Annotated in this window: 54 protein-coding genes (1 of these 54 only partly in view); 14 read left to right on the top strand and 40 right to left on the bottom strand. The window is 71.2% G+C overall.

Annotated features, from left to right (window positions below):
* Nucleotides 1–52: 52 nt before the first annotated feature.
* From infB to ABD285_RS13185, 9 genes are all read right to left on the bottom strand, one after another.
* Nucleotides 53–2764, bottom strand: a complete 2712-nt coding sequence (infB, locus tag ABD285_RS13145; protein WP_344202940.1) for a translation initiation factor IF-2 — start codon at nt 2762–2764, stop codon at nt 53–55.
* Between the two features lie 73 nt (nt 2765–2837).
* On the bottom strand, nt 2838–3122 hold the full coding sequence (locus ABD285_RS13150) for a YlxR family protein (RefSeq protein WP_344202942.1): 285 nt from the start codon (nt 3120–3122) through the stop codon (nt 2838–2840).
* A 26-nt stretch (nt 3123–3148) separates the two neighbouring features.
* A complete protein-coding gene (nusA, locus tag ABD285_RS13155) occupies nt 3149–4129 on the bottom strand; it encodes a transcription termination factor NusA (protein WP_344203551.1) in 981 nt (326 codons plus the stop codon).
* Nucleotides 4130–4197: 68 nt separating this feature from the next.
* Nucleotides 4198–5154: a hypothetical protein gene (locus ABD285_RS13160; protein WP_344202944.1), complete on the bottom strand. Its 957-nt coding sequence runs from the start codon at nt 5152–5154 to the stop codon at nt 4198–4200.
* A 140-nt stretch (nt 5155–5294) separates the two neighbouring features.
* Nucleotides 5295–6200 carry a GTPase Era gene (era, locus tag ABD285_RS13165; protein WP_284255131.1) on the bottom strand — a complete coding sequence of 302 codons (906 nt, stop codon included), beginning with the start codon at nt 6198–6200 and terminating at the stop codon, nt 5295–5297.
* A complete protein-coding gene (locus ABD285_RS13170; protein WP_284255130.1) occupies nt 6193–7500 on the bottom strand; it encodes a hemolysin family protein in 1308 nt (435 codons plus the stop codon). The genes era and ABD285_RS13170 overlap by 8 nt, the downstream gene beginning before the upstream one ends.
* A gap of 16 nt (nt 7501–7516) precedes the next feature.
* Nucleotides 7517–7978 carry an rRNA maturation RNase YbeY gene (ybeY, locus tag ABD285_RS13175; RefSeq protein ID WP_284255129.1) on the bottom strand — a complete coding sequence of 154 codons (462 nt, stop codon included), beginning with the start codon at nt 7976–7978 and terminating at the stop codon, nt 7517–7519.
* A 79-nt stretch (nt 7979–8057) separates the two neighbouring features.
* Nucleotides 8058–9152 carry a PhoH family protein gene (locus ABD285_RS13180; RefSeq protein ID WP_425565036.1) on the bottom strand — a complete coding sequence of 365 codons (1095 nt, stop codon included), beginning with the start codon at nt 9150–9152 and terminating at the stop codon, nt 8058–8060.
* Nucleotides 9136–9489: a histidine triad nucleotide-binding protein gene (locus ABD285_RS13185; RefSeq protein ID WP_284255128.1), complete on the bottom strand. Its 354-nt coding sequence runs from the start codon at nt 9487–9489 to the stop codon at nt 9136–9138. Before ABD285_RS13185 ends, ABD285_RS13180 begins: the two co-directional genes overlap by 17 nt.
* 92 nt (nt 9490–9581) lie before the next feature.
* On the opposite strand from ABD285_RS13185, the gene ABD285_RS13190 reads away from it, so the two are divergent.
* Genes ABD285_RS13190 through ABD285_RS13200 form a run of 3 tightly spaced genes read left to right on the top strand, consistent with a single transcriptional unit; the run spans nt 9582 to nt 11764 of the window.
* Nucleotides 9582–10019, top strand: a complete 438-nt coding sequence (locus tag ABD285_RS13190) for a hypothetical protein (RefSeq protein ID WP_284255127.1) — start codon at nt 9582–9584, stop codon at nt 10017–10019.
* 9 nt (nt 10020–10028) lie between these two features.
* A complete protein-coding gene (locus tag ABD285_RS13195) occupies nt 10029–11138 on the top strand; it encodes a sensor histidine kinase (protein WP_284255125.1) in 1110 nt (369 codons plus the stop codon).
* Nucleotides 11135–11764, top strand: coding sequence for a response regulator (locus tag ABD285_RS13200; RefSeq protein ID WP_284255124.1), 630 nt, complete (start codon nt 11135–11137; stop codon nt 11762–11764). Before ABD285_RS13195 ends, ABD285_RS13200 begins: the two co-directional genes overlap by 4 nt.
* An 18-nt stretch (nt 11765–11782) precedes the next feature.
* On the opposite strand, the gene ABD285_RS13205 is transcribed toward ABD285_RS13200, so the two are convergent.
* The 10 genes from ABD285_RS13205 to hrcA form a co-directional block, all read right to left on the bottom strand.
* Nucleotides 11783–12802: a LacI family DNA-binding transcriptional regulator gene (locus ABD285_RS13205; protein WP_344202949.1), complete on the bottom strand. Its 1020-nt coding sequence runs from the start codon at nt 12800–12802 to the stop codon at nt 11783–11785.
* Entirely contained in the window at nt 12795–14336 is a 1542-nt protein-coding gene (locus ABD285_RS13210) for a sugar ABC transporter ATP-binding protein (protein ID WP_344202951.1), read from the bottom strand. The genes ABD285_RS13205 and ABD285_RS13210 overlap by 8 nt, the downstream gene beginning before the upstream one ends.
* Nucleotides 14337–14386: 50 nt before the next feature.
* A complete protein-coding gene (locus ABD285_RS13215) occupies nt 14387–15394 on the bottom strand; it encodes an ABC transporter permease subunit (RefSeq protein ID WP_284255122.1) in 1008 nt (335 codons plus the stop codon).
* On the bottom strand, nt 15391–16452 hold the full coding sequence (locus ABD285_RS13220; RefSeq protein WP_284255121.1) for an ABC transporter permease: 1062 nt from the start codon (nt 16450–16452) through the stop codon (nt 15391–15393). Before ABD285_RS13220 ends, ABD285_RS13215 begins: the two co-directional genes overlap by 4 nt.
* Nucleotides 16449–17969 carry a sugar ABC transporter ATP-binding protein gene (locus ABD285_RS13225; RefSeq protein ID WP_344202954.1) on the bottom strand — a complete coding sequence of 507 codons (1521 nt, stop codon included), beginning with the start codon at nt 17967–17969 and terminating at the stop codon, nt 16449–16451. The genes ABD285_RS13220 and ABD285_RS13225 overlap by 4 nt, the downstream gene beginning before the upstream one ends.
* Nucleotides 17970–18059: 90 nt before the next feature.
* Nucleotides 18060–19031: an ABC transporter substrate-binding protein gene (locus ABD285_RS13230; RefSeq protein WP_284255120.1), complete on the bottom strand. Its 972-nt coding sequence runs from the start codon at nt 19029–19031 to the stop codon at nt 18060–18062.
* Nucleotides 19032–19245: 214 nt separating this feature from the next.
* Nucleotides 19246–19941 carry a phosphotransferase gene (locus ABD285_RS13235; RefSeq protein WP_284255119.1) on the bottom strand — a complete coding sequence of 232 codons (696 nt, stop codon included), beginning with the start codon at nt 19939–19941 and terminating at the stop codon, nt 19246–19248.
* On the bottom strand, nt 19935–20636 hold the full coding sequence (locus ABD285_RS13240) for a 16S rRNA (uracil(1498)-N(3))-methyltransferase (protein ID WP_344202956.1): 702 nt from the start codon (nt 20634–20636) through the stop codon (nt 19935–19937). The genes ABD285_RS13235 and ABD285_RS13240 overlap by 7 nt, the downstream gene beginning before the upstream one ends.
* A gap of 164 nt (nt 20637–20800) precedes the next feature.
* On the bottom strand, nt 20801–21913 hold the full coding sequence (dnaJ, locus tag ABD285_RS13245; RefSeq protein WP_284255118.1) for a molecular chaperone DnaJ: 1113 nt from the start codon (nt 21911–21913) through the stop codon (nt 20801–20803).
* 7 nt (nt 21914–21920) lie between these two features.
* Nucleotides 21921–22943, bottom strand: coding sequence for a heat-inducible transcriptional repressor HrcA (gene hrcA, locus ABD285_RS13250; RefSeq protein WP_284255117.1), 1023 nt, complete (start codon nt 22941–22943; stop codon nt 21921–21923).
* 205 nt (nt 22944–23148) lie between these two features.
* Between hrcA and ABD285_RS13255 the strand changes: the two genes are divergently transcribed.
* Complete coding sequence (locus tag ABD285_RS13255; protein ID WP_284255116.1) at nt 23149–23559, top strand: DUF4870 domain-containing protein; 411 nt, start codon at nt 23149–23151, stop codon at nt 23557–23559.
* Nucleotides 23560–23618: 59 nt separating this feature from the next.
* Here the strand turns inward: ABD285_RS13255 and hemW are convergent, their stop codons facing one another.
* The 4 genes from hemW to ABD285_RS13275 form a co-directional block, all read right to left on the bottom strand.
* Nucleotides 23619–24830 (bottom strand): radical SAM family heme chaperone HemW, encoded by a 1212-nt coding sequence (gene hemW / locus ABD285_RS13260; protein WP_344202959.1) that lies wholly within the window; start codon nt 24828–24830, stop codon nt 23619–23621.
* A gap of 84 nt (nt 24831–24914) precedes the next feature.
* Nucleotides 24915–26633, bottom strand: coding sequence for an amidohydrolase family protein (locus ABD285_RS13265; RefSeq protein ID WP_284255115.1), 1719 nt, complete (start codon nt 26631–26633; stop codon nt 24915–24917).
* Between the two features lie 122 nt (nt 26634–26755).
* Complete coding sequence (locus tag ABD285_RS13270) at nt 26756–27409, bottom strand: DUF1990 domain-containing protein (RefSeq protein ID WP_344202961.1); 654 nt, start codon at nt 27407–27409, stop codon at nt 26756–26758.
* On the bottom strand, nt 27409–27801 hold the full coding sequence (locus ABD285_RS13275) for an MmcQ/YjbR family DNA-binding protein (protein ID WP_284255113.1): 393 nt from the start codon (nt 27799–27801) through the stop codon (nt 27409–27411). Before ABD285_RS13275 ends, ABD285_RS13270 begins: the two co-directional genes overlap by 1 nt.
* Before the next feature lie 56 nt (nt 27802–27857).
* Here ABD285_RS13275 and ABD285_RS13280 point away from each other — a divergent pair, with 56 nt between their 5' ends.
* The gene (locus ABD285_RS13280) at nt 27858–29264 is read left to right on the top strand and encodes an MFS transporter (RefSeq protein WP_284255112.1); all 1407 of its coding nucleotides are present in this window, start codon (nt 27858–27860) and stop codon (nt 29262–29264) included.
* A gap of 26 nt (nt 29265–29290) precedes the next feature.
* Here the strand turns inward: ABD285_RS13280 and ABD285_RS13285 are convergent, their stop codons facing one another.
* Together ABD285_RS13285 and lepA are read right to left on the bottom strand one after the other, a co-directional pair.
* Nucleotides 29291–29650: an NINE protein gene (locus ABD285_RS13285; protein ID WP_284255111.1), complete on the bottom strand. Its 360-nt coding sequence runs from the start codon at nt 29648–29650 to the stop codon at nt 29291–29293.
* Between the two features lie 58 nt (nt 29651–29708).
* Nucleotides 29709–31565, bottom strand: coding sequence for a translation elongation factor 4 (lepA, locus tag ABD285_RS13290; protein ID WP_344202964.1), 1857 nt, complete (start codon nt 31563–31565; stop codon nt 29709–29711).
* Nucleotides 31566–31717: 152 nt separating this feature from the next.
* On the opposite strand from lepA, the gene ABD285_RS13295 reads away from it, so the two are divergent.
* The 3 genes from ABD285_RS13295 to ABD285_RS13305 all read left to right on the top strand — a co-directional run bounded on the left by ABD285_RS13295 (nt 31718) and on the right by ABD285_RS13305 (nt 33767).
* Nucleotides 31718–32773, top strand: a complete 1056-nt coding sequence (locus ABD285_RS13295) for an LPXTG cell wall anchor domain-containing protein (protein WP_344202966.1) — start codon at nt 31718–31720, stop codon at nt 32771–32773.
* Nucleotides 32774–32934: 161 nt separating this feature from the next.
* Nucleotides 32935–33195 (top strand): 30S ribosomal protein S20, encoded by a 261-nt coding sequence (gene rpsT / locus ABD285_RS13300; RefSeq protein ID WP_284255109.1) that lies wholly within the window; start codon nt 32935–32937, stop codon nt 33193–33195.
* 98 nt (nt 33196–33293) lie between these two features.
* Entirely contained in the window at nt 33294–33767 is a 474-nt protein-coding gene (locus tag ABD285_RS13305) for an NUDIX hydrolase (protein WP_284255108.1), read from the top strand.
* A gap of 31 nt (nt 33768–33798) precedes the next feature.
* Here ABD285_RS13305 and holA read toward each other — a convergent pair whose 3' ends face one another.
* The 5 genes from holA to ABD285_RS13330 are packed head-to-tail and all read right to left on the bottom strand — an operon-like array spanning nt 33799 to nt 41709.
* Entirely contained in the window at nt 33799–34836 is a 1038-nt protein-coding gene (gene holA / locus ABD285_RS13310; RefSeq protein ID WP_344202969.1) for a DNA polymerase III subunit delta, read from the bottom strand.
* A 9-nt stretch (nt 34837–34845) separates the two neighbouring features.
* Entirely contained in the window at nt 34846–37197 is a 2352-nt protein-coding gene (locus ABD285_RS13315) for a ComEC/Rec2 family competence protein (RefSeq protein ID WP_344202971.1), read from the bottom strand.
* Nucleotides 37198–37200: 3 nt separating this feature from the next.
* Nucleotides 37201–37842 (bottom strand): ComEA family DNA-binding protein, encoded by a 642-nt coding sequence (locus tag ABD285_RS13320; RefSeq protein ID WP_284255105.1) that lies wholly within the window; start codon nt 37840–37842, stop codon nt 37201–37203.
* Nucleotides 37843–37902: 60 nt separating this feature from the next.
* Nucleotides 37903–40455 (bottom strand): leucine--tRNA ligase, encoded by a 2553-nt coding sequence (gene leuS / locus ABD285_RS13325; protein ID WP_344202973.1) that lies wholly within the window; start codon nt 40453–40455, stop codon nt 37903–37905.
* Nucleotides 40456–40494: 39 nt separating this feature from the next.
* Nucleotides 40495–41709: an anthranilate synthase component I family protein gene (locus ABD285_RS13330; protein ID WP_344202975.1), complete on the bottom strand. Its 1215-nt coding sequence runs from the start codon at nt 41707–41709 to the stop codon at nt 40495–40497.
* Nucleotides 41710–41721: 12 nt separating this feature from the next.
* Between ABD285_RS13330 and ABD285_RS13335 the strand changes: the two genes are divergently transcribed.
* Together ABD285_RS13335 and ABD285_RS13340 are read left to right on the top strand one after the other, a co-directional pair.
* Nucleotides 41722–42519, top strand: coding sequence for an aminotransferase class IV (locus ABD285_RS13335; RefSeq protein ID WP_344202977.1), 798 nt, complete (start codon nt 41722–41724; stop codon nt 42517–42519).
* Between the two features lie 59 nt (nt 42520–42578).
* A complete protein-coding gene (locus tag ABD285_RS13340) occupies nt 42579–43238 on the top strand; it encodes a DedA family protein (RefSeq protein WP_284255740.1) in 660 nt (219 codons plus the stop codon).
* Nucleotides 43239–43264: 26 nt separating this feature from the next.
* Here ABD285_RS13340 and ABD285_RS13345 read toward each other — a convergent pair whose 3' ends face one another.
* From ABD285_RS13345 to ABD285_RS13365, 5 genes are all read right to left on the bottom strand, one after another.
* Entirely contained in the window at nt 43265–44194 is a 930-nt protein-coding gene (locus ABD285_RS13345; protein WP_284255103.1) for an ABC transporter substrate-binding protein, read from the bottom strand.
* Nucleotides 44191–44961, bottom strand: a complete 771-nt coding sequence (locus tag ABD285_RS13350; RefSeq protein ID WP_344202981.1) for an ABC transporter permease — start codon at nt 44959–44961, stop codon at nt 44191–44193. The genes ABD285_RS13345 and ABD285_RS13350 overlap by 4 nt, the downstream gene beginning before the upstream one ends.
* A complete protein-coding gene (locus tag ABD285_RS13355) occupies nt 44958–45656 on the bottom strand; it encodes an ABC transporter permease (RefSeq protein WP_284255101.1) in 699 nt (232 codons plus the stop codon). The genes ABD285_RS13350 and ABD285_RS13355 overlap by 4 nt, the downstream gene beginning before the upstream one ends.
* Nucleotides 45656–46561: an ABC transporter ATP-binding protein gene (locus ABD285_RS13360; protein WP_284255100.1), complete on the bottom strand. Its 906-nt coding sequence runs from the start codon at nt 46559–46561 to the stop codon at nt 45656–45658. Before ABD285_RS13360 ends, ABD285_RS13355 begins: the two co-directional genes overlap by 1 nt.
* Nucleotides 46562–46653: 92 nt before the next feature.
* Complete coding sequence (locus tag ABD285_RS13365; RefSeq protein WP_284255099.1) at nt 46654–47301, bottom strand: TetR/AcrR family transcriptional regulator; 648 nt, start codon at nt 47299–47301, stop codon at nt 46654–46656.
* A 155-nt stretch (nt 47302–47456) separates the two neighbouring features.
* Here ABD285_RS13365 and ABD285_RS13370 point away from each other — a divergent pair, with 155 nt between their 5' ends.
* The 4 genes from ABD285_RS13370 (at nt 47457) to ABD285_RS13385 (ending at nt 50763) form a co-directional block, all read left to right on the top strand.
* Entirely contained in the window at nt 47457–48470 is a 1014-nt protein-coding gene (locus ABD285_RS13370) for an App1 family protein phosphatidate phosphatase (protein ID WP_344202984.1), read from the top strand.
* Between the two features lie 33 nt (nt 48471–48503).
* Nucleotides 48504–49277 (top strand): class I SAM-dependent methyltransferase, encoded by a 774-nt coding sequence (locus tag ABD285_RS13375; protein ID WP_284255098.1) that lies wholly within the window; start codon nt 48504–48506, stop codon nt 49275–49277.
* 141 nt (nt 49278–49418) lie between these two features.
* Nucleotides 49419–49655, top strand: coding sequence for a hypothetical protein (locus ABD285_RS13380; protein WP_284255097.1), 237 nt, complete (start codon nt 49419–49421; stop codon nt 49653–49655).
* A gap of 67 nt (nt 49656–49722) precedes the next feature.
* Entirely contained in the window at nt 49723–50763 is a 1041-nt protein-coding gene (locus ABD285_RS13385) for a winged helix DNA-binding domain-containing protein (protein ID WP_344202987.1), read from the top strand.
* Nucleotides 50764–50769: 6 nt separating this feature from the next.
* On the opposite strand, the gene ABD285_RS13390 is transcribed toward ABD285_RS13385, so the two are convergent.
* The 5 genes from ABD285_RS13390 to ABD285_RS13410 form a co-directional block, all read right to left on the bottom strand.
* A complete protein-coding gene (locus ABD285_RS13390) occupies nt 50770–51753 on the bottom strand; it encodes a carbohydrate ABC transporter permease (protein WP_284255096.1) in 984 nt (327 codons plus the stop codon).
* Between the two features lie 34 nt (nt 51754–51787).
* Nucleotides 51788–52741 carry a carbohydrate ABC transporter permease gene (locus ABD285_RS13395; protein ID WP_284255095.1) on the bottom strand — a complete coding sequence of 318 codons (954 nt, stop codon included), beginning with the start codon at nt 52739–52741 and terminating at the stop codon, nt 51788–51790.
* A 54-nt stretch (nt 52742–52795) separates the two neighbouring features.
* Nucleotides 52796–54175: an ABC transporter substrate-binding protein gene (locus ABD285_RS13400; RefSeq protein WP_284255094.1), complete on the bottom strand. Its 1380-nt coding sequence runs from the start codon at nt 54173–54175 to the stop codon at nt 52796–52798.
* A complete protein-coding gene (locus tag ABD285_RS13405; protein ID WP_344202991.1) occupies nt 54172–55896 on the bottom strand; it encodes a glycoside hydrolase family 13 protein in 1725 nt (574 codons plus the stop codon). Before ABD285_RS13405 ends, ABD285_RS13400 begins: the two co-directional genes overlap by 4 nt.
* Before the next feature lie 123 nt (nt 55897–56019).
* Nucleotides 56020–56418 carry the 3' end of a LacI family DNA-binding transcriptional regulator gene (locus ABD285_RS13410; protein ID WP_284255093.1) on the bottom strand. The gene runs 606 nt beyond the window's last position, so only the last 399 of its 1005 coding nucleotides appear in the window; its start codon lies off the right edge, out of view — the gene reads right to left on this strand; it ends in the stop codon at nt 56020–56022.

Below are 56418 nucleotides of genomic sequence, written 5' to 3' on the forward strand. Positions count from 1 at the left end.
CCGCTCTTGCCTTTCGGATGCCACCCCACGGAGCCGGGGCGACCCCGAGAAACTACGCCCGAACCTTCTCGCGCATCTCGATCGTCTCGATCTCGTCGCCGATCTGGATGTCGTTGAACTTGCCGAGCCCGATACCGGCCTCGAAGTCCGTGCGAACCTCGGTGACGTCGTCCTTGAACCGCCGCAGCGACTCGATGGCGAGGTTGTCGCCGACGACGACGCCATCGCGGATGACCCGCGCCTTGGCGTTGCGGGTGATGGTGCCCGACCGGACGATGACACCGGCGATGTTGCCGAACTTGCTCGACCGGAAGATCTCGCGGATCTCGGCGACGCCCGACTGCACCTCCTCGAACTCCGGCTTGAGCATGCCCTTGAGCGAGCTCTCGATGTCCTCGAGCGCCGCGTAGATGACCGAGTAGAACCGCACGTCGATGCCCTCGCGCTGAGCGCGCTCGCGTGCCTTCACGTCGGGGCGGACGTTGAACCCGATCACGATCGCGTTGTCGATCGTCGCCAGGTCGATGTCCGACTCGGTGACGGCACCCACACCGCGGTGCAGGATGCGCAGCTGGACGCTGTCGTCGATCTCGATCTTGAGCAGGGCCTCCTCGAGCGCCTCGACGGCACCGGAGACGTCGCCCTTGATGATGAGGTTGAGCGACTCGACCTTGCCCTCCTCGAGAGCACGGGTGAAGTCCTCGAGCGAGATCCGCTTGCGGGCCTTGGCCAGCTGGGCGTTGCGCTCGACGGCCTCGCGCTTCTCGGCGATCTGGCGGGCGGTGCGGTCCTCCTCGGTGACGAGGAAGGTGTCGCCCGCGCGGGGCACGGTCGACAGACCCTGCACCTGCACCGGGCGAGAGGGCTGGGCCTCCTCGACCGCGTCGCCGTTCTCGTCGTGCATCGCGCGGACGCGGCCGTAGGCCGTTCCCGCGACGATCGCGTCGCCGACGTGCAGCGTGCCCGACTGGATGAGCACGGTCGCGACCGCACCGCGGCCCCGGTCGAGCTTCGCCTCGATCGCGATCCCGCGCGCGTCCTTGTTCGGGTTCGCACGCAGGTCGAGTCCGGCATCCGCGGTCAGCAGCACGGCGTCCAGGAGCTCCGGGATTCCCTTGCCCTGCAGCGCGGAGACGTCGACGAACATGGTGTCGCCGCCGAACTCCTCCGCGACCAGGCCGAACTCGGTGAGCTGCTGGCGCACGCGGGCGGGGTTGGCGCCCTCCTTGTCGACCTTGTTCACCGCGACCACGATCGGCACGTTCGCCGCCTGCATGTGGTTCAGGGCCTCCACCGTCTGCGGCATGATGCCGTCGTCGGCGGCGACCACGAGGATCGCGATGTCCGACACCTGCGCACCGCGGGCACGCATGGCGGTGAACGCCTCGTGACCCGGGGTGTCGATGAAGGTGATGGCGCGCTCGATGCCGTCGTGCTCGGTCCACACCTGGTAGGCGCCGATGTGCTGGGTGATGCCGCCGGCCTCGCCCGCCACGACGTTCGTCTGGCGGATGGCGTCGAGCAGCTTCGTCTTTCCGTGGTCGACGTGGCCGACCACGGTCACGACCGGCGGACGGATCTCGAGGTCGGACTCGTCCTCGTCCTCGAGCTCCTGCTCGAGGTCGAGACCGAAGCCCTCCAGGAGCTCCTTGTCCTCGTCCTCCGGCGAGACGACCTGGACCTTGTAGCCCAGTTCCCCGCCGAGGATCTCGAATGTGGACTCGTCCAGCGACTCGGTGGCCGTGGCCATCTCGCCGAGCTGGAAGAGCACGGTCACGAGGTTGCCCGGCTGCACGCTGTAGCCGGTCAGGCTCTCGATCTTCTCGGCGAAGTCGACGATCGAGGCGCCGCGTCGCATCCGGATGATCGTGCTGCCATCACCACGGGGAACGCTGACGCCGCCGATCGTCGGGGCATCGCGCATCTCGAATTCGGCGCGCTTCGTCCGCTTCGACTTGCGGGCGCGGCTCTTGCCTCCGCCACGACCGAACGCTCCCGCGGTGCCGCCGCCCGGACCGCGACCGCGACCACCGCCGCCGCCGGGACGGCCGGCGTAACCGCCGCCGCCGGGAGCGCCACCGGGACGCTGGAATCCGCCGCCACCGCCGCCGGGACGACCGCCGCCGGGACGCTGCTGGAACGGGGCGCCGGGACGACCCGGGCCGCCGGGACGCGGAGCCCCCGGGCGCGGGGACCCGGGGCGGGGTGCCGCAGGGCGCGGGATGTTGCCCCCACCCGGACGCGGCATGCCCTGCGTGGACGAGAACGGGTTGTTACCGGGACGCGGCGCTCCGGGACGCGACATGCCCTGCGACGACGCGTAGGGGTTGTTGCCGGGACGCGGGGCGCCGGGACGCGGGCCGCCCGGGCGCGCGACGCCGCCGTCGGCGGGGCGCGGCGCTGCCGCGGCATCCGGGGCGTCGGCCTGCGGCGCGGCGGCCGCGGGCGCGGCGGCCGGCGCTGCACTCTCGGCGGGCGCGGGCGCGGGCGCCGCAGGGGTCGGCGCAGGAGCGGGCGTCGGCGCCGCCGGGTCAGCCGACTTCGGCGTCGCGGACTTCGGCGGCGCGGGCGAGGCCGTGGGCTTCTCCGCGACCTTGACGTTCGGGTCCGCCTCGAGGGCCGCCTTCAGGCGACGCGCGACGGGCGGGGCGATGCTCGACGACGCGCTCTTGACGAACTCGCCCATGTCCTTGAGCTTGTCGAGCGCGATCTTGCTGTCGATGCCGAGATCGGCAGCGACTTCATGCACACGTGGGTTGGCCACATTTCTCCTGTCAGGGTGCCCGCTCCCGGACAGGAGCGGACGTCAGTGGGTGAGGAGGCTCATTTCGAGCCGCTCATGACTGGTCCATAGCCTTTTCAGCCTTCTGGTTGAGGGTGTCGACACCGAACTCCTGGAGGAGCCCGGTCGCGTCGAGGTTGTCCGCCCGCAGCGCCCGGCCGAAGGCCTTGCGCTTCAGGGCGGTCTCGACGCACGCCTGGCTGCGATGCAGCCACGCGCCCCGCCCGGGGAGGCGAGCCGCGGCATCCACCGCGACCCGGCCGTCGCGCGCCACGACTCTCACGAGTGAGGATCGGGGGGCGCGCTGCCGGCAACCCAGGCAGGTTCTGACGGACTCCATACTACCCCGCGCACCGAGCGTGCGCCTCAGCCCTCCATGACGCTGTCGGGCTGGATGTCGATGCGCGCCCCCGTCAGCTTCGCCGCGAGGCGCGCGTTCTGGCCCTCCTTGCCGATGGCGAGCGAGAGCTGGTAGTCGGGCACGAGCGCCCGCACGGCCCGCGTCGACTCGTCGACGACGAAGGCGCTCGAGACCTTCGCGGGGCTCAATGCGTTGGCGACGAACGTGGCGAGGTCATCCGACCAGTCGACGATGTCGATCTTCTCGTCGCGCAGCTCGCTCGTGACCGCGCGCACCCGCTGGCCGAGCTCCCCGATCGCGGCGCCCTTGGCATTGATGCCCGGCTGGGTGGCCCGCACGGCGATCTTGGTGCGGTGGCCGGCCTCCCGCGCGAGGCTCGTGATCTCGACCGCGCCGGAGGCGATCTCGGGCACCTCGAGCGCGAACAGCTTGCGCACCAGACCGGGATGCGTGCGGCTGACCGTGATCGACGGTCCCTTGAGCCCCTTGCTCACGCTCGTCACGTAGACCCGGATGCGGGTGCCGTGCGCGTAGTCCTCGCCGGGCACCTGCTCCTCGGGCGGCAGGATCGCCTCGACCGAACCGAGGTCGATGTGGATCATGCGCGGGTTCGGGCCCTGCTGGATGACGCCGGCGACGATGTCGCCCTCGCGGTTGCGGAACTCCCCCAGCACCTTGTCGTCGCCGATGTCGCGCAGCCGCTGGTTGATGACCTGCTTCGCGGCGAAGGCCGAGATGCGCCCGAAGTCGTCGGGGTTGTCGACGGCCTCGCCGATCTGCTCCCCGTCGTCGTCGAGTTCGGGCACGTACACCGTCACGTGCCCGGTCTTGCGGTCGAGCTCGACGCGCGCGCCGGACTCGGGGTCGGTGCCGGTGTGCTTGAGGTAGGCGGTGAGGATCGCCTGCTCGATGATCGTGACGAGCTCATCGAACGGGATCTCGCGCTCGCGCTCCATCATGCGCAGCATGGTGAGGTCGATGTCCACGGGGCCTCCGATATTGAGCTCTGACCCCGTCCGGGGCATCCGTCGATTCTAGGCGTCATCGCACTCGTTCAGCGCCCCCGCGATTCGTGCGTCCTGGTCGCTTGGGCCTGCGCCTGCGACCCGAAGGCACGAATCGAGAGCAGATTCCGGATGCGGCCCACCAGCGGCGCGGCATCGCGGAGCGCCGGCGCCGCCACCCGCACCATGCGCCAGCCCGCGTCCTCGATCAACTCCCGCCGTTCGATGTCGCCGTACCAGGTCGCGCGATCGGCGCGATGGCCATCCCCCTCGTACTCGATGTCGATCCGCGCCTCCGGATAAGCGATGTCCGAGTGCAGCACGAGGCCGCCGGCAACCACGATCGGGTGGTCGACCAGCGGCTCCGGGAGACCGGCGCCGGCCAGCAGCAGCCGAATCTCGGTCTCGGCCGCGGAGTCCACCCCTGAACGCACCCTGGCGAGAGCCCATCGGGCCCGGGCGTTGCCGGGACGACCCCGGTCCAGGTCGACGGTGCGCGCGAGACGCTCGATCGTGGTGACGCCGGCGCGGCGGACTCCCGCGACCCGGCGTCCGGTCACGAGCGAATCGCCGGCCGCGACGAGCTCTCTCCGGTCGAGCAGCGACGCCGACTGCCGCCACGCCGCCTCGGCGGCTACGACGGGCAGGTCGTCGAGGATCCGCGCCGAGACGGAGGTCAGGGAGTGTCCGCGCACTCCCGGCCGCCGCGGCGGGGTGCGCGGGACCGGAACCGAGACGTGGAGCTCCGCGGAGGCGGGAACCGGTGCACCTAAGAGACCGAGGGCGGTCACATGGGAGAACACGGCATCCGGCGGCAACAGCGTCTCGAGCGCTCGACAGCGGTCTCGGAGCCGCTCGAAATCGAGTCCGATCGACCGGGCCCCGCGGTGCGGATGCTGGATGTCGGGGGCGCGGAGCCGACGCGGCGACAGGCCGAGCAGCAGTTGCGCCTCGGACGACCGGAAGGCCCAGCCGTCGAACGAGGACGGGAGAGGAGAGCGCCGCATCCGGCGATCCTCGTCCCGGGTCCTCCGCGCCGGACGCATCGCCTCGTCCCTGGTGGATTCGTGCGTTCCGGTCGCCTTGGTGGAGGGAACCGACACGGAGGCACGAATCCGTGGTGCGCGCGGCGCGGGGGCTTGCCACGTCAGAAGCCGAGGCGGCCGAGCTGCTTCGGGTCGCGTTGCCATTCCTTCGCGACCTTGACGCGGAGCGAGAGGAAGACCTGCTTGCCGATCAGCGGCTCGATCGAGGCGCGGGCGCGGGCGCCGACCTCCTGCAGGCGGGATCCGCCGCGGCCGATCACGATGCCCTTCTGACTGTCGCGCTCGACCCAGAGGTTCGCGTAGACCTCGACGAGCTCGCGATCGTCGCGCTCGACGAGGTCGTCGATCGTCACCGCGAGCGAGTGCGGCAGCTCGTCCGAGACGCCCTCGAGCGCTGCCTCGCGGATGAGCTCCGCGATCCGGGTCTCCAGCGACTCGTCGGTGACCGCCTCGTCGGGGTACAGCGGCGGCGACGGCGGCAGCAGCTTGACGAGCTCCGAGGTGAGCACGTCGAGCTGGATGAGCGACGCCGCCGACACGGGCACGACCGCCTCCCACTCCCGCAGCTCGCTCACGGCGAGAAGCCGCGCGGCGACCATGCCGCGCGGGGCGGCATCCACCTTGGTCACGATGGCCACCTTGCGCGCCCGCGGGAAGGCGTCGAGCTGCTCGTTGATGAACCGGTCGCCCGGCCCCAGCTTCTCGTCGGCGGGCACGCAGAACCCGATCACGTCGACATCGCCGAGCGTCGCCGCGACGACGGCGTTCAACCGCTCCCCCAGCAGCGTGCGCGGCCGGTGCATGCCGGGGGTGTCGACGATCACGAGCTGGCCGCCGGCCGTGTGCACGATGCCCCGGATGGCGTGCCGCGTCGTCTGCGGCTTGGACGACGTGATCGCCACCTTCTCGCCCACGAGGGCGTTGGTGAGCGTCGACTTGCCGACGTTCGGCCGGCCGACGAAGGACGCGAATCCCGCCCGGAACGTGTCAGCGCCCGTCTCAGTCATGGCGTTCGACCTCCGCACGATCGGCCCGGCGCCGCTCCTGGAACGCGAGCAGGTCGGGCGTGGCCTCGACGAGCACCGTCACGACCCGGCGGCGTTCCACGCGCTCGGCCGTGAGCTTGAGCCCCGACACCACGGTCGCCGCACCGGCCGTGGGCAGCCGGCCGAGCGCCTTGCCGAGCAGTCCGCCGACGGAGTCGACGTCGTCGTCGTCGAGGTCGATGCCGAACAGGTCGCCGAGCTCATCCGTCGGCAGCCGGGCGCTGACCCGGTAGAGGCCGTCGCCGAGGTCGACGACCTCGCGCACCTCCCGGTCGTACTCGTCGGAGATGTCGCCGACCAGCTCCTCGATCAGGTCCTCGAGGGTCACGAGGCCGGCGATGCCGCCGTACTCGTCGACGACCATGGCGAGGTGCGTCGACGCGCGCTGCATCTCGCGCAGGGTCTCGTCGGCCTTCTTCGACTCGGGCACGAACATCGCGGGCTTCGCGAGGTCGCGCACGAGCGTCGTCTTCGCATCCCGGCGCGCCTCGTGCGCGAGCCGCGCGGCGTCGCGCAGGTAGAGCACCCCGACGATGTCGTCGGCGTCCTTGCCCTCGACCGGCATGCGCGAGACGCCGGTGCGCAGCAGCTGCGTCATCGCCGCGAACACGGTCACATCGTCGTCGACCGTCACCATGTCGGTGCGCGGGATCATGACCTCGCGCACGACGGTGTCGCCCCACTCGAAGATCGAATGGATGAGCTCGCGGTCGTCCTCCTCGAGCACGTCGAGCTCGGTCGCCTCATCGACCATCGAGAGCAGCTGCTCCTCGCTCGAGAACGTCGCGGCGGGCGGGCGTCCCGGCGTCACGCGCCGGCCGATCGCGACGAGGAGGTCGGCGAGCGGCCCCAGCACGACCCGCGAGGCGCGCAGCACGGGCGCCGCGAACAGCAGGATGCCACGGGCGTGCGCGCGCCCCACCGACCGCGGACTCGATCCCACGAGCACGAACGACACCGCCGTCATGATGAGCCCGCTCACGAGGAGCGTCCACCACCATTCGGACCCGAACACGGTCGCCCAGACGAGCGTGACGAGCACCGCGGCCGCGGTCTCGGACACGACGCGCACGAAGTTGATCGCGTTGACGTGCTCCGCGATGTCGCCCGCGATCGCGAGCAGCGAGCGCCGCGCACGGCGCGCCTGGGCGAGCTCCAGGATGTCGTTGCGACTCAGCACGCCGAGCGCGGCGTCGGCGGCGGCCAGCAACCCGCCGAAGGCCACGAGCAGCACCGCGACCGCGATGAAGACGGGGATCATCGCCGGTCGCCGGTCATCAGCGCTTCCGCTCGGCGAGCGTGAACCCGACGAGGATGTCGCGCTGGATCCCGAACATCTCGCGCTCGTCATCCGGTTCGGCGTGGTCGAACCCGAGCAGGTGCAGGATGCCGTGCGCGGTCAGCAGCTCCAGTTCCTCGATCATCGAGTGGCCCGCCTCCTTCGCCTGCGCGATCGCGACGGGCGGGCACAGCACGATGTCGCCGAGCAGGCCCGGCGGGGTGATGTCCTCGTCGGTGCCGGGTCGCAGCTCGTCCATCGGGAACGACAGCACATCGGTCGGCCCGGGCTCGTCCATCCACTGCACGTGCAGCTGCTCCATGGCGGCCTCGTCGACGAGCAGGATGGCGAGGTCGGCGCCGGGGTGCACGCGCAGGTGGTCGAGCGCGAACGTCGCGAGCCGCAGCAGGGCGCCCTCGTCGACCTCGACCCCGGACTCGTTGTTGATCTCGATGCTCACGTCGTCTCCTGCTCGCGCCGCCGCTCCTGCGGCGCGAGGCGGCGAATCGCCGTACACGCCGCCGATTCGCCGCTCGCGTTCACCGATTATCCCGCCGCGGCTTGCGGTCCTGCGGCGCGCGGCCGAGTCCCGCCCGGCGCTCGGCGCGGTTCGCGCCCTCCCGCGCGGACTGGCCCTCGTAGGCGCGCGCCTGCCGCTCGGCGTCGTACTTCGTGTACGCGTCGACGATGCGCCCGACGAGCGAGTGCCGCACCACGTCCTCCGAGCCGAGGCGGGTGAAGTGGATGTCGTCCATCCCCTCGAGGATCCGCGAGACGAGCTGCAGCCCCGACGCCCCGGTCGGCAGGTCGATCTGCGTGACGTCACCGGTCACGACCATCTTCGTGCCGAACCCGAGGCGGGTGAGGAACATCTTCATCTGCTCCGGCGTCGTGTTCTGCGCCTCGTCGAGCACGACGAACGCGTTGTTGAGCGTGCGCCCGCGCATGTAGGCGAGCGGGGCGACCTCGACCGTGCCGGCGGCGAGCAGTTTCGGCACCAGCTCGGGGTCCATCATCTCGTTGAGCGCATCGTAGAGAGGCCGCAGGTAGGGGTCGATCTTGTCGGTCAGCGTCCCGGGCAGGAATCCGAGCCGCTCCCCCGCCTCGATCGCGGGACGCGACAGGATGATGCGCTCGACCTCCTTGCGCTGCAGCGCCTGCACGGCCTTCGCCATCGCCAGGTAGGTCTTGCCGGTGCCCGCGGGGCCGATGCCGAACACGATGGTGTTGTGATCGATCGCGTCGACGTACGACTTCTGGCCCAGGGTCTTGGGCCGGATCGACTTGCCGCGCGCGGTGAGGATCGCCTGGCTCAGCACCTCGGCAGGGCTGCCCTCGCCACGCTGGAGGATGCGGCGCGAGCTCGTGACCTCGGCATCGCCGAGATCGACGCCGTTGCGCACGAGCTGGATCAGCTCGCGCACGAGGCGCTCGGCATCCCGCACCTGCTCGGCGGGGCCCTCGAGAGTCACGTGATTGCCCCGCACGTGCACGGCCACGTCGGGGAACTCGTGCTCGATGGTCGTGAGCAGCCGGTCCTGCGGACCGAGCAGGCGCACCATGGCGACGCCGTCGACCTCGAGCTCGGCCCGGCCCACGCCGGGGCCGGCCGATTCGTCAGAGCTCGTTGCCAAGGGATCCTTCCTGAAGGCCGGTGCCCAGCACGTGCGCGTGCACGTGGAAGACGGTCTGCCCAGCATCCTCGCCGGTGTTGAAGATGAGCCGGTGGTCGCCGCCGGTGCGCTCGTCGGCGAGCTTCTGCGCGACGTCCACGATGTGGGCGAGCAGCTGGGGATCGGCGCCGGCGAGCTCGCCGACATTGCGGTACGCCGCCGTCTTCGGCACGACGAGCAGGTGCACCGGCGCCTTCGGGGCGACGTCGGTGAACGCGATGACCCGGTCGTCCTCGTACACGATGTCGGCGGGGATCTCGCGCGCGACGATCCGCTCGAAGACGGTGGGCTCGGCCATGGCATCCAGTCTACGAAGGTCCATCGTTCGGCGTCGGAGTCCAGCCGATCGGTCGATCCCCGCCGGATGCCGCCGAGCTCACGCTGGAGGACATGAACGAAACCCTCCGCTCCCGATTCCGTCCCGTGCTCGTGCTCGTCACCGCCTACCTCCTCGTGAGCGGGGCGATGGAGACCGTGCTCGTGGTCCAGTCCGTCACCGGCACCTCGGTCGACAGTGCGATCTGGACCCGCTGCTCGCTCGTGCTCGCCAGCGCGCTCGTCCTGCTCCTGCTCGCAGTCGCCGCCGCGCGCGGCTCGCGCTCCTCCTGGATCCGCACGCGGATCATCAGCCCGGTGGTCGTGATCGCGGTCATCGTGATCGTCGCGATCCCCGGGTTCCTGCCCGACTGGGTGCGTCTCGAGCAGGCGCTGTGCGGCGCGCTGGTGCTGCCGGCGGCGATCATCCTGAACCTGCCCCGGACAGCCGCGCTCTTCCCGAAAGCCACCGCGTCGACGACCGCGGTGTCGGACGCCGAGCGCGCCGCGTAGGGTCGGCTCGTGATCGACGGTCGCTGGCGGATCGTGCAGACGGTCGTGCCGTTCCTCGTGCTCGGCACGCTCACCGCCTTCACCGTCGGCATCGAGTGGGGCCGGCCGGGGCTCGCCGTCGATCTGGCGCTGTGCGGGTTCGCCGCGGTCTGGGTGTTCGTCTTCCGCGTCGTTCTGATGTGGTGGACGGAGGCCCACCCCGCGGCGATCGGCGTCTTCGTGACGGTGATGATCGCGCTGAACCTCGTGCTCGTGCTGCGCGCCGGTTGGTTCGGCTTCCTCGCCATCGCGACCTTCTCGTTCGCCTACGCGCTCGTGGAGTGGCCGTGGCAGCTGCTGGCGGTCGGTGCGACGGCGGTCGTGGCGGGGATCGCGCAGAGCTCGAGCTTCGCCCGCAGCGGCCCGCTCGGCACCGCCGCGGCCGCCGCCGTGATCGCGCTCAACGTCGCGATCATGTGCGGCCTGTCGTGGGGGCTGCGGGTCTCCCAGCGCCAGGACGAGCAGGCCGGCGTCGACGCGGAGCGAACCCGGCTCGCCGGGGAGATCCACGACACGCTCGCGCAGAACTTCGCCGGCATCGTCACCCAGCTGCAGGCGGCGGACGAGGCGCCGGATGCGGCGGCCCGGCGCCGGCACAGCGACGCGGCACTGGCGCTCGCCCGCGACGGGCTCGCGGAGGCGCGGCGCTCGGTGCAGGCGCTGCGTCCGGTCGCGCTCGACGCCGTGCGGCTGCCGGAGGCCATCGCGAACGTCGCGCGTTCGTGGTCGGAGCGCACCGGCATCCGGGCCGACGTGACGACGACCGGACCGGACCGCGCGCTGCCGACCGATGCGGAGGTGGCGCTGCTGCGCACCGCTCAGGAGGCGCTCGCGAACGTCGAGCGCCACGCGCGGGCGGGTCGGGTGACCCTCGCCCTGCGGGTCACCGCGCAGGGCGCCCGGCTCGAGGTGCGCGACGACGGCCGGGGCTTCGACCCGGCGACGCCGCCGGCGACGACCGCCGACCACGGCTACGGCCTCGTCGCGATGCGCCAGCGGATCGAGGCGCTCGCGGGCGAGCTGCGGATCGAGTCGCGCCCCGGTCACGGCACGGCGGTCCTGGTGGAGGTACCGGCATGACGATCCGGCTGCTGGTCGCCGACGACCATCCCGTGGTGCGCGACGGGATCGTCGGCATGGTCTCGTCCGACCCGGACATCGAGGTCGTCGGCGAGGCGTCCGACGGCGCCGAGGCGGTCGGCCTCGCGCACGCCCTGCAGCCGGATGTCGTGCTCATGGACCTGCGCATGCCCCGCACCGACGGGGTCGCCGCGATCCGCGAGCTCGACCGGCTCGGCGTGAGCGCGCGCGTCGTCGTGCTGACGACGTACGACGCCGACGCCGACGTGCTGCCCGCGATCGAGGCGGGGGCGACGGGATACCTGCTGAAGGACGCGCCGCGCGACGAGCTCATCCGTGCCGTCACGGCGGCCGCGCGGGGCCATGCCGTGCTGGCGCCCTCGGTCGCCTCGCGCCTGGTCGATCGCGTGCGCAGGCCCGAGACCGGGCTGCTCAGCCCGCGCGAGCTCGAGGTGCTCGCCCTCGTCGCCGACGGCGCCACGAACCGCGCGGCCGGCGAGCGCCTGCACCTGAGCGAGGCGACCATCAAGACCCACCTGCTGAGCATCTACGCGAAGCTCGGGGTGGGCGACCGGGCCGCCGCGGTCGCGGAGGGTTTCCGGCGCGGCCTGCTCGGGGCCGAGTAGCCCGGCCGGCTGGCGCCGTCAGTCGCGCGACGGCGCCGTCGAGTCGCGAATGACGAGGCGCGTCGAGATCGGCCGTTCCGGCTCCTGCGGCGGCGCTCCCTCGAGGATCGCCAGCACGCGCTGCATCGTCAGTGCGCCGAGGGACTCGAAGTCCTGGCGGATCGTCGTCAGCGGCGGCGCGAAGAAACCGGCCTCCGGGATGTCGTCGAACCCGACGACGCTCACCATGTCGGGCACGATGTAGCCCCGCGAACGCAACGCGGAGATCAGCCCGAGAGCCATCTGGTCGTTGCCGGCGAAGACCGCGGTCCGCCCGGGCTCGACCGGCAGGATCATGCCCGCGTCGTAGCCGCCGCGCGCCGACCAGTCGGCGTCCACGCGCACGCCGGGCGGGGCGCCGGCGGCCGAGAGCTCCGTGGTCCAGCCGCGTACGCGCTCCACGGCATCCGGATTGCGCGCGGGTCCGGCGACGTGCGCCACGGTCTCGTAGCCGAGGCCGAGCAGGTGCCGAGTGGCGAGCCGCGCGCCGCCGTACTGATCGATCGACACCGACTGCAGGTGCGGCTCGGCCTCCGCGGCGATGACCACGAGGGGCGCTCCGGATGCCTGATCGCGCGCGATGTCGGCGACCGCGATGTCGATGGCCACCAGCACCATCGCCTCGACGTTCTGGCGCAGCAGTGCCTCGATCGACGCGCGCACGGAGCTCGGCTGGGCGTCGGTCAGCGTCGTGGTGACGACCGTGTAGCGCGCGGCCGCGGCCGCCTCGGTCACGGCGAGCGCGAGCATCGACGGGCCGTAGTCGGCGCTGCGGCTCGTGATCAGGCCGATGGTCCGCGAGCGCTTGGTCACCAGGGCGCGCGCCGCCGACGACGGCCGGTAGCGCAGCTGCCGGATGGCCTCATCGACCCGGGCCCGGGTCGCCGGCTTGACGTTCGAGTGCGCGTTGATGACGCGCGACACCGTCTGGTGCGAGACGCCCGCGAGCCGCGCCACGTCGAAGATGTTCGCGCTGCGCGGGGTGACCGGCTCAGCCATCGTCGCCTCCCCCCTGAGCGATGAGTGCCAGGAGCTGGTCGGGCGTGAGGAGGTCGCCGTCGACCACCCCGACGACCTCGCGGTCGCGCAGCACCACGATGCGGTCGCCGAGACGCAGCACCTCGTCGAGCTCGGCCGAGATGAAGATGACCGACATGCCGTTCTCGGCCAGCGACACGATCTGGCGCTGGATCTCCGCCTTCGCACCCACGTCGATGCCGCGCGTCGGCTCGTCGAGGATCAGCAGGCGCGGCGCGAGCGCGAGCCAGCGCGCGAGCAGGACCTTCTGCTGGTTGCCGCCGGAGAGCGTGCCCGCCACCGCCTCCGGGTCGGCGGGCGCGATGCCGAGGGCCTCGATGTAGCTGCCCGCCAGCTCGCGCTGGCGCGACCACGACATCCGATGCCGCCAGCCGAGCTGCCCCTGCAGGCCGAGCAGGATGTTCTCGCGCACGCTCAGCTGCGCGATGATGCCCTCCGACGTGCGGTCCTCCGAGGAGTACACGGCACCGGCCGAGATGGCGGCCCGCGGCGAGGGCGAGCGCAGGGTGCGGTCCTCGATGCGCAGCGTGCCGCCGTCGGGCCGGTCGACTCCGCCGACCAGGCGGGCCGCGTCGGTCCGACCCGACCCGAGCAGCCCGGCGAAGCCCACGATCTCGCCCTCGCGCACGGTGAGGTCGAACGGCGCGATCCGGTTGCTCCGGCCGAGGCCGGTGGCCTGCACGACGACGCGCGCATCCGGGGCCGCGGGTTCCTCGCGACCGCGATCCTGGAGGTCCTCGAGCGCCCCGACCGTCGTGCCGAGCATGCGCTCGACGAGCTCGATCCGCAGGATGTCGGCCGTCAGGTACTCCCCGACGAGCCGTCCGTTGCGCAGGATCGTCAGCCGGTCGGCGATCTCGTAGACCTGCTCGAGGAAGTGCGAGATGAACAGGATCGCGACGCCCTCGGCCTTCAGACCGCGCATGATGTCGAACAGCTGCGCGACCTCGTCCTGGTCGAGGCTCGAGGTCGGCTCGTCGAGCACCAGCACGTCGGGGCGGGTCCGCACGGCGCGGGCGATCGCGACGAGCTGCTGCACCGCCGGCGAGTGGCTGCGCAGGCTGGAGGCGGGGTCGAGGTCGATGCCGAGCTGGGCCAGCGCGCGGCTCGCCTGTCGCCGGGTCTCGCGCCAGTCGATGCCGCCGAACCGGCGCGGCTCGTCGCCGAGCATGACGTTCTCGGCGACCGACAGCTCGGGCACGAGCTCGATCTCCTGGTAGACCGCGGCGATGCCGGCGGCCGCCGCCTCGGCGGGCCGGGAGAACGCGACGGGTCGCCCGCGCAGGGTGATCCGGCCGCCGTCGAGGCGCTGCGCTCCGGTGATGGCCTTGATGAGGGTCGACTTGCCCGCCCCGTTCTCCCCCATGAGCGAGTGCACCTCGCCCGGGAAGAGCCGCAGCGCCGCCTTCTCGAGGGCGACCTGTCCGACGAAGCGCACGTCGGCATCCACCACCTCGAGCACCGGCGCCGCCGGCGGTGCGGAGTGAATCGACACGGGCCTCGTCCTCACCTCGACGGTCACGAGACTAGCCGCCGGGGAGGTCGCTACCGGCGCCGGCGAGCCGCGATCGCACGCTGGAACACCACGAACAGCAGCAGCATGACGCCGATCACGATGTAGGTCCACCAGGAGTCGACGCTCATGTAGGTGATCGAGATCTGGATGAGGCCGTAGACCAGCACCCCGAACAGCGACCCGATGACGTAGCCGCTGCCGCCGGTGAGGATCGTGCCGCCGATCACGACGGCGGCGATCGCCTGCAGCTCCATGCCGAGTCCGGCGAGGGGATTGCCCGACTGCGTGTACGAGGCGAACAGCACCCCGGCGATGCCGGCGCACGTGCCGCTGATCAGGTAGACGAGGAACACGGTGCGCGTCACGGCGAGCCCCATGAGGCGCGCGGACTGCTCGTTGCCGCCCACCGCGTACACGGTGCGCCCGAACCGCGTGTAGTGGAACACCCAGAAGGCGATCGCCACGAGCAGGAGGGACAGCAGCACGCCGGGCGTCGTCGTCCAGTCGCCGACGCCCCACGAGGTGCCGAGCAGCCAGTTGAGCGCGTCGTTGTGGATCGGCAGCGCCTTCAGGCTGGTGACGTAGGCGAGGCCGCGGGCGAGGAACATGCCCGCGAGCGACGCGATGAAGGGCTGGATGTCGAAGAACGCCACCATGACCCCGACGACCGCGCCGATCAGCGTTCCCGAGAGCACCATGAGCGGCAGCACCGCGGCGGCCGGCCAGCCGGCGGCGAACAGCTGCGCTCCCAGCAGACCGCTGAAGGCGATGACCGACCCGACCGAGAGGTCGATGCCGCCCGTGAGGATGACGAACGTCATGCCGACCGCGAGCACGATCAGGAACGGGTTGTTGTCGAACAGCGACGACAGCAGACGCGGCGAGACGAAGTCCCCGAACACGGCCTGCCCGGCGCCGAGCATGAGCACGAGGATCACGCAGGTGGCGAGCACGGGCAGCCAGGCGTTCAGCCGATAGCGCACCGACCGGCCGCGGCCGCCGAGGCGGGGCGCCCCGGTCGCGGCGGGGGCGGTCACTTGCTCACCGCCGCGCTCGCATCGATCGCCGCCGTGCCGGGCACGGACGGCGCCACCGGCCGCCGGCGCACGGCGAGCAGCCCGCGCACGCGCCGCGACTGCATGAGGCAGATCACGATCACGACGACGGCCTTGAACACCGGCGTCACCGCGGGCGGGATGCCGAGGAACGTGATCGAGGTGGTGAGGGTCTGGATGATGAGGACTCCGATCACGGTGCCGGCGATCGAGAACTTGCCGCCGGCCAGCGACGTACCGCCGATGACGACGGCGAGGATGGCGTCGACCTCGATGTTGAGGCCCGCGTTGTTGGCGTCGGCGGCCATGATGTTCGAGCTGTAGAGGATGCCCGCCATCCCGGCCAGCAGGCCCGAGATCGCGTAGACCGACCAGATGATGCCGCGCGACTGCACGCCGGCCAGGCGGCTCGCCTCCGGGTTGATGCCGACGGCCTCCATGAGCACGCCGAGCGCCGTGCGTCGCACCAGCAGCCCCACGATCGCGACGACCACGACCGCGATGAGGAACGCGACCGGCAGACCGAGGATCACGCCCGAGGCGAATTCCGCGTACGGCGCGCTCGTCACCGTCGTGATCTGCCCCTTGGTGATGAGCATCGCGATGCCGCGGCCCGCGAACATGAGCAGGAGCGTCGCGATGATGGGCTGGATCCGCACCACCGAGACGAGGAACCCGTTCCACGCGCCGAGCACGAGGGTGACGAGCAGACCCAGCGCCACGGCCACCGTGACGGTGCCGACCGAGCCCGGCTCGGGCGACGCCTCGATGTAGGTGAGCGAGACGGCGCCCGCGACCGCGAGCACCGCGCCGACGGAGAGGTCGATGCCGCGCGTCGCGATCACGAGCGTCATCCCGAGGGCGACCAGCATCAGCTGCGAGCTGTTGCGCAGGATGTCGATGCTCGAGCCGTACAGGGCGCCGTGCTTGATCGTGATGCTCAAGAACGACGGACGCGACAGCGTGTTGATCGCCACCAGGAGGACGAGCGCGACGATCGGCCAGAACAGCCGATGCCGGAGGATCCGCAGCGCGATCACGCGGCCGTCCCCTCGGCGATCAGGGCGACGATGTCATCCACGTCGATGTCCTCCTCGTTGACGACTTGGGCGATGATATGCCGGTCTTGCAGCACGTAGATGCGCTGCGAGATGCGCACGACCTCCTCGAGCTCCGACGAGATGAACAGCACCGCGACGCCGCCGGCCGCGAGGTCCGTGATCGCACGCTGGATCTCCGCCTTCGCACCGACGTCGATGCCGCGGGTGGGCTCGTCCAGGATGATGAGCTCGGGATCCGTGGCGAGCCAGCGGCCCAGGAGCACCTTCTGCTGGTTGCCGCCCGACAGGTTGCGGATGAGCGCGCCGGCATCGGGGGGCTGGACGCCGAGCGAGGTCATGTAGCGCTCGACGATCGCATCCTGCTGCGTGCGGCTCAGGGGCCGGGCCCAGCCGCGCTGCGCCTGCACCGCGAGCACGAGATTCTCGCGCACGCTCAGATCGGGAATGATGCCCTCGCTCCGGCGGTCCTCCGACGAGAAGGCGATGCGGTGGGCCAGCGCCGCCCGCGGGCTGCTGAGCCGGGCCGGCCGGCCGTGCACCTCGGCGTGGCCGGCATCCGGACGGTCGGCTCCGTAGAGCAGCCGCGCGAGCTCCGTGCGCCCGGAGCCGAGGAGCCCGGCGAGCCCCACGATCTCGCCCGGGCGCAGCTCGAGCGACGCCCCGGCGATCACGCCCTTGCGGCCCAGGTCCTCGACCCGCAGCACGGGCACCGTGGAGTCCGCGGCGCCGACGGCCAGGGCGCGGTCCTCGATCGCCTCGAGCCGGGCCAGCTCGCGGCCCAGCATCGTCGAGACGAGTTCGCGCCTCGGCAGCTCCGCGGTCGGGAACTCGCCCACCCGCCGGCCGTTGCGCAGCACGGTGATCCGGTCGCACAGCTCGTAGACCTGGTCGAGGAAGTGCGTGACGAACAGGACCGCGACGCCGGTGTCGCGCATCCGGCGCACGACGGCGAAGAGCTGCTCCACCTCGCTGCGGTCGAGGCTCGACGTGGGCTCGTCGAGCACGAGCACGGCGCTCTCGAGCACGGTGGCGCGTGCGATGGCGATGAGCTGCTGCACGGCGATGGAGTGCGACGACAGCGACGTGCGCGTGTCGATCTGCAGGCCCAGAAGCTCCAGCGCGGTGCGGGCCGCGCGATGGGTGGCGGACCAGTCGATGCCGAGGCGGCCCCGCACCTCGCGTCCCAGCATGACGTTCTCGCCCACGCTGAGGTTGGTGCAGAGATTGACCTCCTGGTAGACCGTCGCGATGCCCGCGGCCTGCGCGTCGGCCGTGCCCGAGAACCGCCGGGGCCGGCCGCCGACCTCGACCGTGCCGGAGTCGATGGCGTAGACGCCGGTGAGGGCCTTGATGAGGGTCGACTTGCCCGCACCGTTCTCGCCCATGAGCGCGTGGATCTCTCCGGCGCGCAGCACGAGGTCGACCCCGTCGAGCGCTTTGACGCCCGGGAACGCGATCGTGATGTCGCGGAGCTCGGCGACGACCGTGGATGGCATGGCGATGTCCTCGATTCGGCGGCCGATCGCGGCGCCGGGGCGGTGTGCTCCGGCGCCGCGATCGCGGTCAGCCCGTCCGTGCGTGCGGACTCAGTACTTACGGGTGGGCAGCGCCTGCTTGGCGGCGGCCTGGTCGAAGGCCTCGTCCTTGGCGAGGTAGAGCTTGTCCACCTTCTTGCCGGCCACGACGTCCTTCACGACCTGCGCCACCTGGTCGCCCAGCAGCGGGTTGCACTCGACGACGTAGTTGAACTGGCCGTTCGACAGCGCGGTCAGGCCGTCGTGGGTGCCGTCGATCGTGATGATCTGGATGTCCTTGCCGGGGGTCATGCCGGCGGCCTTGATCGCATCCAGGGCGCCGAGGCCCATGTCGTCGTTCTGGGCGAACAGGATGTTGATCTTGCTGCCGTACTTCTGCAGGAAGCCCTCCATCACGGTCTTGCCCTGCGCACGGGTGAAGTTGCCGTCCTGCTGATCCAGCACGTTGATGTCGGAGCCCTTCATCACCTTGCCGCAGCCGGTGGTGCGGTCGTTGGCGGCGCTCGATCCGGCGGTGCCCTGGAGGACGACCATGTTCGCGCTCTTGCCCGCGAAGTTGTCGACGATCCACTTGCAGGCCGTCTCGCCCTCCTTCTCGAAGTCGTCGCCGACGCGCGAGGCGATGTACTGGTGGTCGGCGGCGTCGACGTCGCGGTCCTCGAGGATCACGGGGATCTTGGCCTGCTTGGCCTGCTTGAGCACATCGGTCCAGCCGGTCTCGACGACCGGCGCGAAGACGATCGCCTGCACGCCCTGCGTGATGAACGAGCGGATCGCCGCGATCTGGTTCTCCTGCTTCTGCTGCGCGTCGGAGAAGTTCAGTTTGAACCCGTTCGACGAGTCGAGCGCCGCCTGCAGCGACTTCGTGTTGGCGGTGCGCCAGCCGCTCTCCGCGCCCTCCTGGGCGAACCCGACCTTGATGGTCTTCGACCCGGACGCGCCGGCTCCGCTGGAGGAACATCCCGCCAGTGCGAGCGAGGCGATGGCGGCGACCACGGCGGCCGCCACGAGACCCTTCTTCATAGTGACTCCCTTGTCATTGAGCTGCCGGGGGGCAACCCCGCTGTCATCCGACCGCGTCGGCTGTCATGATGTTAGCGTTCACAACTCATCACACCAGAGGGCGATGATCACGGTTCGATAACGGGGCGAGGGCCGGGTTTACCGGGGAGTCCCGGCACAAATGGCGAAACTCCGGCGCTTCATCACGTGCCGACGGCTATGTGATGGATCACATTCAGGCGGCTTCGGTGTCCCACCGGCGCCGGTAGTACCGGATGCGCTCCTCGTCGCGCCCGATGCCGTACGCCGCGAAGAACTCGGGCTGCCACCCGGGACCGAAGTTCAGATCGAGGTTGCCGCTGGCGACCGCGAGGTCGGCCCAGCGATCGGCGCGCCCCAGCCGCCCCAGGTCGACGTGTGCGCTCCAGCGGCCGTCGGCGCCTACGAGGGTGTTCGGAACGCACGGATCGCCGTGGGCGACCACTGGCTCGTCGACCGGCGGAGGGTTCACGCCGCCGCGCTCCTCGGCCGAGCGGCTGAACGGGCATGCCGCCACCGGCAGGTGCTCGTGCAGGGCGCGCAGGCCCTCGCCGAGCGCGCGGGCGGCGATGCGGGGCTCGAGCAGCACCGCGCTCGCCCCGGGCAGCGCTCGCGTCACGAGCAGCTGCGCACCCGCGTCGACGCGCAGTTGCAGCACCTCCGGCACGGGATGGTACGGCGACGCCCAGTCCAGCCGGGCGCGCTCCGCCGTCAGGTCGGGACCGCCGGGCGGGCTCCACTTCAGGTACCGGGCTCCGGCGCGATAGGTGAGCCCGCCGAGCTCGTTGAGCCAGACGGCCTCGAGCTCGTCATCGCCGGCCGCCGCGCGCACCAGGGCGGGGACCGTCGTGCCGCTCGGCGGCATCCCGGAGAGGGCGGGCGAGTTCACCACCGGCCCAGGCGCGCGTTCAGAACGGCGAGCGCGGCGGGCCCGGCCGTCGAGGTGCGCAGCACCTCCGCACCGAGCCGCACGGGCATGCCGAGCGCGAGTTCTCTCGCGGTGAGGCCCCCTTCCGGACCGACCACGAGCGTCACGTCGCCCTGCGCCGGCAGCTCGACCGCGGTCAACGCCCGGTCGGCGGCCGGCTCGAGCACGAGCACGAGCCCCGGCAGCGGCGACCCGAGCGGCAGCACCTCGGGAACCCGCGACCGGATCGACTGCTTCGTCGCCTCGCGCACGATCGCCGCCCAGCGCTCCCGTCCCTTCGCCGCCTTCGGACCGTCCCAGCGCGACACCGACCGGTCGGCCTGCCAGGGGATCACGCCGCTCACGCCGAGCTCGGTCGCCGCCTGGATGGCGAGCTCGTCGCGGTCGCCCTTCGCGAGAGCCTGGGCGAGCCAGAGCCGCGGCTCGGGCTCCGGGTCGTGCTGCACGTCGTCGACCTCGATGCTGAGCTCACCGGAGGCGACGTCGACGACGGGACCCCGCACCACGAACCCGGCGCCGTCGGCGATGGCGAGCCGCTCCCCCGGGCGCACGCGCGCGACGGCGATCGCGTGCCGCGCCTCGTCACCCCGCAGGCGCACGCGGGCGCCGACCTCGGCATCCGCCGGCTCCAGGTCGGGATCCAGGTACAGGGAGGCCACGTCTCCACCCTCCCACTCGCGGGCGACGCTCGAGTCATCCCTTCCGAAATGCAGGAGGGAAGGCACCCGGATGCCGTGTCCGCGGGCGGTCAGCCGCTTGCAGGGCGCGCCGCTCCTGCATTTCGGAATGGGAACCGGATCGCGGCGGCGTCGGGCGTGCGGCGTCAGATGTTGAGGAAGCGGTCGCGCAGCTTCGCGAACAGGCCCTGCTGGAAGGTCGAGAACTCGGGAGGCACCGGGCGCCGCGACGCCGCGAACTGCTTCATGAGCTCCTGCTCCTTGCTGTTCAGCCGCACGGGAGTGACGACCTGGATGCCGACCTTCAGATCGCCCCGCCCGCCGCCGCGCAGCCGGGTGATGCCACGATCCTTGACCGTGACGATGTCGGCGCTCTGGGTGCCCGGCTTCACCTCGACCGAGACCTCGCCGTCGAGCCCCTGCAGCGTCGCGGTGGTGCCGAGCACGGCATCCGTCATCTGCACCTCGAGCGTCGCGAGCAGGTCGTCGCCGCTGCGGCTGAACGTGTCGTGATGCTTGACCTTCACCTCGAGATAGAGGTCGCCGTTCGGGCCGCCGGCGGGGCCGGCCTCGCCCTCGCCGGGCAGGTGCAGCCGCAGCCCCGTGTCGACGCCGGAGGGCACGTCGACGTGCACGGTGCGCTTGGCCCGCACGCGACCCTGGCCGGCGCACGTCGGGCACGGGTTCGGGATCACGGTGCCGTAGCCGCGGCACGTGCCGCACGGCGACGACGTCATGACGTTGCCGAGAAGCGAGCGCACGGTGCGCTGGATCGACCCCGTGCCGCCGCAGATGTCGCAGGTCACCGGCTGGGTGCCGGGCGCGCAGCACGAACCGGAGCAGGTCGGGCAGACCACGGCCGTGTCGACCTCGAACTCGCGCGCGACGCCGAACACGACGTCGGCGAGCTCGACCTCGATGCGCAGCAGGGCGTCCTGACCCCGCTCGCGGCGCGATCGCGGCCCGCTCGAGCGCTGCTGCGCCGCGCCGAAGAACGTCTCGAAGATGTCGCCGAACCCGAAGCCTCCGCTGGCGCCGCCGCTGAACGGGTTGCCGGACCCGCCGAGGTCGTAGCGCTCGCGCTGCTCCGGATCGCTCAGCACGTCGTACGCGTGCGTCACGCCCTTGAAGCGCTCGGACGCCTCCTCGCTCGGATTGACGTCGGGATGCAGCTCCCGTGCAAGCCGGCGGTACGCCTTCTTGATCTCCTCGGGGCTCGCATCGCGAGAGACGCCGAGGGTCTCGTAGTGGTCAGCCACGCGTTATCTAGTCCTCACCGAGCAGCCGGCTGAGATACCGCGCGACCGCGCGGACGGCTGCCATGTTGTTCGAATAGTCCATGCGGGTCGGGCCGAGCACCCCGAGGTGCGCGACGCTGCCGCCGGATGCCGTATACCCGCTCGCGACCACGCTCGCCTCGCCGAGGCCGTACCCGGCCATCTCCCGGCCGATGCGCGTCTGCACCGCGTCGTCCTCGAGCTCCATCTCCGAGAACAGGTGCAGCAACGTGACCTGCTGCTCGATCGCCTCGAGCACGGGGAAGATGCTGCCGGTGAAGTCGCCCTCGGTGCGGGCGAGGTTCGCGGCCCCCGCCATCACCAGGCGGTCCTGCCGGTTGGCGGCGACCTGCTCGCCGAGGCTGCCGACCACGGCGTTGACGACGTCGGCGCGCTCGGGCGGGAAGGCATCCGGGAGCGCGTGCAGCCGACCCGCGGCCTCGGCGAGCGCGAGCCCGCCCAGCTGCTCGTTGAGGCGCTCGCGCAGCGCGGCGACGCCCTCCGCGTCGAGCGGCTGCGGCACCTCGACGAGGCGCTGATCGACCCGACCGGTGTCGGTGATCAGCACGGTCATGAGGCGGGTGGGCGCGAGTCCGACCACCTCGATGTGCCGCACCCGGGCGCTGCCGAACGATGGGTACTGCGCGAGCGCGACCTGGTTCGTGAGCTGCGAGAGGGTGCGCACGGTGCGCGCGAGCACGTCGTCGAGGTCGACCGCGTCGCCGAGGAACGTCTCGATCGCCGTGCGCTGCGCGTTCGTCAGCGGGCGCAGCTCGGTCAGCTCGTCGACGAAGACGCGGTAGCCCTTGTCGGTCGGCACCCGCCCGGACGAGGTGTGCGGGGCCGCGATGAGCTCCTCCTCCTCGAGCAGCGCCATGTCGTTGCGGATGGTCGCCGACGAGACCCCGAAGGCGTGCCGCTCGACGATCGACTTCGACCCGACCGGTTCACGGGAGGCGACGTAGTCCTGCACGATGACCCGGAGCACTGCGAGTCCGCGTTCCGAGACCATGGCCACCGCCCTCCATCGCTTAGCACTCGACGATACCGACTGCCAATCGTAGCCGCAGGCGCGTGACGAAATCGTTGCCTCGCCGTTCCCGGTGCCGCTATCTTGTGGTCGTGCTTGTGCCGCTCCCCACGGGACGCGACGAGCGCGAGCCCGTGCACTTTCCCCGCTGTCGAAGTCGACAGCACCCAACGAAAGGCAACTACCCATGACCGAGCCTGCCGCCCCTGCACCTCAGCCGCAGCCGGCTGCTCCGTTCTCGGAGGCCGAGGACAAGCAGTACGCCACGCTGGCGACGTTCCTCAACATCATCCTTCTCATCCCGGCGCTGATCTTCTACTTCGCGTTCAAGGACCGCGGTCCGCGCATCGCCGAGCAGAGCAAGGAGAACCTGAACTGGACGATCAACATCTCGGTGATCGTCGTCGCGGCCTGGATCCTCTCGATCTTCTTCGCCTTCATCCCGTTCGTCGGCTGGATCATCAGCCTCCTGCTCGGCCTCATCGCCTGGGCGGCGCTCATCGTCAACCTGATCTTCTCGATCATCGGCGGCGTGCAGCTCAGCGGCGGCCAGAAGACCAGCTACCGCTACCCCTTCGCGATCCGCGTCATCAAGTAGCGCGCGACGCTCGAGGCGCCGGGTCCTTCGGGGCCCGGCGCTTCTGCGCGCGGGGGGGGTCAGGTGAGGCGGCGCACTACGGCATCCGCGAGCAGCCGGCCCCGGCGGGTGAGCGCGACCCGACCGTCGATCGCCGTGCGACCGTCGACGAGTCCCTCCGCGATGAGCGCCGCGACCGCGGAGCGCCCGTTCTGCTCGAGCGCCTCGATCGGCAGCCCGTCGGCGATGCGCGTGCCCAGCAGGATGCGCTCGAGTCGCCGGGCGTCGTCGTCCAGCGTCTCGCGGCCCGCCGCCGGTGACGCTCCGCCCGCGATCCGCTCCGCGTACGCCGCCGGATGCTTGACATTCCACCAGCGCACCCCGCCGACGTGGCTGTGCGCGCCCGGGCCGACGCCCCACCAGTCCTGCCCCGTCCAGTAGGCGAGGTTGTGCCGGGAGCGATGCGCGGGGTCGGTCGCCCAGTTGCTCACCTCGTACCAGGCGAGGCCGGCATCCGTCAGCCGCTCGTCGGCGAGGTCGTACATGTCGGCCTGGAGGTCGTCATCGGGCTGGGCGATGCGCCCGCGCGCGATGTCGCGGTGCAGGCGCGTGCCGGGCTCGACGATGAGCGCGTACGCGCTCAGGTGATCCGGACGCTGCGCGAGCGCGAGGTCGATCGACGCGGCCCAGTCCTCGAGCGACTCCCCCGGCGTGCCGTAGATGAGGTCGAGGCTGACCTGCAGCCCGGCCTCGCGCGCCCACTGCACGACGAGGGGGATGCGCTCGGGGTCGTGCGTGCGGTCGAGGGTGGCGAGCACGTGCGGCACCGCCGACTGCATGCCGAAGCTCACGCGGGTGAAGCCCGCCTCGGCGAGCTGCGCGAGCGCGGCGGCGTCGACCGAGTCGGGGTTCGCCTCGGTCGTGACCTCCGCACCGGGGGCGAGCCCGAAGCGATCCCGGATGCCGGCCAGCATCCGGCCGAGGGCCTCGGCCGGCAGCAGGGTCGGCGTGCCCCCGCCGAAGAACACCGTCGCCGCGGGACGCGCCATCGCACCGAGCACCCGCTGTGCGAGGTCCAGCTCGGCGATCGCCTGACCGGGGTAGTCGCTCTGCCTGACCCCCCGGATCTCCTGCGCCGTGTACGTGTTGAAGTCGCAGTACCCGCAACGCACCCGGCAGAACGGCACGTGCACGTAGACGCCCAGATCGCGCTCGCGCCAGCCCGCGGCCGCCGATGCGGGCAGCATCCCATCGGCCGGGGCGGGATCCGCGATGGGCAGCGCTGACGGCATGACCCGATCCTCGCAGTTCCCGTCGGGCGCGGCTGAGCGGGTCCGGCCGGCGGCGGGCATCGCGCCGCCGACCGGACCGGCGCCCTAGTGGCCGTACCGGTGGAGCCCGTCCTCCCAGCCGCCGCGCGGTGCGGGCAGCACGCCCGCATCGTGCACGATGTCGCCGCCCACGATGGTGAGCACCGACTTCGTGCCGGTGATCTGCGACTCGGGCACCGAGAAGAAGTCGCGGTCGAGCACGGCGAGATCCGCGTGGTTGCCGACCTTGATCCCGTCGCCCAGGTCATCCTCCTGCAGGAACCACGAGGACGTCGAGGTGGCGAGACGGATGGCGTCGACGCGGCTGATCGCCTGCCCCTCGTTGATGAGGTCTCCGCGGAGGTTCTTGCCCGTGACCATCGTGTACAGGTTCAGCCAGGGGTTGATGACGGTGATGTCACCGCCGTCGGAGTGGTAGGCCGTCGGGATCCCGCTCGACAGGATCGTCCGGTAGGGCGGACCCTGCAGGGCGCCGCTGCGCACCGCACCCCAGCCGACCTTGAGACCGCCGCCGAGGCCCTTGAGCTTCTGCACGTACTCGGCGGTGATGAACGGCACATGCGCGACGACCCACCGCAGGTCCGTGATCGGGAACTCCTGGTTGACCTGGTTCCAGCCGTCGATGATGGCCTTGAAGTCGGCGGTCGTCAGCGAGTGGTTCTCATTGCGCCAGCGCGCCTTCGCGACCGCCCGCGTGCCCTCGAGCCAGACCGGCGTTCCCATGCCGGTGAGGCCGCCGGCCGTCCACTCGCCGATCGCACCGGTGCGGAGCATGTCGTTGCCGAAGAACGGGAACGAGTCCTTCAGCCGCTGCGTCAGTTGCGGCACCGAGGCATCCATGTCCTCCTCGGCGAAGTCCACGCGCAGGCGCACCGGCAGCTTCTGGGCCCGGTTCAGCGCGAGGAACGGCTTGTGCATCGTGTACTTGTTCTCGTTGAAGATGGCGCCGCTCGGCTCGTCGGTGTGGAAGGCGCCGGAGTCGAAGTGCGTCGTGATGCCGAGCCCCGCGTAGTACTGCAGGGCGCCGAGGGTGGTGCGCTCGCGGCTGTCGTCGGTGAGGAAGTCCTGCCGCAGCGCGAGGAGCGCCTGCCCGGCGGCGCCGGTGCCGAAGGCGCTGCCGCTCAGCGTTCCGGTCGCTCCGACCGCGATGCCCTTGCTCTCGAAGTAGTCCTTGCCGAGCTGGTTCGTGACGACGCCGCCCTGTGCGGCCTCGAGGAACACCGGGCGGTTGACGGCGCTGAGCTCGGTCAGGTTCGGCAGCCGTCCCTCGCGGAACTGCATCGCCGAGATGGGCCCCACCGTCGTGATGAACTGGCCGGCCGGCACGTGAGCGGCGCGCGCCTGCAGTCGCGCCACGGCATCCGGGATCGTGAAGACGTCCTCGAGCAGCTCGTGATACCCGGGCCGGTTGCCCACCAGCACGATGTGGTTGTGCGAGTCGACGATGCCCGGGATGACGGTGCGGCCGCCGAGATCGATGCGGGTTGCCTGGCCGCCGGCCTTCTGGGCGTCCTTGCCGAGCGCGACGAAACGTCCGTCCCGGATGCGCACCTCGCCGACGACGGTGTCGTGCTCGTCGCCGAGGTGGATCCTGCCGTTGACCAGCAGGAGGTCGCCGCCGCCGTCGGTCGGCTTGTCCGCTGATGCGGCCATCGCCGGCGACGCGGCCCCGAGGGTCGCGGCCGCCGCCGCCGCGCCGCCGCCGATGATGAGCCCCCGACGGGAGATCCCTTCGACACCGCGTCCATGTGTGCTTTTCGCCATGGTGCTGCTCCTTCTGTCGACATTGACAACGAGGGGGCGACCTTCATGACCAGCGAGACCGTTAACCCCTGCTGCACGAACTTAGCGACAGTGAACGGCGTACCACAACCGATTGCGGGAGCTCAGCCGCCGATCGGTCCCGTCAGCGAGCGCTCGTAACGAGCCGTGTAGAAGGCCTGCAGCAGGCGGGCGACCGGGTACGCGATCCACATGAGGGCGTTCGACGGACGTGAGAACGCCCGGATCACGAGCCACACCGACCCGTCGGGCTGGCGCTCGACCACGAACGCCTCCTCCCCGCGCTCCGGATGCCCGGGCAGCGTGCCGTAGGCGAATCCGCGCCGGGTCGGCTCATCGATCACGTACACCACGCGTGCCGGGATCGGGAACGGCCACAACGCCATCCGGAGCTTGGCTGTGTCGCCGGGCTGCAGCAGGGGCGTGCCGTCCGCGGAATACACCGTCTCGGAGGCTCCCCCGACGACCGCCGGTTGCACGGGAACCCCGTCGGCGTCGAACGCGACGGGCGTGTACGCAGCGACCCGCGCCTCGGCCGGCACCGGCTGCTGCTCCACCTTCAGCCCCGATCGACGCTGGATGCCCCAGCTCATAGCCTCGGTCCACGCGAATCGCCAGCGCTCGTCGCCGTGCCCGATCCGCACCCGGCGCTCGAGCGGGCGGTAGCCCGTCGGGGGGTACCGGAGCAGGTCCGGCTCCTGCGTCGCCCCGATCGCGCCGTAGGTCACGGGCACCTTCCAGAGCGGGGTCGCGGCCATCACTCCAGGGTAAGGGGATGCTCCCGGAGGTACTGCGCCACGATCGTGTGCGGTGCCACCTCGCACCACGCGCTCACCACGAGTTCGCCGAGGCGGCGACGGGTGATGCGGTTCAGCCGCACGAGCACCGCCGGATATCCGTCGAAGTGCGAGATGGTGAAGAAGACGCCGACGTCCTCGGCCAGGAGCGCCTGCTTCTCGTGCTCGTGCGCGACCCGCGCACCGAGGATCGGCCCCTCCTGCTCGCCGACCTCCTCGATCTCCTTCGCCCGCAGCGGCCGCTCCCACACGAAACCGCGCTTGACCGCCCAGGTGCGGTTGCCCCACTTCGTCGTCTCCTCGACGTCGGGAAGCGCCATCGCCAGCTCCCGGACGTCGTCCCAGGTCGCCATGGCGCCACGCTACGCCGCGTCGGCGGAGGCGTCACGGAGCGGGTATACCGGAGCCAGTGACCCAGAAGCTCTCGTCGACGCCGTCGCCGGCGAAGCCCTTTCCGGCACGCTTCACGATCCCGCTCCTGCTGGGCTCGACCCTCAACCCGATCAACAGCTCGATGCTCGCGACCGGCCTCGCCGCGATCGCGCGCGACTTCCACGTCGGGCCCGGCCAGAGCGCCGCGCTCGTCTCCGTGCTCTATCTGTGCAGTTCGGTCGCCCAGCCGACGATGGGCAAGCTCGCGCAGCTCTTCGGCCCGCGCCGGATCTTCCTCGTCGGCATCGCGATCCTCGCGGCGGGCGGCATCGTCGGCGCGACCGCGCCGCAGTTCTGGGTGCTGCTCGTCTCGCGGGCCCTCATCGGCGTCGGCAGTTCGGCCGCCTATCCGACCGGGATGGCGCTCGTGCGCCGCCGCGCCGAGTCGCTCGGCGTCGGTGTGCCCAGCCGGGTGATCGGCAACTTCTCGATCGCCGCGCAGATCACGGTCGTGCTCGGGCTGCCGATCGGCGGGGTGCTGACCGGACTGTTCGGATGGCGCGCCCTCTTCCTCGTCAACATCCCGCTCGCCGTCGGCGTCTTCCTCTTCGCCTTCTTCGGCATCGCGAAAGACGAGGCCCGTCGCAAGCGCGCCCGGGGGCGTGCGCTGGTGGCGGCCGTCGACATCCCGGGCATCGCGCTGTTCGCCGCGGCGATCGTGAGCCTGCTGCTGTTCCTGTCCGACCTGCGGGCTCCGCTCTGGTGGCTCCTGCCGGTCTTCGTCGCCGCGACCGCAGGGTTCGTGCTGTGGGAGCGACGCACCTCCCAGCCGCTCGTCGACATCCGGATGCTGGCGGCCAACGGCCCGCTGCAGCGCACCTACCTGCGCCAGATCATCGTCGGCCTCGGCGTGTACACCGGCCTCTACGGGATCAGCCAGTGGATGGAGGACGCGGCCGGGTACTCCGCGTTCGAGGTGGGCCTGCTCCTGCTGCCGCTGTCCGGCACGGGCATCGTGCTGGCCCGCATCGTGTCGGTGCGCGGCTGGGTGCGCTGGCCGCTCATCGTCGGTGCGGTCGCGCTCATCGGCACGGGCGTCGCCGCGCTGTTCATCGACCACCGCGCGGGCGTGCTCGTGCTGCTCGGGCTGACGCTGCTGTTCGGCACGACCAACGGCCTCAGCAACTTCGCGAACCAGACGACGCTGTACGTGCAGTCCCCGTCGGAGACGTTCGCGGTGGCGTCGGGCCTCTACCGCACCGCGTCCTACCTCGGCGCGATCTTCTCGGCGAGCGTCATCAGCCTCTCGTTCGGCAGCCGGGTCTCGGATGCCGGATTCCACGCGGTCGCCTGGGTGCTCGTCGCGATCGGCGTCGGGGCGCTGCTCATGACCACGCTCGACCGGCGGATCCCCGTCGTCGCGCGCGGGCGGGCGCGCGGCTGACGCCCGTCAGGCCGCGCTCGCGGGGATCAGGCCTGCCAGTCGAGCACCGGCAGACCGTCCCCGTCGTGAGCGGCCCCCGCGACGACGACGATGAAGTCGACGAGCGGCCAGATGCCGAAGGTGATCCAGCCGACCAGCAGCTTCGCCACGCCCATCCCGATGTTCCCGAGATAGAAGCGGTCGACGCCGAGCCCGCCGAGGAAGAAGCTGAGCAGCGTCGCGACGAGGCGGCTCTTCGGCGAGACCGGGTACGCGCGCGCAGCCGGATACGGCGCCGGAGGCTGCATCATGCGCGGACGCGCGTGGGTGTAGGTGGTGCCGTCCCACCAGTGCTCCGTCGACGGGTCGCGCGGGTCGGTGTACCAGCCGGGAGGCGCCGTCGTCATGTCGCCATGGTGGCCAGCGCGGACGATCGCGTCAAATCAGCGGATGGTGCGGCGAGCGCTATCTGTCCTTCTTCGACGTCTCCACGTCGCCGGAGAGCGCGGCGATGAACGCCTCCTGGGGCACCTCGACGCGGCCGACCATCTTCATCCGCTTCTTGCCCTCCTTCTGCTTCTCGAGCAGCTTGCGCTTGCGGGTGATGTCGCCGCCGTAGCACTTGGCGAGCACGTCCTTGCGCATCGCGCGGATGTTCTCGCGCGCGATGATGCGGGCGCCGATCGCGGCCTGGATCGGGACCTCGAACTGCTGCCGCGGGATCAGCTCCCGCAGCCGCGTGGCCATCATGGTGCCGTAGGCGTACGCCTTGTCCTTGTGCACGATGGCGCTGAACGCGTCGACCGTCTCGCCCTGGAGCAGGATGTCGACCTTCACGAGGTCGCCCGGCGCCTCCCCCGCGGGCTCGTAGTCGAGCGAGGCGTAGCCCTGGGTGCGCGACTTCAGCTGGTCGAAGAAGTCGAAGACGATCTCGCCGAGCGGGAGCGTGTACTTGAGCTCGACGCGGTCCTCGCCGAGGAAGTCCATCGACTTCATCGTGCCGCGGCGGTTCTGGCAGAGGTCCATGATCGTGCCGACGTAGTCCTTCGGCGCGAGGATCGAGGCGTTGACGACGGGCTCGAGCACCTCGGCGATCTTCGCCCCCGTCGGGTACTCGCTCGGGTTGGTCACGGTGACCGTCTTCCGGTCCTCGGTCGTGACCTGGTACGGCACGCTCGGCGCCGTCGTGATGAGGTCGAGATCGAACTCGCGGCGCAGGCGTTCGGTGATGATCTCCAGGTGCAGGAGGCCGAGGAAGCCGCAGCGGAACCCGAAGCCGAGCGCGACGCTCGTCTCGGGTTCGTACTGCAGCGCGGCATCCGACAGCTTGAGCTTGTCGAGCGCCTCGCGCAGCTCCGGGTAGTCGGAGCCGTCGATCGGGTAGATGCCCGAGAAGACCATCGGCAGCGGATCGGTGTAGCCGAGCAGGGCCTCGGTCGCCGGCTTGACCGCCGTCGTGACGGTGTCGCCGACCTTCGACTGGCGCACGTCCTTGACGCCCGTGATGAGGTAGCCGACCTCGCCGACGCCGAGACCCTTCGACGGGGTCGGCTCGGGGCTCGAGACCCCGATCTCCAGGATGTCGTGGGTCGCCCGGGTCGACATCATCTGGATGCGCTCGCGCGGGCTCAGCTCGCCGTCGACCATGCGCACGTAGGTGACGACGCCGCGGTAGGCGTCGTACACCGAGTCGAAGATCATCGCACGCGCCGGTGCGTCCTTCACGCCCACCGGAGCCGGGATCCGCTCCACCACCCGGTCGAGCAGGGCCTCGACGCCCTCCCCCGTCTTGCCGCTCACCTTGAGCACGTCCGCGGGGTCGCCGCCGATGAGCTGCGCCAGCTCACGGGCGTACTTCTCCGGCTCGGCCGACGGCAGATCGATCTTGTTGAGCACGGGGATGATCTCGAGGTCGTTCTCGAGAGCCAGGTACAGGTTGGCGAGGGTCTGGGCCTCGATGCCCTGGGCGGCATCCACCAGCAGGATGGCGCCCTCGCACGCCGCGAGCGACCGGCTCACCTCGTACGTGAAGTCGACGTGCCCGGGAGTGTCGATCATGTTCAGGGCATACGTCCCGTCGGCGGCCTGCCACGGCATCCGGACCGCCTGCGACTTGATCGTGATGCCGCGCTCGCGCTCGATGTCCATGCGGTCCAGATACTGGGCGCGCATGTCGCGGTCGCTGACGACGCCCGTGATCTGCAGCATGCGGTCGGCCAGGGTCGACTTGCCGTGATCGATGTGCGCGATGATGCAGAAGTTCCGGATACGCGCGGGGTCGGTCGCAGCCGGTTCGAGAGGCTTCAGGGCGCGCGGAGACATGACGGGCCATTGTCTCATTCGCGGCGGAGGCCGGCTGCGCCGCGGGAGAACGCGACTCGGAGTGCCGCCTTGATGTTTTCTAGGTGAAACCATATAGTGCGAACGAATCTCGATTCCGGAGTTCTCCTTTGCAGCCCAGCAGAACGGATCACATGAAGCTCACCCGACTCGTCGCGGCCTCCGCGGCGACCGCCCTCCTCGGTGCAGCGGCCCTTGCGGCTGCCACGCCGGCGTTCGCGATCCCCGCTCCCAGCACCCAGTACGTGACGGCGAGCCAGTTCGTGGCGGAGGCCTCGCCCTACCCGCACCAGTGGTTCAAGGGGAACGTGACCGCCCCCGTGGGCACCTACACGAGCGTTCCGACCGGTCTGACGGTGAACGGCAACGCGCAGCCGCTCAACGGCGACACGCCGACGACCGGGCTCGCCAACCTCGTCTCGGGGGCGTCGTTCACGGCCGACGGGCCCGCGGCCTTCCAGATCCCGATCTTCACCAACACCGACGCGACCGACGCCGCCAGCCCGACCGGGTTCACGACGCTCGTGCCCGACGACATCACGCCGGGCGCCCTGCACACGACGACCTGGCATTCGACGCAGGACATCTCCCGCGCCGGCACCGTGCAGTACACCGCGAACACGAGCCACTTCGCGCTCGCCGACCTCGAGACCTACCTGTCGGGCGATACGACGCCGTACACGATCCTGGCGTACGGGTTCTATGTGGACTCGAGCTTCACCACGACGCTGCACACCGTCACCTGGGACGGCGTCACCACCGACTTCATGGCCGCTCCGACGGCGACGCTGTCGGCCACGTCGCTCACCACCAAGCAGGTCACCTCGACGGGCATCGACGCGACCTTCACCGGCTTCGTGCCCGGTGAGCTCGTGGACTTCGGCTACGGCAGCGGCCAGTCCGGCGACAGCTACGGCGCCCCGGTCGCGGCCGACGCGAACGGCACGGTCAGCGTGCACTTCGTCGCTCCGACCGGCTTCACCGCGGGCACCTACACGCTCGGCGCCTATGGCGAGACCTCGACCTTCTCGGCCGTGGGCACGTTCACGGTCGCCGACCCGGCCCCGGCCGCCAGCCTGGCCGCGACGGGCATCGACGCGACCCCCTACCTGATCGCCGCGGCGGCGCTGCTCGTCTTCGGTGCAGCGTTCGGCGTCATCGCCTGGCGGCGTCGGCGCGTCGACGCGTAACGCTCCACGACGCGGGAGGAACGTCACCGGCGTTCCTCCCGCGTCGATTGGCTGGTAACGTAGCCCCTTGGTTTCCCGTGCGTCCCACCGCGCGGTTCGCCGATCGCGCCCCTCTACCGCGAACGGCACCTCCACTCGACGCAGTAGACGTAAGGACACGCATGGCCAACATCAAGTCGCAGATCAAGCGCATCGGCACCAACAAGAAGGCGCAGGAGCGCAACAAGGCCGTCAAGAGCGAGCTCAAGACCGCCATCCGCGCCACGCGCGAGGCGATCACCGCCGGCGACAAGGACAAGGCGTCGGCCGCTTTGAAGGTCGCCACCAAGAAGCTCGACAAGGCGACGAGCAAGGGCGTCATCCACGCCAACCAGGCCGCCAACCGCAAGTCGGCGATCTCGAAGGCCGTCGCGAGCCTGTAACCACGTTCTCGTCGAAGGGCCCCGCACCGGGTGGTGCGGGGCCCTTCGCGTATCGGGGGACGGCGAATGCGAGGGCGGTGTGCCGTTAGCGTGGACGGATGGCCGTACCCGACTTCGTGCTCGAGCTGCGAGAGCGGATCGGACACGCACCCCTGTGGCTCTCGGGGGTCACGGCTGTCGTGCTCGATGACGCCCGGGAGCGGGTGCTGCTCATCCGCCGCGCCGACAACGGAGCCTGGACCCCCGTCACGGGGATCATCGATCCGGGCGAGCAGCCGGCGGTCGCCGCGGCGCGCGAGGCACTCGAGGAGACGGGCGTCGTCATCCGGGTCGCACGGCTGGCGTCGACCTCGGTGACTCCCGACATCATGTACGAGAACGGAGATCGCAGCCGGTATCTCGACCTCACCTTCGAGTGCCGGTACGTCTCCGGTGCGCCGCATCCGGCCGACGGCGAGGCGAGCGAGGTCGGCTGGTACCGGCTCGACTCGCTCCCGCCGATGACGGACGAGATGCGCTGGCGCATCGACACCGCACTCGAGGACGGGCCGGCGAGATTCCTGCCGGCGTAGGCGACCGGGAACTCGGCCGCCCCGCTCGTGCTCACCGTTCCCCGCGGGCGGCGACGATCCCGACCATGCGCTCGAGGGCATAGACGGGATCGCGGCCGGCGCCCTTGACCTGGGCGTCGGCGTCGGCCAGCGACTCGATGACGCGGCCGAGGCCCTCGTCGGTCCAGCCCTGGAGGTCTCGGCGCGCGCGGTCGATCTGCCAGGGCGCGAGGCCGAGCTGTTGCGCGAGCTGATTCGACCCCCCGCGCGTGCCCGCGACCTTCGCCATCGTGCGCACCTTGCTCGCGAACGCCGCGACCACCGGCACCGGGTCCGCGCCGGAGGCGAGTGCGTGCCGGAGCAGCCCCAGCGCCTCACCATGCCGGCCGGCGATGGCGGCATCCGCGACGGCGAACGCCGTCGTCTCGACCCGGCCGCCGTAGTACTTGTCCACCGTCGCCTCGGTGATCTCGCTGTCGGTGTCGGCGAGCAACTGCTGACAGGCGGCCGCGAGCTCCGCGAGGTCGTCGCTGAACGCGGACACGAGCGCGCGCTGCGCTCCCCCGGTGATCCGGCGATGCGCCGCCTGGAATTCCGCGGCGACGAAGTCGAGCTTGTCGGCGTCGCGCTTGAGCTCGGCGCAGACGATCTCGATACCGCCGCCGAGTCCCCCGCGGATCGCATCGAGGAGCTTCTTGCCCCGCACGCCCCCTGCATGCCGCAGGACCAGGTACGTGTCGTCGGCCGGGCTGGCGAGGTAGGCGAGCGCCTCCTCGAGGAAGGCGTCGCCGGTCTTCTCGACACCCTCGACGCGGAGCAGACGCGGCTCGGCGAACAGCGAGGGGCTCGCCAGCGTGATCAGCTCGCCCGGCGCGTACGCGCTCGCGTCGAGATCGGACACCTCGAGCGTCGGATCCTCCGCCCGCAGCGTGTCGCGCAGCAGCCGGATGGCGCGGTCGGCCAGCACCGTCTCGGTGCCGCTCACCAGCACCACGGGCGCCGGTCGCACGCGGTCCCAGGGCAGCTGCGGGATCGACGCCTTCGGCGCCGCGGCGCCCCGCGAGCTCGATCGTCGCGCCGGAGCCGCCATGCCGCCAGCCTATTTCGTCGGACCGTCACGCGCGGTCAGCTCCGGTCCGGTGAGGGTCGCTTCGTCTCCGCCCGGCTTCTGCTTCCAGACCACCGCCTCGTGGGGCTGCGCACCGGGGGCGACCAGCACCATCCCGTCGAGGTCGGTGCGCAGCGGCCGGATGCCGTTCGCCGTCAGAATGCCGAGCAGCTTCGCGGTCGGATGCCCGTAGTCGTTGCCTGCGCCGACGCCGATCAGGCCGAGCGTCGGGTGCAGTGCCGCGTACAGCTCGGGAGACTGGTCGGCCGAGCCGTGATGCGCGACCTTCACGACATCCACGTGGCCCGGATGCATCAGCCCGAGGAGGCGGTCCTGGGACTCCTCGCCCAGATCCCCGAGGAGGATGCCGGAGAGGCAGGCCGGGCAACCCTCCCCCGGCGTGATCGTGATCGTCACGCTCGCGGGGTTGCCCGGCTCGACGCCGGTATCCGGCGGCCAGACGACATCCCAGCGGAGCGCACCCAGCACCCCGTGCACGCCGATGCTCACCTGATCGACCCGGGCGCCCCCGGCCCGCAGCTCGGAGGCGAGCCGGTGGTCGCCCGGATCGCTCGGCGGTCCGATGAGCGCGCGGTCGACCTTGCCGACCACGGCGTCGGTGCCTCCGACATGGTCGAGGTCGTAGTGCGTCAGCACCAGGAGGTCGATGTGGTCGATGCCGAGGTCGCTGAGGCACACCGCGAGGGGCTTCGGGTCGGGGCCGGTGTCGACCAGGGCGATCTCGCCACCGCTGCGGATGAGGGTCGCGTCGCCCTGGCCGATGTCGCACAGGCCGAACTCCCAGTCCGCGGGGCGTCCCGCCACCGTGACGACGTGGATGCCCGCGACGCTCGCGAGATACCCCACCACCCCGACGACGAGGGCGGCGCGTGCGAGCCGGCGCAGCCGAGCGGGCGACCCGCCCAGCACCGCGACCAGCGCGAGGACCGTCACCGCGATCAGCAGGAGGATGCCGATCACCCCGGGCGGCCACGGGCTCTGGGCGCCCGGCAGGTGGGCGAAGAACCGGGCGACCGCGGCGATCCACGAGGCCGGAAGCCACGCGAGCCATCCGATCGCCGATGCCAGCCCGGGCAGCACGGCTGCGGTTGCGCACGCCGCCAGACCGAGGACCGTGACGAGCGGAGCCGCGGGTTCCGCGAGCAGGTTGGCCGCGATCCCGTACACCGGCAGCGCCGGGTTCAGCAGCAGGATCACCGGCTGGCAGGCCAGCTGCGCCGCGATCGGCACGGCGAGCAGCAGCGCCAGCCGGTTCGGCAGCAGGCGCGCGATCGAACGGGCGATGGGCGCGGCCAGCAGCAGGAGGCCGCCGGTCGCGAGCGCGGAGAGCGCGAACCCGTAGTCCCGCGCGAGCCAGGGGTCCGTCGTGAGCAGCACGATCACCGCGATGCAGAGCAGCGGGAGGCCGCGCCCCGCCCGTCCGAGCGCGATGGCGGTCAGCGCGACCGCCGCCATGACCGCCGCGCGGATCACCGAACCCTGCGGCGTGACCAGCACGACGAATCCGACGAGCGCGAGCAGCGCCACGGCGAGCCGCACCATCCGCGGGAGCCCGATCGCGGACGCCGCCCAGAGCACGAGCCCGACCACGATCGCGCAGTTGGCACCCGACACGGCGGTGAGGTGGGTGAGCGACGACGCCTTCATCTCGGCCGTGAGCCGGGGCGAGACCTGGGCGGTGTCGCCGATCGCGAGCCCCGGCAGGAGGTCGCCGCCGTCGCCCGGGAGCCCGGCGGTGGCGCGGACGAGCGCCACGCGCACGTGATCGGCCGCCTCGAGCATGCCAGGGGGCGGGGCGACCTCGGTCGGTGATCCGCGGGGGAACACCAGGTACGCGACCGTGTCGCCGACGTCGCCCGGGCGCACCGCGGCGTCGATGCGCAGGGTCTCGCCGATGCGGACCCGATCGAGGGCGTGGTCCTCGGGCTCGCCCATCACGAGCACCGGCGTCGAGGTCGTCGTCGTCTGGTCGCCCACCGTGGCGGAGAGCGCGGTCGCCGCCAGACGGCCCGCGGTCGCCAGCGACGTCGCCTCGAGCCGCAACGTGACCGTGCGCCCGGAATGCGCGGCCTCCACGAGGACATGCGGCGATCGGCCGGGCACCTGCGCGGCGACCGCCGCCCCGATGATCGCTCCCCCGACGAGGGCGATCGCAGCGAGCGCGAGCACCGAGCGCACCCCGCGCGCGATGAGCGCGCAGGCGACGGCCGCGGCTGCGCATCCGAGGGCGAGGACCCCGTTCGCCCAGCCGGGCAGCCCGATGCCGATGCCCGCGACCAACCAGGCGGCGAGCGCCGCGGGCAGCAGCCGGAGATCGGTCACCGGTCACACCGTGACGAGGGGCTCGAGCTGTGCGAAGGTCGCGTCGCCGATGCCGCTCACGCTGCGCAGGTCCTGAATGGAACGGAAGCGTCCGTTCTTGGTGCGCCAGTCGATGATCCGCTGCGCCATCGCCGGACCCACCCGCGGCAGCGTCTCGAGGGCTGTCGCGTCGGCGGTGTTGACGTTGACCTTCGCGCCGGGAGCGGCGGCACCCCCGGTGCCGGCACCGGCACCCACCGGCGGCGCCTCGCCCACCGCCGGAACGACCAGCTGCTCGCCGTCGGCGACGACGCGGGCGAGGTTGATGCCCGCGCGATCGGCGGAGGAGGTGAACCCGCCGGCGGCGACGACGGCGTCCATCACCCGATCGCCGTCGCGCACCTCGTAGAGGCCGGGATGCACGACCTGGCCGACCACCTGCACGTACAGCACGCCCGGGCTCGGCGAGGCGACGATCCCCGGCGGAGCTCCGCTCGACCCGGGCGCCGCGCCGGTCGTCGGCGCCACCACCGTTGTGCCGCCGTGCGGGGTGAGCGCCGTCACGAGCACGGCCGCCGCGAGGCCCAGCAGCACGAGTACGAGCGCGGCCCCGGCACCCGCGCGCAACCGGGCGCGGCGGGGGTCGGGTGCCGGAGACGCGCTCACTCGAGCACGCTAGACAGCACCGCGCTCGGGGGCGGCGCCGCGCTCAGCGGGTGGGGACGATCAGCTCCGGGTCGCGATGTTGACGACGCGCGGCGCCCGCACGATCACGTTGACGATCTCGCGATCGCCCACCACCCGGGCGACGGCGGCCGATGCCCGCGCGAGCGCCTCGAGCTCGTCGGCGGCGATGGTCGGCGAGACCTCGAGCCGATCGCGCACCTTGCCGTCGACCTGCACGATCGCGGTCACCGACTCCTCGACCAGCAGCGTCGGATCGGGCTTGCGCAGCCCGGCGAACGCGACCGATGCCGGATGCCCGAGCCGCTCCCACATGTCCTCGGCGGTGTACGGCGCGAACAGGGACAGCAGCACCGTGACCGCCTCGATCGCCTCCCGCACCGCGGGATCCGCCGCGCCCGGCCCGGAGTCGATCGTCTTACGGATCTGGTTCACGAGCTCCATGAGCCGCGCGACCACGACGTTGAACTTGAACGCCTCGAGCAGCCCCGGCGCGTCGGCGAGCAGGTGGTGCGTCGCACGGCGCAGCGCGGCATCCCCGCCCTTCCACTCCACGTCGGTCGGCGAGGTGATCTCGCCGGAGATGCGCCAGGCGCGCGCGAGGAACTTGGTGGAGCCGGTGGGCGACACGTCGGCCCAGTCGATGTCGTCCTCCGGCGGCCCGGCGAACGCCAGCGTCAGCCGCAGCGCGTCGGCACCGTGCTCGCGCAGCTCGCTCGCGAACTCGACGAGGTTGCCCTTCGACTTCGACATCTTCGAGCCGTCCATGAGGACCATGCCCTGGTTCAGCACGGCGCTGAAGGGCTCGGTGAAGCTCACGTAGCCGAGGTCGAACAGCACCTTCGTGATGAAGCGCGCGTACAGCAGGTGCAGGATCGCGTGCTCGACCCCGCCGACGTACTGGTCGACGGGCGCCCACTTCTCCGCATCCGCCGGCTCGAAGGCGCGGGTGTCGTCGTGCGGGTCGAGGTAGCGCAGGAAGTACCAGGAGCTGTCGACGAACGTGTCCATCGTGTCCGGATCGCGACGGGCCGGCCGGCCGTCGGGCAGCGTGGTCTGCACCCACTCCGTCGCCGCGCCGAGCGGCGACTGGCCCTTGGGCTTCAGGTCGAGGCCCTCGGTGGGCGGCAGCTCGAGCGGCAGCTGGTCCTCGGGCACCGGATGCAGCGACCCGTCCTCGGCGTGCAGGATCGGGATCGGCGTGCCCCAGTATCGCTGCCGCGAGATCAGCCAGTCGCGCAGGCGGTAGGTCTTCGCGGCGCGACCGGTGCCGGCGTCGGTGAGCAGGTCGATGACGCGGGAGATCGCGTTCTGCTTGCTGAGGCCGTCGAGCGGGCCGGAGTTGATCATCCGGCCCGGGCCGTTCAGCGCGACCCCGGTGCCGGCCGGATCGAGAGCCGGGATCTCCGCACCCTCCTCCAGCATCTCGGGCGTGATGACGGGGATCGTGCCCGTGACGGCCGCGTTCGTGTCGACGACGACCTTGACCGGCAGGCCGAACTTCAGCGCGAAGTCCAGGTCGCGCTGGTCGTGCGCGGGCACCGCCATGACGGCGCCGTGCCCGTAGTCGGCGAGCACGTAGTCGGCGGTCCACACCGGGATCCGCTCGCCGTTCACGGGGTTGATCGCATACCGTTCGAGCGGGATGCCGGTCTTCTCCCGTCCCGCGTCCTGCCGATCGACCTCGCTGGTCTTCTGCACCTGCTCGAGGTAGTCGGCGAACGCCGCCTGCACCTCGGGGCTGGAACCGGCCGCGAGCTCGGCGGCCAGGTCGGAATCCGGGGCGACGACCATGAAGGTCGCACCGAACAGCGTGTCGGGGCGGGTGGTGAAGACGGTGACCTTCTCGGGGTGCCCCTCGATCACGAAGTCGACGTCGGCGCCGGTGGATCGCCCGATCCAGTTGCGCTGCATCGCGATGACCTTGCTCGGCCATGAGCCCTCGAGCTGGTTCAGGTCGTCGAGCAGCCGGTCGGCGTAGTCGGTGATCCGGAAGTACCACTGGGTCAGCTTCTTCTTGATCACGACCGCGCCGGAGCGCTCGCTCGTGCCATCCGGCAGCACCTGCTCGTTCGCGAGCACCGTCTGGTCGACCGGGTCCCAGTTGACCCAGCTGTCCTTGCGGTACGCCAGCCCCTTCTCGTACAGCTTGAGGAACAGCCACTGGTTCCACTTGTAGTACTCGGGGTCGGAGGTGTGCAGTTCGCGGTTCCAGTCGAAGCTGTTGCCGTACTTCTGGAAACTCGCCTTCTGCTGGGCGATGTTGGCGTACGTCCACTCGCGCGGGTCGATGCCGCGCTTGATCGCCGCGTTCTCGGCGGGCAGGCCGAAGCTGTCCCACCCGATCGGATGCAGCACGTTGAAGCCCTGCTGACGCCAGTAGCGCGCGACGATGTCGCCGAACGCGAACGCCTCCGCGTGCCCCATGTGCAGATCGCCCGACGGGTACGGGAACATGTCGAGCACGTACTTGCGCGGCCGCGAATCCGACGGGCCGTCGACCGTGAACGGCTGAAGCTCCTCCCAGCGCGCCGCCCACTTCTGCATGATCGCGGCGAAGTCGTACTCCGCGTCGTGGGCGCTCTGCTCGGGCATGGGACGACTCTCGTTTCGCGAGGGGGAAGGCGTTCCAGCCTAACGAACCGCAGCGCCCGGGGTTCGCAGAGCCTCCCGCAGCGCCCGGGCCTTCAGCTCCACCTCGGCGAGCTCGGCGGCGGGATCCGAGAGCACGGTGATCCCTCCGCCGGCGCCGAATCCGGCACCGGCGTCGTCGATCACGATCGTCCGGATGGTCATGGTCAGCTCCGCCGACCCGTCCGGCCCCAGCCGCCCGAATGCGCCCGCGTAGGCGCCGCGGTCGGCCGCCTCGAGTTCGTCCAGCAGCTCGATCGCGCGCCGCTTGGGGGCGCCGGTCATCGAGCCGGCGGGAAAGCACGCCGCGATGGCGTCGATCGCGTCACGGCCCGCGGCCAGGGGGCCCTCGACGGTCGAGACGAGCTGATGCACCTGCGGATGCGTCTCCACGGCGAGCAGCTCCGGCACGCGGACCGTGCCCGGCGCGCACACCTTGCCGAGGTCGTTGCGCATCAGATCGACGATCATGACGTTCTCGGCGCGCTCCTTCTCGTCGGCGAGCAGCTCGGCGGCGAGCCGGGCGTCTTCGGCCGGGTCGGCATCCCGTCGGCGCGTTCCCTTGATCGGACGGGTGCGCACGATCCCGTCGGCGACCTCCAGAAAGCGTTCCGGTGTCGCGCTCAGCAGGGTCACACCGCCGGTGCGCAGGATGCCGCCGCGCCCGGTCGCGCTCGAGGACCGCAGCGCGAGGTAGGTCTCGAGCGGGTCGATCGGGCCGTCGACGCGGTAGTCGGTCGTGAGGCAGAGCAGGTAGGCGTCGCCGCGGAGGATCGCCTCCTGGGCCGCGGCGATCTTCGCCAGGTATGCGGCGTCGGTGTCGCGGCGCGTGACGGTCGGAGACTCGTGCCGTGCCGGTGGCGGCGCGGCGCCCGTGGGTGGGCCCGGCGACTCGACCACGTACTCGCGTTCGACGCGGAGGAACGCGGCGGACGGCAGGCGCGGGGGGCGGGACGGCGGCATCCCCATGGTCTCGGACCGCAGCTCGTAGCCGAGCCAGCCGACCAGGCCGGCGGGCGCGTCGGCGAGCGCGGCTCGAACGCCCGGCAGCACCGCACCCCGCTCCAGGGCGACGGCGCTGCCGACGCCGATCCGGCTCACGCGCCCGACGCCGCCGTCAAGCCAGAACACGTGCTCGTGCTCGGCCGCGAGGTCGGCGAACAGACGCTCGGGCCGGATGTCCGTCCCGAGGGGGATGCGTTCCGCGGCCCCGTGCATACCCTTGACCCTATGAGTCCGCCGAGCGCCTTCCGGTGGCGCGCCGGACGGCTCGAACCGCTCGATGCGGAAGCCCTGCCGTCGGGGTCGCCGGCGGTCGCCGACTCCTGGCTGCTCGAGGACGGCACGGCACTCGGGCTGGACGCGCACCGCGACCGGTTCCTGCAGGGGGTCGCCGCCCGGGCGGGAACGGACGGCGCCGCATTCTGGGATGCCGCGCTCGCCGCCCTCCCCCGTACCGGCGCGTGGTTCCCGCGTCTCGAACTCGCAGGCACGACCGCGGACGCGCCGGATCTCGCGCTGCGCGTGCGCCCGGCGCCCGAACGCGTCCGCGGCATCACCCTGGCCACGCATCGCGGCGCCGATCCCCGATCCGCGCCGACGATCAAGGGACCGGACCTCGACGCTCTCGCCGCGATCCGCGCGACCGCCCGGACCGGCGGCGTCGACGACGTCGTCCTCCTGGCATCCGACGGATCGGTCGCCGAGACCACGACGTCGAACCTCGCCTGGTGGCACGGCGACGCGCTCTGCGTGCCCGACACCGCGATCCCGCAGCTGCCCGGCGTCACCGTGGGCGCCCTCGTGGTGCTCGCGACGGCGCTCGGCATCGACGTGCGGCACGAGCGGGTCGCGCCCGACGACCTCGACGGGTTCGAGATCTGGGCACTGAACTCGCTGCACGGCATCCGGATCGTGACCGGCTGGCCCGGAGGTCCCGCGCCCGCCGCCGAACCGGGGCGCCTCGCGACGTGGCGCCGGCGGCTCGACGCACTGCGCCGACCGCTTCCCGAGGTGATGCCGGCATGACCTGGCTCGGCGAGGTCCTGGCGGCCATCGGATCGTTCTTCGCGGGGTTCAACGACGCGGTGAATCAGCTGCTGCTCTGGATCCTCGCGACCGTGCACCACGTCGACCCGGTGGTCCGCACGCTCCTCGCCGCCGTCGGCATGTTCTGCGAGACCTCGATCCTCGTCGGGCTCGTCGTCCCCGGCGACACCATCGTCATCGTCGCCAGCACGGCCGTCATGTCGCCCGTGGAGTACGTCGCGCTCCTCGTCGCCGTGGTGGCGGGTTCGCTGGCCGGCGAGAGCGTCGGATTCGCGCTCGGGCGCTGGTTCGGCCACGGCATCCGGCACTCCCGGCTCGGCCGGCGGATCGGCGAGAGGAACTGGGCGCGCGCCGAGCGCTACGTGCGCCGCCGCGGCGGTCCCGCGGTGTTCGTCTCGCGGTTCCTGCCGGTGCTGCACGCCCTCGTGCCGCTCTCCGCGGGGGCAGGCGAGATGCGTTACCGCCGCTTCCTGGCCTGGACGGCTCCCGCGTGCGCCATCTGGGCGACGCTGTATGTGACGTTCGGCACGCTCGCCGCGGGCAGCTATCGACAGCTGGTCGGCCAGCTGCACTTCCTCGGGTACGTCTTCGTGGGCGCGGTCGTCGTCTTCCTCGTGGTGCTGCTCGTCGTGCGCAAGCTCGTCGAGCGCCACCAGGCTCACCACTGGGACGACGACGAGACCGAGCGGGTCGAGTAGCTCCGCGCCACCCGACCCGCTTCGGGTTACTTCGAGAAGCCGTTGTCCTTCAGCCAGTCGGAGGCGACCGCCTTCGGGTCGGCCTTCTCGTCGCCGCTGATCCGCTTGTTGAACTCGAGCAGATCCTTGGTGGTGAGCTTGGCCGACACCTTGTTCAGGAGCGCCGTGATCTTGTGGCTCAGCTTGCTCGTCGTGCCGATCGGCACCACCTGCTGCGACGCGAACAGGTTCTTCGGGTCGTCGAGGGTCACGAGCTTGTTGTCGAGGATCGACGGCGTCGTGGAGTAGATGTCGGCGACCTGGGTCGTGCCGTCGAGCAGGGCCTTCAGCGTCGCGGGGCCACCGCCGTCGTTGATCGGCGAGAACGTGATGTTCGTCAGGCCGTAGACGCTCTTCAGCCCCGGGATGCCGTCCGGCCGGGTCTCGAACTCCGGATTGGCGGTCAGCGTCACCGACGAGAGCTTGCTGAGGTCGGCGATCGACTTCAGCCCGTTCTTCTGCGCGAACTCCGGCGTCACGTTGAGCGAGTCGGAGTCGGCGGCCGGCGCGAAATCGGTCGCGGTGAGCCCCTTCGGCAGCGCGCTGTCGAGCGCCGTCTTGACGTCATCGCTCGACTTCTGGTTCGCGTTCTTGTCGAGGAACGACAGGATGCTGCCGGCGTACTCGGGGATGAGGTTGATCTCGCCCTTCTCGAGCGCCGGGATGTAGGCGGCGCGCGCGCCGATGTTGACCTTGTAGCTGACCTTCACGCCGTCCGCGGCGAGCGCCTGCCCGTACACGTACGCGAGTGCGACGTTCTCGGGGAAGTTCGCGGAGCCGACCGTGATCGAGCCGCCGTCACCGCCACCCGATCCGCCGCCGCTCAGGCTCTTCGAGTTGGCGCACCCGGCGAGCGTCAGGCCGATCGCCACCGTCGCGGCGATGGCCGCGATCGCGCCTCTGGAGATCTTCTTCATGACTGCATACCTTCCTGGAGGGACCGCGGCCCCGTGACGGCCGCGGACCGGAATGCCCGGCGGCCCTTCTTCGGCGAAGCCGAATCCGCCGGGCCGCGGGGAACGCCCCGCGGCGCGACGAGTCGCTGGACGACGGCGAGAGCACCGTCGATGAGGAGGCAGAGCACGGTCACGAGGATCGCGCCCGCGAGCATCTGCACGAAGTCGTTCTGGGCGAGCCCGTTGATGAGGTAGATGCCGAAGCCGCCGAAGGCGAACGCCGACGCCACGGTGGTGGTCGCGATCACCTGCAGCACGGTCGCGCGGAACCCGCCGACCAGCAGGCTCGCCGCGAGCGGGAGCTCGACCCGCACCACGATCTGCCACTCCGTCATCCCGACCGCACGCGCCGCGTCGATCGTGTCGCGGTTGACCGCCTCCACGCCGGCGTAGGCGCCCGCGAGCATCGGCGGGATGCCGAGCAGCACGAGCACGATGGCGATCGGCACGGCGTTGATGCCGATGAGCAGCAGGAGGATCGACAGCAGGCCGAGCGTCGGCAGCGCGCGCGCGACGTTCGACGCGAGGATCGCCACGAGCCGCCCGCGGCCGGTGTGGCCGATGAGCACTCCGAGGGGCACGGCGATGACGACCGCGATCGCCACGCTGATGACCGAGATGCCGAGGGTCTCCCCGAGTCGTTGCAGGATGGCGGGGTTGCCGGCCCCGGCCCGCCCGACCCAGTGCCCGCCGTCGAGGATCCACGCGATGGCCTGCACGAAGATCATGCGACACCACCGATCGGCGGGGTGCGCAGCAGCGCCGGGTTCTCGGCGGCACGACGGTTGCGACGGTTCCACGGCATGAGCAGCCGTCCGAGCAGCTGCAGGACCACGTCGAACACCGCCGCGACGACGAGCACCGCGACGATCCCGACGAGCGCCTCGGTGAGGAACTGCCGCTGGAACGCATCGATGAAGAACGAGCCGAGGTTCTCGATCCCGGTCAGGGCGCCGACGCTCGCGAGGCTCACCGTGCTCACCGAGACGACACGGATGCCGGCAAGCAGGACGGGCCCCGCGAGCGGCAGCTCGACGGCGAAGAACCGCTGCCACGCCGAGTAGCCGATCGAGGTCGCCGACGACACGACGTCATGCGGCACGGCCGCGAAGGCGTCGGCCGCGCTGCGGACCATGAGGGCCAGCGCGTACAGCGTGAGGGCGATCACGAGGTTGACCGGGTCGAGGATCGCACCGCCCAGGAGCACCGGCACGAGCACCAGCAGCGCGATTGCGGGGATCGTGTACACGATGTTGCCGAGCACGAGCAGGATCGATCGCGCCACGCGCGACCGGCTGGCCCAGTAACCGAGGGGGATGGACAGCACGAGCCCGATCACGATCGGCGGTGCCGTGAGCGCCACGTGCTCCAGCACGCGTCCGCCGATGAGGTCGAGGTTGCGCCCGATCCATCCCCAGTCCATCAGGCGTCTCCCGCCTGGTCGGTCTTGTTCGAGACGCTGCGCGACTTCGGGTTGGGATTGCCGGCCTCGAGCCGGCCTCCGGGTGCCGCGATGATGCCCACCGGGTATCCGCCGCCGTCGACCAGCACCCGGTCATCGCCGATCGCCGGGGTCGAGTCGCTCACGACGAGCCGGCGCTTGCCGCGCTCGGCGCCGATGAAGGTCGCCACGAAGTCGGTCGCGGGGTTGGCGAGGATCTCGGTCGGCGTCCCCTGCTGCACGATGTGGCCGCCGCGCTCGAGCACGACCACCTGATCGCCGAGCAGGAACGCCTCGTCGATGTCGTGCGAGACGAAGACGATCGTCTTGGCGAGCTCCGCCTGGATGCGCAGCACCTCCTGCTGGAGTTCGTCGCGCACGATCGGGTCGACGGCACTGAACGGCTCGTCCATGAGCAGGATGTTGGGGTCGACCGCCAGCCCGCGCGCGACGCCGACGCGCTGCTGCTGCCCGCCCGAGAGCTGGCTCGGATAGCGATCGGCGAGCGAGCGCTCGAGACCGACGACCTCCATGAGCTCGAAGGCGCGTCGGCGGGCGTCGGCCTTCGAGACACCGGTCAGCCGCGGAACCGTCGTGATGTTGTCGAGCACCGAGCGATGCGGCAGCAGGCCCGAGTTCTGCATGATGTAGCCGATGCCGCGGCGCAGCTGAACCGGCTCGCGGGTGGCGACGTCGACGCCGTCGATCTCGACCGTGCCGCTGGTCGGGTCGACCATGCGGTTGATCATGCGCATGACCGTCGTCTTGCCGGAACCGCTCGACCCGACCAGCACCGTGATCCGGCGTGCGGGGATCTCCAGCGAGAAGTCCTCGACGGCCGCGGTGCCGTCCTGATAGGTCTTGGAGACGGAGCGGAACTCGATCATCGCGGGTCTGCTCCTCGCTGCCGGGTGGGTCGGTGACCGAAGACTATTCGAGCCCACCGACAGCGCGGATCACCCGTGCTGCATGAGGAAACTCAGCGTGCGCTCAGATATTCCCCGACGAGCTGAGCGCTGATCTCGGGGCCGTGACCGAGGAACGCGGCCGACCCGCCCGCGTCGCGCGCGAACGCGCGCGCCGCGATCGCGTCGATGGCGACGATCGCGCTCTCCATGGCGACCGGCAGATCCTTGTGCTCGGCGACGCCGAACCGCTCCCGGAGCGCCTCGATGATGCGCTCGGCGAGCACGGCGTAGGCCGGCGATCCCTCGGCGGGCCGCAGGTCCAGCACGTCGCCGAAGCGGAGCGAGGCGAAGCCCGGCTCGCTGCGGAACGCATCCACGAGCGCCGCGATGCCGCCGTGCAGCGCAGCCATCGCATCGCCATGACGCTCGTCGTCGATGTCGGAGAGGATCCGGCCCGTCACGCGGTCCGCGTTGCGTGCGGAGAGGCTCTGCAGCACGGCGATCCGGTCGGGGAAGTAGCGGTAGACCGTGCCGATCGATGCACCGGCGCGCTCGGCGACCATCGCGGTCGTGAGCCGCTCGTAGCCGATCTCGTCGATGACGGCGGCGGCGGCGTCCAGTAGTGCGGTGAGGCGGGCCGCGCTGCGCGCCTGCACCGGTTCATTGCGGATGAGGCCCGCAATCTCGCTCCGCGACGGAGCCGGTTGAGTGCCGATCACGTCCATGTCCTTCCCGGTGTCCGGAAGGGCTGCCCAGCGCCGCCATCCGGTGCACCGATGGTATCGCGCCCGCCCTGGGAGAGTGACGAAACATCAGCGCGCCGGCACATGAGAATCCCTTCATCGTCCGGCGGGCCGCATGGGAGACTGGCCCGATGCCGTCGCGCAGGCCCCACATCGCCGCGCGGCTGGAGGATGCGTTCCACGCCTTCCGCGAGCGGCGCGCCCGGCGACGCGGTCTCGTGCCGATCGTGGTGCCGTTCACGGGCTATGGCGGCCCGGGGTGGGTGCGCGTGCTCGGACGCGTGGTGATGCGCAGGCCGGGGCCGACGCCGGATCGGCTGGCGGGCATCCGGGGCTGGCGCAGCTTCGTCAGCGTGCCGGTGCGCGATGCCGAGGTGGTGGTCGAGTCGGGCGGCGTCCGTCACGTGATCCACGCCGACCGCGGCGGCGTCATCGATCAGCGACTCGAGATCGACCTCGAGCCGGGATGGCGTGAGCTGCGCGTGTCGACGGACGGCGACGCGGTGGCGGCACCGGTGCTCGTCGTCGATCCCGGCGAGGGGTTCGGCATCGTGTCGGACGTCGACGACACGGTCATGGTCACCGCGCTCCCCCGGCCGCTGCTCGCGGCGTGGAACACCTTCGTGCTCGACGAGCACGCGCGCACACCGGTCACCGGCATGGCCGTGCTCTACGACCGGCTGCACCATGCGCATCCGGGAGCCCCGATCGTCTACCTCTCCACCGGTGCCTGGAACGTCGCACCGACGCTGACCCGGTTCCTCGGGCGCAACCTCTATCCGGCCGGCCCGCTCCTGCTCACCGACTGGGGTCCGACGCACGACCGGTGGTTCCGCAACGGCGCGCAGCACAAGCACGACTCGCTCGCGCGACTGGCGCAGGAGTTCCCCGGCATCCGGTGGCTGCTCATCGGCGACGACGGGCAGGCCGACGAGCGGCTCTACGGCGAGTTCGCGGCGGCGCACCCCGACAGCGTGCGCGCGGTGGCGATCCGCCGGCTGACCGCGGGCGAGGCGGTGCTCGCGGGCGGGCGCAGCTCGGGAGCAGCGGTCGATGCGCACGTGCCGTGGATATCGGCACCGGACGGTGCCGGACTCGACGACCGGCTCGAGGAGCTCGGCATCCTGGACAACGACCCGGCGTAACGCAGAGCTTCGGCGTTTAGCGTGGTGAGCGACATGACGCGCTTCGACGACGGATCGGCCGGCGACGCCGACTACGGACACCTCGGCCCTGGCTACGCGGGCGTGCGACGCCCTGACCCCCGGATCGAGCGCGAGGTCTGGGATGCCCTCGGCGACGCCCGCAGCGTCGTCAACGTCGGCGCCGGGGCGGGCTCGTACGAGCCGCGCGACCGCATCGTGGTGGCGGTGGAGCCCTCCGCGTCGATGCGCGCCGAGCGTCCGCACGATCGCGTGCCGGCCCTCGACGGCACCGCCGAGCACCTGCCGTTCGACGACGGCGCCTTCGACGCGGCGATGGCCTCGATCACCGTGCACCAGTGGCCGGACCTCGAACGCGGGCTCGGCGAGCTGCGCCGGGTCGCACGCGGTCCGGTCGTGATCCTGACCTTCGACCCCGTCGTGCCGGAACGGTGGTGGCAGCCGGTCTACGTGCCCGAGCTCTACGAGGTCGAGGCGCGGCGGATGCCGCCGCTCGAGCGGATCGCGGCGGCGATCGGTGGCACGGTCGAGGTCCGCACGGTGCCGATCCCCGCCGACTGCATCGACGGGTTCGGCCAGGCGTTCTTCGCCCGCCCGGAGCAGACCCTGCGGCCGGAGGTGCGGCGCGCGATGTCGGCGTGGAGCTTCGTCGCCCCGGAGGTCGTCGAGCGATACGAGCGCGAGCTGTCGGCCGATCTGGCCTCCGGGCGGTGGGATGCCGAGTGGGGCCGGTTCCGCACGATGCCCTGGTTCGACGCGGGGCTGCGGCTCGTCGTGGGACGCCCCTGATCGGGGGCGGCGCGGATCCTTGACCCGCCGGGGCCGCTTCGCTAGATTCGAGCCTTGTCGGCATCCATGTCCCCCACATGGAGGACCGGCCAAGCGTTCCATCCCCCATGGAGCGTCCCCTGATCCGAACAGGTCCCCCGCATGTTCGTCGCCCTTCTCGTCGCGCTCGGCGTGACCGCGCTCGTCGCGGTCGCCATGATGCTGGTCGCGCTCCAGCGCAGCGCCCGCCTGACGATCGCGCGCGGTCTCGTGAGCCTCGGCCTCTGCCTCGGCGTGGTCGCGGTGGTCGCGACCGGGGTGCTCGCCCTCTCGTCGCAGCCGGCCCAGGCGGCCGCCCCCGTCAGCACGGTCGTCGACCTGCAGCTGCCGACGCGCTGACCCGTCTCGACGCCCGCGGCCGTGGCCGTGCTGACGGCGCGTCGGCGGTCGGTCCGATACTGATCGGGTGGCCGACTTCACCCGCGCGCGACGCCGGATCACCGCTCTGCGGCTGAGCGCCCTCGGCATCGCGCGGCGAGCCGGGTCCCCCGGCGACGTCGTCCGCGCGCACCTCGCGATGCAGGCGCAGGACTTCGCGGGCGCGCTGTGGTCGGTGGGTCTGCGCACGGGTGCGACCCGCGATCAGGTCGTCGCCGCGCACGAGGGCGGCGCGTTCGTGCGCTCCTGGCCGATGCGCGGCACCCTGCACCTCATCGCCTCCGAGGACCTGCCGTGGATGCTCGACCTCACGGGTGCGCGCACGATCGCCTCCGCCGCCGGCCGGCACCGTCAGCTGAGCCTCGGACCGGCCGATTTTGCACGCTCCGAGCGGATCGCGCGGCGCGAGCTCGCGGGCGCCACCCGCACTCGCGCGCAGCTCCTCGCCGCCTTCGATGCCGACGGTCTCTCGACCGCCGGGCAGCGCGGCGCGCACCTGCTGGGGCGACTGGCGCACTCCGGGGTCGCGGCGCTGACCGGCAAGGACCGGTGGGCGCTGCTCGAGCCGATCGTCGGGACGCCCCCGCGGCTCGACCACGACGTCGCTCTCCGGCGGCTCGCCCTGCGCTACCTGCACGCGCACGGACCGGCGACGGCCGCCGATCTCGCCTGGTGGGCCGGCATCACCCTCACCGACGCCCGGGCGGGCATCGATGCCGCCCGCGACGAGCTGGAGCCGCTCGGGCTCGACGGCGTCGCGTACTGGATGCGCCCCGGCCTCGAGCCCGCCGCCCCCGCCGTGCACCTGCTGCCCGGGTTCGACGAGTTCCTGCTGGGCTACACCGATCGCAGCGCGCCGCTCGCGGGAGCGCCGCTCGAGTCCGTGGTGCCGGGGTCGAACGGGATGTTCCTCTCGACCATCGTCGTGAACGGCGAGGTCGCCGGCACCTGGCGGCGTGCCGCGAAGGGACCGCCCGGGGTCGTGCCGGCGCCGTACCGGGCGCTCACGGCATCCCAGCAGCAGGGGCTCGACCGCGCCGCGCGCCGCTACGTGCGCTTCCTGGGCTGATCCGCCCTACCCCTTCACGGCTCCGCCGAGCCCGGCCGAGCGCAGGAACATGCCCTGGAAGCCGAGGAAGAGCGCGATGGGGATGACCATCGAGATCGCCAGCGCCGCGAGGAACACCCCGAGGTCGGTCTGCGACTGGATGTTGGGCAGGCGCACCGACAGCGGCTGCACGGCGGGGTTGGTGAGCACGAGCCGCGGCCAGAGGAAGTCCTTCCACGCGTTGACGATCGCGAACACCGAGACCACGCCGATGATGGGCTTCGACATCGGCAGCACGATCGACCAGAACAGCCGGAACGGCCCCGCGCCGTCGGTGCGCGCCGCCTCGAAGATCTCGTGCGGGAGGCTCTGGAAGAACCGGGTCACGAGCACGACGTTGAACGCGTTGGCGCCCGCCGGCAGCCAGACCGCCCAGAAGGTGTCGATGAGCGAGTGCCCGATCACCGGCGGATGCAGGATCGTCAGATACAGCGGCACGAGCAGCACGACGCCCGGCACGAACAGGGTCGCGAGCACGAGCCAGTTGACGACCTTGGCGTACGCCGGCCGCAGGATCGCGATCGCGTAGCCGCCGGTCGTCGCGACGAGCAGCTGCACGAACCAGGAGCCGAGCGCGACCCACACCGTGTTGAGGAATTGCGTGCCGATCTGCACCTGGGTCCAGGCGGCGACGACGTTGTTCCAGTCCCACCCGTGCGGGAAGACCGCGAGCGGCGCCTGCAGCGTGTCCTGCGTCGGGGTCACCGCCGCCTTGAGCAGCCACAGCAGCGGCCCGACGCCCCACAGGATGAGCAGGATCAGCAGCAGCAGATGCAGCGTTCCCAGCCCGATCCGGATGCCGGGCCGCCGCCGCTCGGCGACCGAGACCGCGGTCCTCTCGTCGCTCTCCGGCCGGGACGAATGACGGAGTCGCCGACGTCGGCCGGGGTCGACCACGACGGGCTGCCCCGCATCCACGGCCCCGGATGGCGTCGCGGTGGTCGTCGTCATCGTCCCTTCTCCGTCATTCGTCCACGGGTCGCCATCAGTCGTCGCTCCAGGCCTTGGTGATGCGGAAGTACACGAACGAGAACAGGGCGAGGAACAACGCCAGCAGCAGCGAGAGCGCCGTGGCCTTGCCGTAGTCCACGCCGATCGAGTTCTGGAACGCGTAGCGGAAGATGAGCTGCAGGATCGACAGGGTCGAGTTCGCCGGCCCGCCGAACGTCAGCAGGAACGGCTCGAGGAACACCTGGGCCGTGCCGATGATCTGCAGGATGAACGTCACGAGCAGGACGGGCCGCAGTTGCGGCAGCGTGACGTGCCAGATCTTGTGCCGGATGCCGGCGCCGTCGATCTCCGCGGCGTCGTAGAGCTCCGGCGGCACGCTCGTGAGCGCCGCGAGATAGATGATGATCGTCCCGCCCGCGGCGGCCCAGGTCGCCTCGAGCACGATCGAGGGCATCGCCGTCGCCGCGGACTGGATCCACGGCTGGGGCGGAATGCCGACCCATCCCAGGATCGTGTTGAAGACACCGCGCGGGCTCGCGTCGTAGAAGATCTTCCACAGCAGCACCGAGACCACCGGCGGCACCACGACGGGCAGATAGGCGAGGGCGCTGAACAGCCCGCGCGCCCGCCTCACCTCGCTCATGAGGACGGCGACGACGAGCGGGATCGGGTAGCCGAAGATCAGGGCGAGCAGGGCGAACCATCCGGTGTTGAGCACCGCCGTCGGCACGAGCGGGTCACGCAGCAGCGCCGCGAAGTTGTCCCAACCCACCCACTGGGTCACGACGAAGTTGGTGCGCTGGAAGCTCATCACGACCGATTCGACGATCGGCCCCCAGCTGAAGACGCCGAAGATCACGAGCAGCGGCAGCAGGAACACGAGGTTCGACAGCCCGCCGCGGCGCAGCCAGCTGAGCGGGGTGCGACGACGGCGACGCCGGAGGGCCGGATCGCGGCCGGCGGATGGTCGGGTGGTGATCGCGGTCACGGGGTCCTCCGGGAAGGGGGCCGGCGGGAGCGATCCCGCCGGCCCCGGACACTACTACTTGGCGTCGGCGTCGATGAGCGCCTGCACCTGGGTGTTCACGCCCTTCAGCAGGGCCGTGATGTCGGCGTTCTTGTCGGTGAGCACCGCCTGCACCACGCTGTCCAGGGCGCCGTACAGCTCCTGGGTGTGCTTGGCCGGCTCCGGGATGATCGTCTGGTCGAAGATCCCGTTCTGGAACGCGGCCACGTTCGCCTTCGGCACGTTGATGTAGCTGTCGATCCAGCCGAGCGAGGTGTCGAGCTGCTTCTTGTCGAAGATCGGCAGCTGCGGCACGCCCACGGGCTGCTTGTTGGCGACGAGCGACTTGGCGTCGGCGATGGCCGACTTCTTGTCGAGCAGCTTCTGCATGTAATAGAAGTCAATCCACTTGACCGACGCCTGCTGCTCCGCCTTCGACGCGTTCGGCGCGACGACCGCGACGTTGCCGCCGCTCAGCACGCCCGAGCCCGTGCCCTCGGTCGGGATGAGCGCGAGACCGTAGTCCTTCGGGTCGACCTTGTTCTGCTGCACGAGGCTGGTCAGCACGTCGGAGCCCGATGGGTACATCGCGGTCTGGCCCGAGCCGAAATACTGGTTCATGCCCGACCAGTCGAGGTTGAAGTTGCTGCCGAGCGAGTCGTCGTCCCAGCGCATCTTCTGCAGGAACTTCAGCGCGTCGACCGTCTGCTCGTTGTCGGCCGTCACGGTCGTCGTGCCGTCCTTGGTGACCTCCATGCGCCCGCCGCGCGCGTAGGTCTGCTCGGTGAGCGCCCAGCCGCCGGTGTTGCCGGAGGTGAAGACCATGAAGCCGGCGATGTGCAGCTTGTCGGAGATCTGCTTGGCGTCCGTGCGGATCTCGTCCCAGCTGGTCGGCGGCTTGTCGGGATCGAGGCCGGCCTTGGTGAACAGGTCGCGGTTGTACGACAGGCCGTAGGCGTAGGGGCCGTATGGGATGCCGAAGATGTCGCCGCTGTCGTTCTTCGCCACGGACAGCAGCGACTGGTTGAACCGGCCCGCGTACGGCAGCTTCTTGACCTCACTCGTGATGTCGGCCAGCTGGCCGGCGTTCGCGAGCGACTTGCTGTCGGTGAACGGAACGTTGAACACGTCCGGCAGGGTGCCGGCCGCGAGCTGCGCCGAGAAGGTCGGCCCGGTCCACTGGTACTCGACCGGCTTGACCAGGATGTCGGGGTTGGCCTTCTCGAACTCCTTGACGCGCTGATTGAACTGCTTGAACGCGTCGTCGGAGCTGCCCGGGATGAGGCTCGCGACCGTGATCGCGACCTGGCCGTTGGCGGGCTGGTCGCCGCTGGACGAGCAGCCGCTGAGGGCGGCGACGCCGGCGAGCGCGGTGAGGGCGAGGACTGCGGCGCCCACTGTGCGGGGTGACTTCATCGTCTTGCCTTTCTCTGGTGATGGTTCTCCGTGGCTTGCTGCTGTGGACGGAGCCACGCCGTGGAGTCGGGGGGGAGCTCGCGCGACCCGTCGGCCGCCTGCCCGAGCTCGTCGCTGGCCAGGAGCAGCTCCCCGGCGGGGAGCGGCACGGGGTGGCCGGCGAGGTTGGTGATGCTGAGGAACGCGTCGCCGCGGCGGAACGCGAGGGTGCCCTCGGGCGCGTCGTCGAGCCACGCGAAGGGGCCGTCGCCGAGGGGCTCCGCCCGCCGGATGCGCAACGCGGCCCGGTACAGCGCGAGCATCGACCGCGGGTCGGCCGCCTCACTCTGCACCGTGTACCGGGCCCAGGACGCGGGCTGCGGCAGCCACGGAGCCGCGCTCACGGCTCCGGTGCTGAATCCGTACGGCGGAAGGTCGCCCGACCACGGCAGCGGCACGCGACAGCCGTCACGACCGGGGTCGACCCCGCCGGAGCGGTAGTGCATGGGATCCTGCAGCAGTTCACGCGGGATGTCCTCCACCTCCGGCAGGCCCAGCTCGTCGCCCTGGTAGATGTACAGCGATCCGGGCAGCGCGCCGGTGAGCAGCGCGGCGGCGCGGGCGCGCCGGGTGCCGAGGTCGAGATCGGTCGGCGTGCCGAAGCGCTTGTCGAGGAAGGCGAAGGAGCTGTCGGCGCGGCCGTACCGGGTCACCGGGCGGGTCACGTCGTGGTTCGACAGCACCCACGTGGAGGGAGCGTGCACGGGGGCATGCGCGGCGAGAGTCGCATCGATCGACGCGCGCAGTTCGGCGGCATCCCACGGTCGGGCCAGGAAGTCGAAGTTGAACGCCGTGTGCAGCTCGTCGGGGCGCAGGTACTGCACGAAGCGGTCGATGTCGGGCACCCACAGCTCCCCCACGAGCACGCGGGTGCCGGGGTAGGTGTCGGCGACCGCGCGCCATCCGCGGTAGATGTCGTGGATCTCGTCGCGATCCTCGGTGGGATGCTCGCCCGGTCCGACGACGTCGGGCACCTCGCGCAGCTCCGGGTCCTTCACGAGCAGCGCCGCGGAGTCGATCCGCACGCCGGCGGCCCCCCGATCGAACCAGAACCGCAGGATCTCCTCGTGCTCGCGGCGCACGTCGGGATGGTTCCAGTTGAGGTCGGGCTGCTCCTTCGCGAACAGGTGCAGGTACCACTGACCGGGCGTGCCGTCGGGGCTCGTCGTGCGGGTCCAGGTGTCGCCGGCGAACGGCGACACCCAGTGCGTCGGGATGCCGTCGCCGGCCGGTCCGGTGCCGTCGCGGAACCAGAACCGCTCGCGCTCGGGCGAGCCCGGCCCGGCGGCGAGGGCAGCCTGGAACCAGGCGTGCCGGTCCGAGACGTGGTTGGGCACGACGTCGATGATCGTGCGGATGCCGAGGGCGAGCGCCTCGCGGATGAGCGCCTCCGCCTCGGAGAGGTCGCCGAAATCAGGGTGGATGGCGCGGTAGTCGCTCACGTCGTAGCCGCCGTCGGCCAGGGGCGACGCGTACCAGGGCGTGAACCAGATCGCGTCGACGCCGAGGTCGCGCAGGTAGGGCAGGCGCGATCGGACCCCGGCGAGATCGCCGGTGCCGTCGCCGTCGCCGTCGGCGAAGCTGCGCACGTAGATCTCGTAGATGACGGCGCTGCGCCACCACTGCGGGTCGGTGGTGGGCGGGCTGACGCGCTCGGGGGCGGTCAGGACGTCTGCGTCCAACGGGGATCCTTCGCTCGCGGTCGGGGCGCCCGGGTCGGCGCCGACGCGGCAAAAGTAGCTTTATCGACAGAATGACGCAAGAACTAAACAAGCCGCAAGCAACTTGCGTCGCCTTGCGGCCCCTTACGCCGGCGGCGCCGTCGACCCGCGCACCACGAGTTCGGGCTCGAACAGGTACTCGTCCGGGGGCGCGGCCGATCCGGAGAGCTGCCCGACGAGCAGCTCGATGACCATGCGACCCATCGGCTCGATCGGCTGGCGCACGGTGGTCAGCGGCGGATCGACGCTGTTCATGAGCGCCGAGTCGTCGAACCCGACCACCGAGACATCCGCCGGCACCGCCTTGCCCGCGCGGCGCACCGCCCGGATCGCGCCGAGCGCCATCGGGTCGGACGCGCAGATGACCGCCGTGACCCCCGTCGTCAGCAGCCGTGCCGTCGCCGCCTGACCGGCCTCGAGGTTGTAGTGCGAGTGGACCACGCGCTCGGCCGGGAGCGGCACGCCGGTCGCCCTCGACATCCG

Source organism: Pseudolysinimonas kribbensis (genome assembly GCF_039531715.1).
In the GTDB taxonomy this organism is placed as follows: domain Bacteria; phylum Actinomycetota; class Actinomycetes; order Actinomycetales; family Microbacteriaceae; genus Pseudolysinimonas; species Pseudolysinimonas kribbensis.

What these genes read in the sequence shown, in the direction of transcription:
- ABD285_RS13150 (WP_344202942.1), bottom strand. Translation starts at nt 3,122, where the DNA reads ATGGAGTCCGTCAGAACCTGCCTGGGTTGCCGGCAGCGCGCCCCCCGA.
- ABD285_RS13160 (WP_344202944.1), bottom strand. Translation starts at nt 5,154, where the DNA reads ATGCGGCGCTCTCCTCTCCCGTCCTCGTTCGACGGCTGGGCCTTCCGG.
- era (WP_284255131.1), bottom strand. Translation starts at nt 6,200, where the DNA reads ATGACTGAGACGGGCGCTGACACGTTCCGGGCGGGATTCGCGTCCTTC.
- ABD285_RS13170 (WP_284255130.1), bottom strand. Translation starts at nt 7,500, where the DNA reads ATGATCCCCGTCTTCATCGCGGTCGCGGTGCTGCTCGTGGCCTTCGGC.
- ABD285_RS13185 (WP_284255128.1), bottom strand. Translation starts at nt 9,489, where the DNA reads ATGGCCGAGCCCACCGTCTTCGAGCGGATCGTCGCGCGCGAGATCCCC.
- ABD285_RS13190 (WP_284255127.1), top strand. Translation starts at nt 9,582, where the DNA reads ATGAACGAAACCCTCCGCTCCCGATTCCGTCCCGTGCTCGTGCTCGTC.
- ABD285_RS13200 (WP_284255124.1), top strand. Translation starts at nt 11,135, where the DNA reads ATGACGATCCGGCTGCTGGTCGCCGACGACCATCCCGTGGTGCGCGAC.
- ABD285_RS13205 (WP_344202949.1), bottom strand. Translation starts at nt 12,802, where the DNA reads ATGGCTGAGCCGGTCACCCCGCGCAGCGCGAACATCTTCGACGTGGCG.
- ABD285_RS13225 (WP_344202954.1), bottom strand. Translation starts at nt 17,969, where the DNA reads ATGCCATCCACGGTCGTCGCCGAGCTCCGCGACATCACGATCGCGTTC.
- ABD285_RS13230 (WP_284255120.1), bottom strand. Translation starts at nt 19,031, where the DNA reads ATGAAGAAGGGTCTCGTGGCGGCCGCCGTGGTCGCCGCCATCGCCTCG.
- hrcA (WP_284255117.1), bottom strand. Translation starts at nt 22,943, where the DNA reads ATGGTCTCGGAACGCGGACTCGCAGTGCTCCGGGTCATCGTGCAGGAC.
- ABD285_RS13255 (WP_284255116.1), top strand. Translation starts at nt 23,149, where the DNA reads ATGACCGAGCCTGCCGCCCCTGCACCTCAGCCGCAGCCGGCTGCTCCG.
- hemW (WP_344202959.1), bottom strand. Translation starts at nt 24,830, where the DNA reads ATGCCGTCAGCGCTGCCCATCGCGGATCCCGCCCCGGCCGATGGGATG.
- ABD285_RS13265 (WP_284255115.1), bottom strand. Translation starts at nt 26,633, where the DNA reads ATGGCGAAAAGCACACATGGACGCGGTGTCGAAGGGATCTCCCGTCGG.
- ABD285_RS13270 (WP_344202961.1), bottom strand. Translation starts at nt 27,409, where the DNA reads ATGGCCGCGACCCCGCTCTGGAAGGTGCCCGTGACCTACGGCGCGATC.
- ABD285_RS13275 (WP_284255113.1), bottom strand. Translation starts at nt 27,801, where the DNA reads ATGGCGACCTGGGACGACGTCCGGGAGCTGGCGATGGCGCTTCCCGAC.
- ABD285_RS13285 (WP_284255111.1), bottom strand. Translation starts at nt 29,650, where the DNA reads ATGACGACGGCGCCTCCCGGCTGGTACACCGACCCGCGCGACCCGTCG.
- lepA (WP_344202964.1), bottom strand. Translation starts at nt 31,565, where the DNA reads ATGTCTCCGCGCGCCCTGAAGCCTCTCGAACCGGCTGCGACCGACCCC.
- ABD285_RS13295 (WP_344202966.1), top strand. Translation starts at nt 31,718, where the DNA reads ATGAAGCTCACCCGACTCGTCGCGGCCTCCGCGGCGACCGCCCTCCTC.
- rpsT (WP_284255109.1), top strand. Translation starts at nt 32,935, where the DNA reads ATGGCCAACATCAAGTCGCAGATCAAGCGCATCGGCACCAACAAGAAG.
- ABD285_RS13305 (WP_284255108.1), top strand. Translation starts at nt 33,294, where the DNA reads ATGGCCGTACCCGACTTCGTGCTCGAGCTGCGAGAGCGGATCGGACAC.
- holA (WP_344202969.1), bottom strand. Translation starts at nt 34,836, where the DNA reads ATGGCGGCTCCGGCGCGACGATCGAGCTCGCGGGGCGCCGCGGCGCCG.
- leuS (WP_344202973.1), bottom strand. Translation starts at nt 40,455, where the DNA reads ATGCCCGAGCAGAGCGCCCACGACGCGGAGTACGACTTCGCCGCGATC.
- ABD285_RS13330 (WP_344202975.1), bottom strand. Translation starts at nt 41,709, where the DNA reads ATGCACGGGGCCGCGGAACGCATCCCCCTCGGGACGGACATCCGGCCC.
- ABD285_RS13335 (WP_344202977.1), top strand. Translation starts at nt 41,722, where the DNA reads ATGAGTCCGCCGAGCGCCTTCCGGTGGCGCGCCGGACGGCTCGAACCG.
- ABD285_RS13345 (WP_284255103.1), bottom strand. Translation starts at nt 44,194, where the DNA reads ATGAAGAAGATCTCCAGAGGCGCGATCGCGGCCATCGCCGCGACGGTG.
- ABD285_RS13350 (WP_344202981.1), bottom strand. Translation starts at nt 44,961, where the DNA reads ATGATCTTCGTGCAGGCCATCGCGTGGATCCTCGACGGCGGGCACTGG.
- ABD285_RS13355 (WP_284255101.1), bottom strand. Translation starts at nt 45,656, where the DNA reads ATGGACTGGGGATGGATCGGGCGCAACCTCGACCTCATCGGCGGACGC.
- ABD285_RS13360 (WP_284255100.1), bottom strand. Translation starts at nt 46,561, where the DNA reads ATGATCGAGTTCCGCTCCGTCTCCAAGACCTATCAGGACGGCACCGCG.
- ABD285_RS13370 (WP_344202984.1), top strand. Translation starts at nt 47,457, where the DNA reads ATGCCGTCGCGCAGGCCCCACATCGCCGCGCGGCTGGAGGATGCGTTC.
- ABD285_RS13375 (WP_284255098.1), top strand. Translation starts at nt 48,504, where the DNA reads ATGACGCGCTTCGACGACGGATCGGCCGGCGACGCCGACTACGGACAC.
- ABD285_RS13380 (WP_284255097.1), top strand. Translation starts at nt 49,419, where the DNA reads ATGTTCGTCGCCCTTCTCGTCGCGCTCGGCGTGACCGCGCTCGTCGCG.
- ABD285_RS13390 (WP_284255096.1), bottom strand. Translation starts at nt 51,753, where the DNA reads ATGACGACGACCACCGCGACGCCATCCGGGGCCGTGGATGCGGGGCAG.
- ABD285_RS13400 (WP_284255094.1), bottom strand. Translation starts at nt 54,175, where the DNA reads ATGAAGTCACCCCGCACAGTGGGCGCCGCAGTCCTCGCCCTCACCGCG.